This window comes from Vibrio sp. 16, assembly GCF_963681195.1.
Lineage (GTDB): Bacteria > Pseudomonadota > Gammaproteobacteria > Enterobacterales > Vibrionaceae > Vibrio > Vibrio sinaloensis_D.
Genome location: NZ_OY808998.1, coordinates 115343 through 173013 on the forward strand (window position 1 = coordinate 115343; position 57671 = coordinate 173013).

The 57671-nt window shown below is 46.4% G+C and carries 55 protein-coding genes and 3 tRNA genes (2 of these 58 running past the window's edge); 18 read left to right on the forward strand and 40 right to left on the reverse strand.

All coding sequences use genetic code 11. The annotated features are described in order from the left end of the window. The 15 genes from cobA to U9J37_RS14800 form a co-directional block, all read right to left on the reverse strand. Positions 1 to 635: the 5' portion of a uroporphyrinogen-III C-methyltransferase gene (cobA, locus tag U9J37_RS14730; RefSeq protein ID WP_005471186.1), read on the reverse strand. It extends 244 nt beyond the left edge of the window; only the first 635 of its 879 coding nucleotides appear in the window; its start codon is at positions 633 to 635; its stop codon lies beyond the left edge, outside the window. Positions 636 to 644: 9 nt separating this feature from the next. Next, positions 645 to 3260: a nitrate reductase gene (locus U9J37_RS14735; protein ID WP_005471419.1), complete on the reverse strand. Its 2616-nt coding sequence runs from the start codon at positions 3258 to 3260 to the stop codon at positions 645 to 647. Between the two features lie 297 nt (positions 3261 to 3557). Then, positions 3558 to 3631, reverse strand: a tRNA-Cys gene (locus U9J37_RS14740). A 32-nt stretch (positions 3632 to 3663) separates the two neighbouring features. Beyond that, positions 3664 to 3750 (reverse strand) — tRNA-Leu (locus U9J37_RS14745). A gap of 61 nt (positions 3751 to 3811) precedes the next feature. Next, positions 3812 to 3885 (reverse strand) — tRNA-Cys (locus tag U9J37_RS14750). A 150-nt stretch (positions 3886 to 4035) separates the two neighbouring features. Beyond that, complete coding sequence (locus U9J37_RS14755; RefSeq protein WP_005471322.1) at positions 4036 to 4407, reverse strand: MmcQ/YjbR family DNA-binding protein; 372 nt, start codon at positions 4405 to 4407, stop codon at positions 4036 to 4038. A gap of 33 nt (positions 4408 to 4440) precedes the next feature. Continuing rightward, positions 4441 to 4785, reverse strand: coding sequence for a HopJ type III effector protein (locus U9J37_RS14760; protein WP_005471231.1), 345 nt, complete (start codon positions 4783 to 4785; stop codon positions 4441 to 4443). Between the two features lie 183 nt (positions 4786 to 4968). Further along, on the reverse strand, positions 4969 to 7281 hold the full coding sequence (locus U9J37_RS14765; RefSeq protein WP_043886810.1) for a methyl-accepting chemotaxis protein: 2313 nt from the start codon (positions 7279 to 7281) through the stop codon (positions 4969 to 4971). A 179-nt stretch (positions 7282 to 7460) separates the two neighbouring features. Continuing rightward, on the reverse strand, positions 7461 to 8219 hold the full coding sequence (locus U9J37_RS14770) for an SDR family oxidoreductase (protein ID WP_005471286.1): 759 nt from the start codon (positions 8217 to 8219) through the stop codon (positions 7461 to 7463). 8 nt (positions 8220 to 8227) lie between these two features. Further along, positions 8228 to 9133, reverse strand: coding sequence for a 3-hydroxyisobutyrate dehydrogenase (mmsB, locus tag U9J37_RS14775; protein WP_005471379.1), 906 nt, complete (start codon positions 9131 to 9133; stop codon positions 8228 to 8230). A gap of 32 nt (positions 9134 to 9165) precedes the next feature. Beyond that, positions 9166 to 10296, reverse strand: a complete 1131-nt coding sequence (locus U9J37_RS14780; protein WP_005471384.1) for an enoyl-CoA hydratase/isomerase family protein — start codon at positions 10294 to 10296, stop codon at positions 9166 to 9168. Between the two features lie 9 nt (positions 10297 to 10305). Continuing rightward, positions 10306 to 11082, reverse strand: coding sequence for an enoyl-CoA hydratase (locus tag U9J37_RS14785; RefSeq protein ID WP_005471280.1), 777 nt, complete (start codon positions 11080 to 11082; stop codon positions 10306 to 10308). Between the two features lie 12 nt (positions 11083 to 11094). Then, on the reverse strand, positions 11095 to 12249 hold the full coding sequence (locus U9J37_RS14790) for an acyl-CoA dehydrogenase family protein (protein ID WP_005471341.1): 1155 nt from the start codon (positions 12247 to 12249) through the stop codon (positions 11095 to 11097). Positions 12250 to 12258: 9 nt separating this feature from the next. After that, positions 12259 to 13752: a CoA-acylating methylmalonate-semialdehyde dehydrogenase gene (locus U9J37_RS14795; protein WP_005471303.1), complete on the reverse strand. Its 1494-nt coding sequence runs from the start codon at positions 13750 to 13752 to the stop codon at positions 12259 to 12261. Positions 13753 to 13765: 13 nt separating this feature from the next. After that, positions 13766 to 14980 (reverse strand): thiolase family protein, encoded by a 1215-nt coding sequence (locus tag U9J37_RS14800; protein WP_005471366.1) that lies wholly within the window; start codon positions 14978 to 14980, stop codon positions 13766 to 13768. Positions 14981 to 15100: 120 nt separating this feature from the next. Here U9J37_RS14800 and U9J37_RS14805 point away from each other — a divergent pair, with 120 nt between their 5' ends. The 7 genes from U9J37_RS14805 (at position 15101) to U9J37_RS14835 (ending at position 22157) form a co-directional block, all read left to right on the forward strand. Further along, positions 15101 to 15469, forward strand: a complete 369-nt coding sequence (locus tag U9J37_RS14805) for a MerR family transcriptional regulator (protein ID WP_005471363.1) — start codon at positions 15101 to 15103, stop codon at positions 15467 to 15469. A 57-nt stretch (positions 15470 to 15526) separates the two neighbouring features. Beyond that, on the forward strand, positions 15527 to 16696 hold the full coding sequence (locus U9J37_RS14810; RefSeq protein ID WP_005471357.1) for an isovaleryl-CoA dehydrogenase: 1170 nt from the start codon (positions 15527 to 15529) through the stop codon (positions 16694 to 16696). A gap of 9 nt (positions 16697 to 16705) precedes the next feature. After that, positions 16706 to 18310: a carboxyl transferase domain-containing protein gene (locus tag U9J37_RS14815; protein WP_005471316.1), complete on the forward strand. Its 1605-nt coding sequence runs from the start codon at positions 16706 to 16708 to the stop codon at positions 18308 to 18310. A 17-nt stretch (positions 18311 to 18327) separates the two neighbouring features. After that, positions 18328 to 19131, forward strand: coding sequence for an enoyl-CoA hydratase-related protein (locus U9J37_RS14820; RefSeq protein WP_005471382.1), 804 nt, complete (start codon positions 18328 to 18330; stop codon positions 19129 to 19131). Between the two features lie 13 nt (positions 19132 to 19144). Then, the gene (locus U9J37_RS14825) at positions 19145 to 20050 is read left to right on the forward strand and encodes a hydroxymethylglutaryl-CoA lyase (protein ID WP_198135487.1); all 906 of its coding nucleotides are present in this window, start codon (positions 19145 to 19147) and stop codon (positions 20048 to 20050) included. A 173-nt stretch (positions 20051 to 20223) separates the two neighbouring features. Next, positions 20224 to 21195 carry a response regulator gene (locus U9J37_RS14830; RefSeq protein ID WP_043886796.1) on the forward strand — a complete coding sequence of 324 codons (972 nt, stop codon included), beginning with the start codon at positions 20224 to 20226 and terminating at the stop codon, positions 21193 to 21195. Next, complete coding sequence (locus U9J37_RS14835; protein WP_005471314.1) at positions 21192 to 22157, forward strand: sensor domain-containing diguanylate cyclase; 966 nt, start codon at positions 21192 to 21194, stop codon at positions 22155 to 22157. Before U9J37_RS14830 ends, U9J37_RS14835 begins: the two co-directional genes overlap by 4 nt. Positions 22158 to 22193: 36 nt before the next feature. Here the strand turns inward: U9J37_RS14835 and U9J37_RS14840 are convergent, their stop codons facing one another. Beyond that, complete coding sequence (locus U9J37_RS14840; RefSeq protein WP_005471215.1) at positions 22194 to 23084, reverse strand: EamA family transporter; 891 nt, start codon at positions 23082 to 23084, stop codon at positions 22194 to 22196. Positions 23085 to 23178: 94 nt separating this feature from the next. Here U9J37_RS14840 and U9J37_RS14845 point away from each other — a divergent pair, with 94 nt between their 5' ends. Continuing rightward, positions 23179 to 24558, forward strand: a complete 1380-nt coding sequence (locus U9J37_RS14845; RefSeq protein WP_005471260.1) for an aminotransferase-like domain-containing protein — start codon at positions 23179 to 23181, stop codon at positions 24556 to 24558. A gap of 50 nt (positions 24559 to 24608) precedes the next feature. Here U9J37_RS14845 and fabG read toward each other — a convergent pair whose 3' ends face one another. From fabG to U9J37_RS14910, 13 genes are all read right to left on the reverse strand, one after another. Continuing rightward, entirely contained in the window at positions 24609 to 25343 is a 735-nt protein-coding gene (gene fabG, locus U9J37_RS14850; RefSeq protein WP_005471305.1) for a 3-oxoacyl-ACP reductase FabG, read from the reverse strand. A 233-nt stretch (positions 25344 to 25576) separates the two neighbouring features. After that, the gene (locus tag U9J37_RS14855; protein WP_005471339.1) at positions 25577 to 26317 is read right to left on the reverse strand and encodes an SDR family NAD(P)-dependent oxidoreductase; all 741 of its coding nucleotides are present in this window, start codon (positions 26315 to 26317) and stop codon (positions 25577 to 25579) included. Between the two features lie 13 nt (positions 26318 to 26330). Further along, positions 26331 to 26831, reverse strand: coding sequence for a flavodoxin family protein (locus tag U9J37_RS14860; protein ID WP_005471279.1), 501 nt, complete (start codon positions 26829 to 26831; stop codon positions 26331 to 26333). A 19-nt stretch (positions 26832 to 26850) separates the two neighbouring features. Then, a complete protein-coding gene (locus U9J37_RS14865; protein WP_039474283.1) occupies positions 26851 to 27225 on the reverse strand; it encodes a nuclear transport factor 2 family protein in 375 nt (124 codons plus the stop codon). A gap of 131 nt (positions 27226 to 27356) precedes the next feature. Beyond that, on the reverse strand, positions 27357 to 28664 hold the full coding sequence (locus tag U9J37_RS14870; RefSeq protein ID WP_005471367.1) for an ATP-binding protein: 1308 nt from the start codon (positions 28662 to 28664) through the stop codon (positions 27357 to 27359). A 22-nt stretch (positions 28665 to 28686) separates the two neighbouring features. After that, positions 28687 to 29388 carry a response regulator gene (locus U9J37_RS14875; protein ID WP_005471328.1) on the reverse strand — a complete coding sequence of 234 codons (702 nt, stop codon included), beginning with the start codon at positions 29386 to 29388 and terminating at the stop codon, positions 28687 to 28689. A 213-nt stretch (positions 29389 to 29601) separates the two neighbouring features. Next, positions 29602 to 33552 carry a zinc-dependent metalloprotease gene (locus U9J37_RS14880; protein WP_005471281.1) on the reverse strand — a complete coding sequence of 1317 codons (3951 nt, stop codon included), beginning with the start codon at positions 33550 to 33552 and terminating at the stop codon, positions 29602 to 29604. 23 nt (positions 33553 to 33575) lie between these two features. After that, the gene (locus tag U9J37_RS14885; RefSeq protein WP_005471350.1) at positions 33576 to 34412 is read right to left on the reverse strand and encodes a hypothetical protein; all 837 of its coding nucleotides are present in this window, start codon (positions 34410 to 34412) and stop codon (positions 33576 to 33578) included. A 41-nt stretch (positions 34413 to 34453) separates the two neighbouring features. Then, the gene (locus tag U9J37_RS14890) at positions 34454 to 35284 is read right to left on the reverse strand and encodes an ABC transporter ATP-binding protein (RefSeq protein ID WP_005471324.1); all 831 of its coding nucleotides are present in this window, start codon (positions 35282 to 35284) and stop codon (positions 34454 to 34456) included. 2 nt (positions 35285 to 35286) lie between these two features. Then, positions 35287 to 36156, reverse strand: a complete 870-nt coding sequence (locus U9J37_RS14895; RefSeq protein ID WP_198135486.1) for an ABC transporter ATP-binding protein — start codon at positions 36154 to 36156, stop codon at positions 35287 to 35289. Positions 36157 to 36176: 20 nt separating this feature from the next. After that, the gene (locus U9J37_RS14900; RefSeq protein ID WP_043886794.1) at positions 36177 to 38000 is read right to left on the reverse strand and encodes an extracellular solute-binding protein; all 1824 of its coding nucleotides are present in this window, start codon (positions 37998 to 38000) and stop codon (positions 36177 to 36179) included. A gap of 17 nt (positions 38001 to 38017) precedes the next feature. Then, positions 38018 to 39061 carry an ABC transporter permease gene (locus U9J37_RS14905; protein ID WP_005471394.1) on the reverse strand — a complete coding sequence of 348 codons (1044 nt, stop codon included), beginning with the start codon at positions 39059 to 39061 and terminating at the stop codon, positions 38018 to 38020. Then, positions 39062 to 40084 (reverse strand): ABC transporter permease subunit, encoded by a 1023-nt coding sequence (locus U9J37_RS14910; protein WP_043886793.1) that lies wholly within the window; start codon positions 40082 to 40084, stop codon positions 39062 to 39064. 271 nt (positions 40085 to 40355) lie between these two features. On the opposite strand from U9J37_RS14910, the gene U9J37_RS14915 reads away from it, so the two are divergent. The 3 genes from U9J37_RS14915 to U9J37_RS14925 all read left to right on the forward strand — a co-directional run bounded on the left by U9J37_RS14915 (position 40356) and on the right by U9J37_RS14925 (position 43152). Next, positions 40356 to 41834 carry a cryptochrome/deoxyribodipyrimidine photo-lyase family protein gene (locus U9J37_RS14915; protein ID WP_005471221.1) on the forward strand — a complete coding sequence of 493 codons (1479 nt, stop codon included), beginning with the start codon at positions 40356 to 40358 and terminating at the stop codon, positions 41832 to 41834. Positions 41835 to 41912: 78 nt separating this feature from the next. Continuing rightward, positions 41913 to 42413: a fasciclin domain-containing protein gene (locus U9J37_RS14920; protein WP_005471256.1), complete on the forward strand. Its 501-nt coding sequence runs from the start codon at positions 41913 to 41915 to the stop codon at positions 42411 to 42413. Positions 42414 to 42468: 55 nt separating this feature from the next. Continuing rightward, positions 42469 to 43152, forward strand: coding sequence for a flavin reductase family protein (locus U9J37_RS14925; protein ID WP_005471272.1), 684 nt, complete (start codon positions 42469 to 42471; stop codon positions 43150 to 43152). 47 nt (positions 43153 to 43199) lie between these two features. Here the strand turns inward: U9J37_RS14925 and U9J37_RS14930 are convergent, their stop codons facing one another. After that, the gene (locus U9J37_RS14930) at positions 43200 to 43448 is read right to left on the reverse strand and encodes a TIGR03643 family protein (RefSeq protein ID WP_043886792.1); all 249 of its coding nucleotides are present in this window, start codon (positions 43446 to 43448) and stop codon (positions 43200 to 43202) included. 267 nt (positions 43449 to 43715) lie between these two features. On the opposite strand from U9J37_RS14930, the gene U9J37_RS14935 reads away from it, so the two are divergent. Further along, complete coding sequence (locus U9J37_RS14935) at positions 43716 to 44933, forward strand: EAL and HDOD domain-containing protein (protein WP_005471308.1); 1218 nt, start codon at positions 43716 to 43718, stop codon at positions 44931 to 44933. A 45-nt stretch (positions 44934 to 44978) separates the two neighbouring features. On the opposite strand, the gene U9J37_RS14940 is transcribed toward U9J37_RS14935, so the two are convergent. Further along, the gene (locus U9J37_RS14940) at positions 44979 to 45320 is read right to left on the reverse strand and encodes a low temperature requirement protein A (RefSeq protein ID WP_043886791.1); all 342 of its coding nucleotides are present in this window, start codon (positions 45318 to 45320) and stop codon (positions 44979 to 44981) included. Between the two features lie 301 nt (positions 45321 to 45621). Here U9J37_RS14940 and U9J37_RS14945 point away from each other — a divergent pair, with 301 nt between their 5' ends. From U9J37_RS14945 to U9J37_RS14955, 3 genes are all read left to right on the forward strand, one after another. Further along, positions 45622 to 46206 carry an NAD(P)H-dependent oxidoreductase gene (locus U9J37_RS14945; protein ID WP_005471185.1) on the forward strand — a complete coding sequence of 195 codons (585 nt, stop codon included), beginning with the start codon at positions 45622 to 45624 and terminating at the stop codon, positions 46204 to 46206. 150 nt (positions 46207 to 46356) lie between these two features. Then, the gene (locus U9J37_RS14950) at positions 46357 to 47013 is read left to right on the forward strand and encodes a DsbA family oxidoreductase (RefSeq protein ID WP_005471209.1); all 657 of its coding nucleotides are present in this window, start codon (positions 46357 to 46359) and stop codon (positions 47011 to 47013) included. 85 nt (positions 47014 to 47098) lie between these two features. Beyond that, the gene (locus U9J37_RS14955; protein WP_005471412.1) at positions 47099 to 47638 is read left to right on the forward strand and encodes a redoxin domain-containing protein; all 540 of its coding nucleotides are present in this window, start codon (positions 47099 to 47101) and stop codon (positions 47636 to 47638) included. A gap of 74 nt (positions 47639 to 47712) precedes the next feature. Here the strand turns inward: U9J37_RS14955 and U9J37_RS14960 are convergent, their stop codons facing one another. Then, the gene (locus U9J37_RS14960) at positions 47713 to 48078 is read right to left on the reverse strand and encodes a winged helix-turn-helix transcriptional regulator (protein WP_005471207.1); all 366 of its coding nucleotides are present in this window, start codon (positions 48076 to 48078) and stop codon (positions 47713 to 47715) included. 339 nt (positions 48079 to 48417) lie between these two features. Continuing rightward, a complete protein-coding gene (locus U9J37_RS14965) occupies positions 48418 to 48741 on the reverse strand; it encodes a hypothetical protein (RefSeq protein ID WP_005471345.1) in 324 nt (107 codons plus the stop codon). 156 nt (positions 48742 to 48897) lie between these two features. On the opposite strand from U9J37_RS14965, the gene U9J37_RS14970 reads away from it, so the two are divergent. Further along, positions 48898 to 49236, forward strand: coding sequence for a hypothetical protein (locus tag U9J37_RS14970; protein ID WP_005471376.1), 339 nt, complete (start codon positions 48898 to 48900; stop codon positions 49234 to 49236). Between the two features lie 126 nt (positions 49237 to 49362). Here the strand turns inward: U9J37_RS14970 and folM are convergent, their stop codons facing one another. From folM to U9J37_RS14995, 5 genes are all read right to left on the reverse strand, one after another. Then, positions 49363 to 50079, reverse strand: a complete 717-nt coding sequence (gene folM / locus U9J37_RS14975; protein WP_043886790.1) for a dihydromonapterin reductase — start codon at positions 50077 to 50079, stop codon at positions 49363 to 49365. Next, complete coding sequence (folE, locus tag U9J37_RS14980; RefSeq protein ID WP_005471277.1) at positions 50076 to 50714, reverse strand: GTP cyclohydrolase I FolE; 639 nt, start codon at positions 50712 to 50714, stop codon at positions 50076 to 50078. The genes folM and folE overlap by 4 nt, the downstream gene beginning before the upstream one ends. 11 nt (positions 50715 to 50725) lie before the next feature. Further along, on the reverse strand, positions 50726 to 51103 hold the full coding sequence (gene folX, locus U9J37_RS14985; RefSeq protein WP_043886789.1) for a dihydroneopterin triphosphate 2'-epimerase: 378 nt from the start codon (positions 51101 to 51103) through the stop codon (positions 50726 to 50728). A gap of 88 nt (positions 51104 to 51191) precedes the next feature. Next, positions 51192 to 51713, reverse strand: a complete 522-nt coding sequence (gene folK, locus U9J37_RS14990) for a 2-amino-4-hydroxy-6-hydroxymethyldihydropteridine diphosphokinase (RefSeq protein ID WP_005471290.1) — start codon at positions 51711 to 51713, stop codon at positions 51192 to 51194. 223 nt (positions 51714 to 51936) lie between these two features. After that, the gene (locus tag U9J37_RS14995; RefSeq protein WP_005471330.1) at positions 51937 to 53130 is read right to left on the reverse strand and encodes an acetate/propionate family kinase; all 1194 of its coding nucleotides are present in this window, start codon (positions 53128 to 53130) and stop codon (positions 51937 to 51939) included. A gap of 288 nt (positions 53131 to 53418) precedes the next feature. Between U9J37_RS14995 and U9J37_RS15000 the strand changes: the two genes are divergently transcribed. Further along, complete coding sequence (locus U9J37_RS15000) at positions 53419 to 55020, forward strand: putative bifunctional diguanylate cyclase/phosphodiesterase (protein WP_005471276.1); 1602 nt, start codon at positions 53419 to 53421, stop codon at positions 55018 to 55020. Here U9J37_RS15000 and U9J37_RS15005 read toward each other — a convergent pair. Together U9J37_RS15005 and U9J37_RS15010 are read right to left on the reverse strand one after the other, a co-directional pair. Next, a complete protein-coding gene (locus tag U9J37_RS15005; RefSeq protein ID WP_043886788.1) occupies positions 55017 to 55301 on the reverse strand; it encodes a DUF2218 domain-containing protein in 285 nt (94 codons plus the stop codon). The two genes, U9J37_RS15000 and U9J37_RS15005, sit on opposite strands and share 4 nt — an antisense overlap. 79 nt (positions 55302 to 55380) lie before the next feature. Then, on the reverse strand, positions 55381 to 57393 hold the full coding sequence (locus U9J37_RS15010; RefSeq protein ID WP_322414193.1) for a TonB-dependent siderophore receptor: 2013 nt from the start codon (positions 57391 to 57393) through the stop codon (positions 55381 to 55383). Between the two features lie 118 nt (positions 57394 to 57511). Here U9J37_RS15010 and U9J37_RS15015 point away from each other — a divergent pair, with 118 nt between their 5' ends. Next, positions 57512 to 57671: the beginning of an AraC family transcriptional regulator gene (locus U9J37_RS15015; protein ID WP_043886786.1), read on the forward strand. Its footprint extends 812 nt past the window's final position; only the first 160 of its 972 coding nucleotides appear in the window; its start codon is at positions 57512 to 57514; its stop codon lies beyond the right edge, outside the window.

The window sequence follows — 57671 nt, forward strand, 5'->3', positions numbered from 1 at the left end:
AATCCCATGTAGAACACCAATGTTTGACCTGCACCGACAAGCTGAGACCAAGCAGGTAGTGCTCCGGTTACCACTTGTCCGGTCACAAAGGTAACGCTTCGAGCCACTTTACGATGGGTTAATGGAATATACGAAGATGCGGCACAACCAATGGCTGCGGTAATTCCTGGGATGACTTGATACTCAATATTATTTTCAGCCAGCAACAAGCCCTCTTCACCACCGCGACCAAAGATAAACGGGTCACCACCTTTAAGCCTAACTACTTGCTTACCAAGCTTTGCACAATCAACCAATATTTGGCTGATCTCTTCCTGCTTTAGGCTTGGCTGACCACAGCGTTTACCTACGTAAATGAGTTTGCACTGAGTTGACGCGAATTCAAGGATCTCTTGGTTCACCAGACGGTCATAGACAATCACATCTGCGCTCTGAATCGCTTTCATCGCTTTGACTGTTAGCAACTCCGGGTCATTAGGCCCTGCACCGACTAGCAATACCTTGCCTGTACCGCCCAGTTTACTTTGCTCGTTATCGGAGCCATCAATGGTGTGCTCAACATAGTCATGAGCGACAAAACCTGCACCGCGCAAACCGAGTTGTGAACCTTCTTTGTAAAGTAAATCCATTTTCATGCTCTGCTCCTACTTAGTCACAACAATCGTTTGGTGGTACTCAGCAACTAGCTGCTCAACTTGAGGTAAGCAAGAGCCACAGTTGGTGCCACACTTAAGCTTGTTTTTCAGTTGATTGACGCTAGTGCACTCACCACTCTCTAGTTCACGCACGATCTGCTTATCGTTGACGCGGAAACAGCTACAAATCAACTCGGTTGCTTCTTCCTGAGCCGCAATGGAAAGGAGCGCGGTAAAGGTTAGTGGTTTACCAATCAGTCCTGCCAGTTCTGTAGCATTAGCCGCAATGGGTTGATTGGAAGCACTCAAGATCGAACGAATCACTTTACTATCGCCTAACTCGTCATAGCCGACGGTTAGCCAACCTAGCTCAAGTTCGAGGATCACTTCACGTTGATGTGGTGTCGACCCTAGATTGGAGACATAAGCTCTATCCGCAGGCAAGCTGTCAGCGAAACGCCAAATCCCGACACGTTCTTCCACTTGGAAAGATTGATATAGGAAGTCTCGGTCTACAAACTTCTCACCAACATAAAGGCCGTAGGTTTTGACCGCTACAGGCTCAATCGCAATTTTCTGCGACTTAAATGCAGGCTGGCCTGAGTACGGGTCAGCATAACGGCTTAGAACAGCGTTAACCTGGCTAGCAAGGCCATATTCTCCGGCCCAGTGCATCGACATAAACAGCTGTCGATTACCGAGACCATCATCAATGGCTGCTTTAGCATAGATACGACTGTCGCTATTATCGCTAACCAATGAGATGAGCTGACCTTCTTTAACGTCGATATAAGCTGCAGAGCGGCTATTGATATAGACGGTTGGTTCCGGCTCAGTCGCGGCCAAATGCGTGATATAACCCGTGCGAGTCATAGTGTGCCACTGATCGCGCTGACGACCAGAATTGAGCCACCATGACGAGTCTTGCTCGCTAATAGGCATTGCAGGAACAACAAAGCGCGCTTTTCCATCAGCATAGCTGTAGCTACCTGACTCGTAAGGGCGAGTTCCACCCCACTGTACTGGCTGCCACGCTTGATACTCTTCGTCGCTGATCTGTGCGTATTCAGAGATATCAAACAGGAGTGGACTCTGTTTATTGATACCGCTCATAGCCGCGAATTCTCTAAACACATCCGCTTCAGACTCAAAGCCAAAGGCATTCGGCTTACACTGTAAATTACATAGCTTTTCCCCCACTTCACAGATAGCGAGCCAGTCAGGTTTAGACTGCCCTTTAGGTGGTGTGAATTGACGCTGACGAGTGAGCATTCGCTCCGAGTTGGTCACCATACCTTGCTTTTCGCCCCACCCCGCAGCGGGTAATAATAAAGTGGCATATTTTGCGATATCAGAGTTTCCAGTCACATCAGAGACAATCACCATTGGGCACTTTTCTAGTGCGCGTTTTACGAAGGTATTGTCTGGCATTGAAACCACTGGGTTGGTCGCCATGATCCAAATAACGTTAATCTCACCACGATCGACCGCTTCAAACATCTCAATCGCTTTTAGTCCTGGCTTTGACGCAAGATTATCGGTTTGCCAAAATTCACTGACGAGCTTAATAGACTCATCATCAAAACCACGATGTATCGCTAACTGATTAGCCAAGCCACCCACTTCTCGACCGCCCATGGCATTAGGCTGACCGGTAATTGAGAATGGCCCGGCGCCTTTCACACCAATTTTTGCCGTAGCTAGGTGGGCATTAATGATCGCGTTAGCTTTGTCAGAACCCGATTGAGACTGGTTTACTCCTTGGCAGAACAAAGTAATGGTCTTTTTAGTGTTAGCGAACCAGCGATAGAAGGTTTTGAGCTGTTCTTGGCTTAGGTCTAGTTGTTCGCTAAGTTCGTTGATGCTGAAAGCGTTTGAAGCAACCGAGTCTAATAGCTTAGTAAAACCCGATGTGTGCTGCTCGATATATTCTTGGTCGATATTGGCTGTATCGACACAGTAGCGCAGTAAGCCATTGTACAGAGCAACGTCGCCATCATTGGGAAGCGCTAAATGCAGATCAGCTTGCTGCGCAGTGACTGTCTCTCTCGGGTCAATCACAACGAGTCTCAGCTCAGGGTTACGCTCTCTAGCTCGCTGAATTCGTCTAAATAGAACAGGGTGAGTCCATGCGGTATTCGCACCACATATAACGATAAGTTCAGCATCATCAATATCTGCATAGTTGACCGGAACGACATCTTCACCAAATGCGCGATTGTGCGCCACAACCGCCGACGACATACAGAGTCGCGAATTGGTATCTATGTTCGCGCTACCAACTGTCGCTTTCATAAACTTGTTCGCAGCGTAGTAATCTTCGGTTAGCAGTTGACCAGAGACATACATGGCCGTCGAACTTGGGCCACTCTCTACAATCGCCTCATGGTAGGCATTGGCAATAATATCTGTTGCTTGGTCCCAATTGATCTCTTCTCCATTGAGCTTTGGATACAACAGTCGAGACGGCATATCTAGGCTTTGCGCTAACGCCGAGCCTTTTACACATAGCGCGCCAGAGTTGGCAGGGTGCTGCTTATCTCCCTGAATTCCTAACTGGTTTACTTCAACACCGCAGCCTACTCCACAATATGGGCAAGCTGTCTTTGTACATTCCCTTGTCATCACTTACTCCTTGAAAAAAAGCCTCCTTCACTGCTCGAGTGAAGGAGGCTTCATTGCCTGTGACGTTGTTATATATTTTGTGCCCGTTTCAGCCGAGCTAAACTAGATCAGCAAATTAGATGCCAAGTCGTTAAGGCTTGATATTCAAGGAGTTAGATTTAACTTAACAAATGTTAATGCACCAAACCTGTGCACTACGCACCGCATAGGCCATGGTATAGAGCTATGATAGTCATCAGGAAGGAATTCAAAGACAAAAAAACCAGCACTCGGCTGGCTTGCTACTTTAAGAAATAATGGAGGCGCCTCCCGGAGTCGAACCGAGGTCCACGGATTTGCAATCCGCTGCATAGCCACTCTGCCAAGGCGCCATTATTTTTGCACTCTCTCGAGTAATTTAAGATGGTGCCCCGGGCCGGACTTGAACCGGCACAGCGCGAACGCCGAGGGATTTTAAATCCCTTGTGTCTACCAATTCCACCACCAGGGCACACAAATCGCTTTGTGATGCCGTTTAGAACAATAAACACCATCCAAAATATGATAAAGAATGGAGGCGCCTCCCGGAGTCGAACCGAGGTCCACGGATTTGCAATCCGCTGCATAGCCACTCTGCCAAGGCGCCCTTTTCTTTCAACGCTTTAGGTTACCCACCGTTGCGTTCGCTGCATACTTTACGGATTGAGCACTGAGAGTCAAACAAAAATCTCATATTTTTGTTTGTTTGCCGACAATTACATCAAATAGCTGTTTGTTTGATCTAATCAGGCGATTTTTATACACTTCCGACCGCTCCGCCCTGCAATAATTCTCGCTGTGCTTTAGGTAGTTTACTCACCACAAGCTCATAAGAACGCTCACACAGGTCGTGAATCAAGCCGTCTTCAACATCACCAGGATAATAAACGGTCACCCAGTGGCGCTTATTGGTGTGATAACCCGGTGTGATATCCACAAACTGATCGGTGAGCACTTCCCCATCTTCAGGTTTGACCTTTACAGTCACGTACTCTCGCCCTTCCCTTTGCGCCAAAATAGCGAACATCTTACCTTTGACCTTAAATACCAACGCATCTGGCCCAAAAGGGAAACTCGACTCCGCGCACATAAAGGTATCAAGGTATTTTTCTAGTTCGTTGTTCGTCATTGTTCGCTCTCCAGAAAGTCGAAATCGATTCGCTTATTTTGCTATTAATGCCTCACCGTTAAAGTGAACACCATCCCAGCCTGACTGAATAAAGTTACGAATATTGGCGTGATCTTCGCCTTGTGGGTTTTCCAGCACGTCTTGTCGATAAAAACGACCAAAACAAGCCAGCGTACTTGCCTTATCCAATCCATTCAGTTTGCCGAACGCAAAAATCTTACACGAACCGTTGTTTTGCCCAGCATCATTGCGGGTACTTCCGTTAGTAAACGAGGTTGGAACGAAATCGTAGTAAGCGTCGATCACCGCGATCGTTTGTTCAAATTCAACTTGCTCAGGCTGCTGGTTTAGTTTTTCAATAAAGGCATTCAATTCCATTTGGACTCTCTCCATAGATATTATAAAGAGGTCAGTCTATGCGATTGATTACGAGATAAAAAGCGCTAATTTGTCGTCAGAGAATAGGTAGGTTAACCCTGCTATATAAAGAAAGGATTCAAGATGAGCCGAGGCTACTTTGCTGATCTAGGCTCATGCAAAGTAGCCGCGGTTACAAGTGGATCAATATTTGAACTGGGTAACATCCTGATTGAGCTCTTCAGCTTGGGAAGAGAGCCCTTGCAAGACATCGTCCACATCGTTCACCTGAATTGACACTGCTGAAGATGCATCCGCTATGGATGTGATACTGCCGCTAATCTCATCCGTTACAGCGCGCTGCTCTTCGGTTGCGGCGGCGATTTGAACGTTCATCTCATTAAGTTCAATCAGCATCGTGACGATTTGCTCCAACATGTCAGTGTTCTCATCACACGTCGCGACGCCTTTCGATACCGTGATGTTTGCATTCTCAATACTCTTCGAAACCTCATTGGTTTCACGTTGCAGTGACTCAATCTTTTCACGGATTTCTTCTGTCGATGACTGGGTACGCCCCGCCAATGAACGGACTTCGTCAGCTACCACGGCAAAACCGCGCCCTTGCTCACCAGCCCTAGCCGCCTCAATCGCTGCATTGAGTGCCAGCAAATTCGTTTGCTCGGCAATGCCTTGAATTACATCGAGCACCTCAGCAATTGAGTTGGTCTCATTATGTAGGCGCCCGATCGCTTCAACCGCAGTTTGCATTTGCTGATTCAACTGAGAGATTTCCACGCCCAAACTTCGTCCAATATTGACACCTTGGCTGCCAGCGTCATTAGCGTTTTTGACAAACTCTGCTGCTCGGGTTGCAAACTGTGCCACCTCAGCAATTGAAGCGCTCATCTCATTAACAGCCGTAGCCACCGACTCGGTTCGATGATTTTGGTCATCGACAGCGGCGCGGGTACTGTTCATGTTGCCCGCCATGCTATTGGTATTGCTGTTTAAGTCATCAGTCGCTTGTGCAAATTTGCCAATGATTTGCTGTAGATGTGTGAATAACCCGTTCAAACTTAGAGCGAGTTCAGTCATCTCATCTTTACCCGCCACTTCGAGTCGCTGGGTAAGATCATTATTTTCGCTAATTTGTTGAATACGCTCGCTCGCCAACTTGATAGGCCAAGCGATACTTCTACCTAAGAAGTAAGAGATAACAATTGCAATAAACACAATGACCACGATGCTACTCAAGACGGTAAAGATCATTGCATTGATTAAGCTATCTACATCTTTTAGCGCCTCGTGTTTATCAATCTCTGTCACGATCCCCCAGCTCAATCCTGCCGCATTAACTGGCGCGTAAGCAGACAAAACATCCTCACCACGATAATCAACCACAACGTCCGAACCACTTTGCCCACGCAACGCCGATTTTGAGGTAGATGTGGTCACAGGCTGGCGACCAATCGCAGATCCTTTGCCCTTGATTTGCTCAATAATGGTGTTTGATACCCCTGAATTCAGCATCGTTTTATAGTAATTATCGGCATCTTCCATGAGAAATCTCGATTCGCTTCTCAAAAGCCCATCAGGGCCAACAAGATAACTTTCACCACTTTCCCCCAAACCCGCATTACTCCAGTTGCCGTTGAAAGTCATGATGTTGTTGATTTCGTCCACTGGCATCTGGAATATCAGCACACCTAAGGTTGTTGAACCCTGTTTGATCGGTGAAGAGATAAAAGAAGCCGCAGCTTGATAAGAAGGATAGTAAGGCGCGAAGTCTTCAAGATGGAACTGGCCATCGCTCATTGAAAGTGCCTGACTAAAGGCTTTTGCAATCCCGCTGCCCGCATAAGGGCCGGTCAATAAGTTGGTGGCGTAATCCAGCTCTTTAAACACTGAATAAACGACGTCCCCGTTTGGGTTAACGAGAAAGATATCGTAATAGCCAAACTGCTCTAGAAACCCTTTGATACTTGGGTGATATTTTGCGTGAACCTCATCGTAACGAGTACCCAAACTGTCAGCTATCAATTGATGCTTATCACCGAGGGGGTTGGGGTTGGTGCCTATGTATCTCGCTTGCAACGCCTTCCCCAGCGGAGAAATCATCGACAGTTTTTGCATTTCATTGGCAGAACGGCCGCTGTTTGACGCTCGATACGTCGCACCAAACTGGCTCTGATAGTAACGTTCTAATGCAGAGTGATCCCGCTCAGTCACTGACTCTATCGGATACTGAGCAAACGCTTGAGAAAACTCGGTAATGGCGTCTTGTACACCTACCGAGTGTGCTGTTGTGATCAATTGACCACGAATCTGTTCGAAATAGAGTTCAATCTCATTTTTCTTTATTTCACGAACAGAGATTAACTGCTCAGTGGCGCGATTATATAGCGCGTCTTCTGATAACACCGAGGAGCGCCAACCTACTATTACGCCTGTGGCAACAACCGCCAACGTACACAATATGGTTGATGCCGTTACTATTTTGGTGGCAATTTTCATAACAATGACCTCTCGCGGAAAGTCCATATCCGCTTATCGAATTAGAGGAAACTGCCATCTGACGTCACATATATTTATGCATCTAGTGATATAATTGTAAGCACGCTTTGGGAACTTTACGAAAAATTAGGAAAAATAATGTCTGTCAACGTATCCGTGTGCACTGGTAGCTGGACAGACTAAAATGAAATTCCACCGTCTATCTCAATGGTTCGCGCATTGACATAATCATTTTCAAGAACAAACTGAACCGTACTGGCGATTTCATTGGCCGAGCCCAAGCGGCGCAGCGGTATGGCCTGCTCCAATCTTTGTTTGGCTTCGGGTTTCATTTGGCGTGTCATTTCCGTTTCTATCACGCCTGGGGCAATAGCAACTGAGCGTATCCCGTACCTTGCTAGCTCTTTGCCCCAAGTTGCCGCAAGTGTCGCTACCGCAGCTTTAGACGCCGCGTAATTGGTTTGGCCAATGTTGCCTGCCCTTGCAACACTCGAGATATTAATGATGACGCCCGGTCGTTGTAACTTGACCATCTGACATGCTGCCTCTCTACCACACAAAAAAGTCCCGGTCAGATTAACGTTAATCACTGAGTTGAACTGTTCCAACGACATTTTGCTAACTACGCCATCTTTCACTTTGACAAGTAAGCCGTCACGTAGGATCCCTGCATTATTGATGAGTCCATCTAACTGGCCAAAATCGCCCACAATGTCATTAAAAACGCATTCAACTTCTTCTTCCGATGTGACATCCACGCAATAACACAGCGCTTTCACGCCCAACATATTGCATTGTTGCTTGGTCTCTTCCAGAGAAGATTCATCCATATCAAGTAGGGCTAACTCCGCACCGGCATAAGCCAAAGTGATTGCCATAATCTGGCCCAACCCTCTCCCTGCACCTGTTATCGCAATGACACTCTGCTTTAAGTCCATCGTTGACCTCACTTATTTTTGTTTTGGTAAAACTCAAACAAGCTAGAAAAGTCTTTTTCCGCGTTGCCATTAGCATTGTGAAAAGCGAATAGGTTTCGAGCGAGCGATCCCATCGGCACCGAGGTTTGGCTTTTTGCCGCGGTATCAAGCCCTAAGCCCAGATCTTTGAGCATCAGTTTGGTCATAAATCCGGGTTGATAACCATTGCTGGCTGGCGCTGTCTCCATCACATCCGGACATGGGTTATAAAGCTCAAGTGCCCAATTTCGCCCCGAACTTTGCAGCATAATTTGTGATAAGACGTTTGGATCCAAACCGTTTTCAATGCCTAGGTTTAACGCCTCACAGGTCCCCGACATTAATATACCCAGCATCAGGTTGTTACAGATTTTTCCCATCTGACCATCGCCTGCCTTGCCAGCATGGAAAATGTTTTTGCCCATGTGTTTTAGCACTTGCTCTGCTCTATCAAACGCTTTATCGCTGCCACCAACGATAAAAGTCAGTGTCCCGGCTGCTGCCCCCGCAACGCCTCCAGAGACCGGAGCATCGACAAACTCAAGCCCTTTGCTCTGTGCGTGGGAAGCAACCAATCGGGCAGAGTCTGGGTCGATGGTTGAGGAATCGATTAACAGAGTATTTGGCGCCACGACATCAATGAGTCCTTTATTACCTTGGTGGTCACCGAGATAGACCGCGCGAACATGCTCCCCCGCAGGTAACATGGTTACCACGGCATTTGCACCGCTTAGTGCTTCTTCGATTGAGTTTGCCGCGACAGCGCCTTGTGACGCCAGTTGCTCTACCGATTGCTCCACCAAATCAAATACTTGCACCCTGCACCCTGCTTTCACTAAGTTCAGTGCCATGGGTGCACCCATATTGCCAAGTCCGATAAACGCGATGGTTGTCATAACAGTGTCCTTTTGTTTTGAGAGTCAACTGACTAGTAGTGCCCTAACTGTGCAAGAGGGTGTGACTCTGGCGTCCACAGGGAGGTAAACATTTCATCAATAAGCTTATCTTCGACAGCAGCGAGGCTTTTATACTTCCAGTTTGGAGAACCATCCTTATCGACCAATCGTGCTCTCACGCCCTCTTGAAACTCGCCCAATAGGCAGCAACACACTGACAACGTCAGCTCTAAGCGAAAACAATCTGCCAATGAAAGGTCATGGCAAGCGGTCAATTGACGGTAGCAAATATGGGCACTGATCGGGCTGCCAGTGGCGAGATTTGATTTCGCGCGCGCTAACCACTGGCTTTCACCCTCTATTGCGTCAATGGCATCAACCACTTGAAGTAAGCTGTCCTGTTGGCAGGCTTGTTGAATATGCGGGTAAAAGGGAAGTAGCTGAGGTTTAGGTGATTCGTGATGCGCCTCTTGAGCAAATGTTTCCAACAACTCAGTCACGACTTCATAGGCGTCGTCCACGCATTCCCAGTCGGCCACTTGGAGTTGTTCGATCAAGCTGGCTTTATGTTCTGGAAGCGCCATAAAGTCTGCCAAATGGACGTCAACGGCATCAGTCGCATTGAGCATGGAACCGGTGAGCCCAAGGAAAAGACCTATCCCGTCATCCAACCGATTCAAGAACCATGTTCCACCGACATCAGGGTATAAGCCAATGCTGATTTCAGGCATTGCGAGCTTCGAATTGGGTGTGACGACTTTATGGCTTGAGCCCATAAACAGCCCCATGCCTCCACCCATCACAATTCCGCTTCCCCATGCGATGATCGGTTTGCAGTAGGTGTGAATTAGGTAGTCACATTGATACTCGATGGTAAAGAAGTCGCCACACACTCGGCGAATCTCATCATTGGTGTTGTCACGCATTACTTCATGCATCGATTTTACATCGCCGCCCGCGCAAAAAGCCTTTTCTCCGGCACCTTCAAGCACCACACAAATGATGTCATCGTCTTCTTGCCACAACGCTAATTGAGTCATTAACAAGGTGAGCATGTTGGCGGTTAACGCGTTTAATGAAGGGGCGTTGTCGAGCGTGGCAACGGCGATTTTGTGTTGACTGTCACTGCAAGGCAGTAGATTAAAATGGACAGTATCGGTCATATTGCCCCCTTATTGGTTTTTCCATTCAGGTGTACGCTTTTCAAGAAATGCGTTCACCCCTTCTTGTTGATCATCCGTATCGAAAAGAGCCATAAACAGCTCCCTCTCTTTTGCTAAACCGTAGTCTCGCGTTTGGAACCGTGTGGTCTGGATCAGCGTTTTACACGCAGCCACCGATGAAGGTGATTGATTGGCGACTTGTTTCGCAAGTTCAATGGCTTGATTTAACGCATCGCCTTTTTCAACCACTTGTTCAATCAGCCCAATTTTTTCCGCCATCTGCGCATCGATCTGTTCGCCGCAGAGAATCATCCGCTTAGCCCAACCTTCACCCACTAAAGCCGTGAGATTCTGAGTCCCTCCAGCGCACGGCAGCAAGCCCACTTTCGCCTCAGGCAGCGCGAGCTTGGCTTGCGTTTCTGCGATGCGTATGTCACAAGCCAACGCCACTTCCAATCCGCCTCCCATGGCGTAACCGTTGATAGCCGCTATCGACACGCCGCGAAATTGAGATAGGGTTTCGAATGCTTCCCCAAAGGCTTTTGCCATATTAAACGCGACAGCTTTATCACCCGATGCAAATAGGTTAAGGTCAGCGCCCGCAGAGAAGAATTTTTCGCCTTGCCCCACTAGCACCAGCGCATAGACATCGCGATCGGCATTTAAGCTCAACACCAATTGCTTTAGTTGCATCAGGCTTTGCTCTGTCCATGTATTGGCGGGCGGATTGTTCATCGTGATCACGGCAATATGGTCAGACACGGTGTGTTCGATTGCGTTGGTCATAGTGGTTATCCTTTACAGTAGCTGCGCGCCTTGCGCTAACAATCGTCTTGAAATGATTAAACGCATGATCTCATTGGTGCCTTCAAGTATTTGATGCACCCTAACATCGCGAAAATAGCGCTCCATTGGGTATTCTTGAATGTAGCCATAGCCACCAAAAAGCTGCAGCGCTTGGTCGCACACTTTAAAACCAATGTCGGTGGCGTAGCGTTTTGCCATGGCGCAGTAGGCCGTCGCGTCTGAGGAGTTTTGATCGAGCTTACAGGCAGCCAAACGCACTAATTGTCTCGCAGCCACCAATTCTGTCGCCATGTCAGCCAGTCGAAATTGAATAGATTGAAAATCGGCAATCCGTTTACCGAACTGCTTGCGTTCTTGAATGTACTGCGTCGCCTGATTCAGAGCTTGCTGGGCAGTCCCAATAGAACAAGTCGCAATGTTAATCCGCCCCCCGTCCAATCCTTTCATGGCAAAGGTGAACCCTTCGCCTTCTGCGCCAAGTCGATGATCGTCAGGAATGACCACACCATCAAAGGTGACTGAGCGTGTTGGCTGGCTGTTCCACCCCATTTTTGGCTCTTTTCGTCCGTAGCTTATCCCTTCGGCACTTGCGGGAACCACAAATGCCGAAACGCCCTTTGCCCCGTCGTCGCTGGTCCTTGCCATAACAACCAATACGTCGGTATCACCCGCACCCGAGATAAATGCTTTGGCCCCGTTCAATATATAGCGATCACCTTGCTTGATGGCACTGGTTGTCAAAGAAGCGGCATCGGAGCCTGCGTTTGGCTCGGTTAAGCAGTAAGATCCTAACCATTCACCAGTGACCAGTTTGTCGCAATAGCGCTGTTTGACGGCATCGGTTGCAAAACTTGCCACCATCCAACTGACCATATTGTGAATGGTCATGTAGGCGGTGGTCGACGTGCAGCCCATCGCAAGCTGCTCAAATACGATAGAGGCGTCTAAACGGCTCAAGCCCAAACCGCCTTGGTCTTCTGGCGTGTACAGGCTTAAAAAACCCAGCTCGCCCGCTTCGCTCAGAACCTCTTTAGGAAAGATTTGCTCACTATCCCATTTGGCGGCATTTGGCATTAAACGTTGCTCGGCAAATTGTGCCGCGGTATCGGCAAACGCTCGTTGTTCTTCATTCAGTTCAAAGTCCATCTGCCGCTCCTATTTCAATTGAATGGTTAAGTTGGGGCCAGTAGGAATGTCGTCATCGAACCAACGGGCGGTCACCGTTTTGGTTTCGGTATAAAATCGCACTGCTTGCTTACCATAAGCGTGCAAATCGCCGTAGAAACTGCCTCGCCATCCAGTGAATGAAAAGAAGGGTAACGGCACGGGAATCGGGACATTGATGCCCACCTGCCCAACTTGGATATCGTGTTGAAACTTACGCGCCGCGCCGCCGCTTGAAGTAAATATCGAGGTACCATTGCCGTATGGGCTTCGATTGATGAGCGCAATGGCATCATTCAGTGAATCCACTTCAAGGCACACCAAAACAGGGCCAAAAATTTCTTGCTGGTAGATAGACATATCGGTCGTCACACCGCTAAACAGCGTCGGGCCCACCCAATTTCCGTCAGGCAAGCCGCTTACCGTGCAACCACTACCATCCAACTCACAAGTGGCACCTTGCGCTTTGCCTTCATCAATCAGTCTTATCACTCGCTCTTTCGCCGCTTTGCTGATCAAAGGCCCGTAAGCAGCGGATTCATCATCCCATGCCCCTGGTTTCATCTTCGCCATTTCGTCTTTAAGCTCAGTAATCCATTGTTTAGATTCACCCACAAACACCGCGACGGAAATCGCCATGCACCGTTGCCCAGCAGCGCCAACCGATGCCCCCACTAAATTGCTGACCACTTGATTCTTGTTAGCATCGGGCATGATCACCATATGATTTTTCGCACCGGCAAAAGCTTGGACTCGTTTATTGTGCAGGGTTCCGGTGTGATAGATGTATTCCGCTACCGAGACCGACCCGACAAAAGACACGGTTCGGATATCTGGATGGGCAAGAAGGGTATCTACTTGGTGTTTGTCACCATGGACGATTTGCAACACGCCTTTCGGTGCGCCCGCTTGCTCAAAAAGCTCAGCTAAACGGATTGACGTCAATGGCACTTGCTCTGAAGGTTTGAGGACAAAGGTATTGCCAGCAGCAATGGCCAACGGAAACATCCACAAAGGGATCATTGCAGGAAAATTAAACGGGGTAATGCCACAGCAGACGCCGAGGGGCTGAATTAACGAGTAGCTATCAATGTCGGTGGCAACATTTTCAACCGTTTCTCCCATCATATTGCTGGCGATGTTTGCGGCTTGCTCTACCACTTCGATCCCACGCCACACGTCCCCTTTGGCATCCAGAAGGATTTTTCCTGTTTCTTGAGACAATAACTCAGCCAAATCGTCGTGGTGCTCTTTGAGTAAATGTTGGTAGTGGAGCATGACTCTGGCTCGCTCAGAAACCGCCACCTCTTTCCACTGATGAAAAGCATGGCTTGCACTCTCGATCGCGCGCGCTATTTCTGCGTCTGTCGCCTTTGGTAACTTGGCGATCACGACGTTGGTTGCAGGATTGGTTACATCAATCCAATCATTGGATTGCGATTGACAGAACTCACCATCAATATAAAGCGGAACTGACTGTGTCATAGTGGTATCCTTTTCACTCAAGTGGAATTTCTATTGCCATAGCAGTGGCTTCACCTCCGCCGATACACAGAGAAGCAACACCTCGCACCACTTTTTTATTTTCCGTATCCCCATCCGTCCCTATCGCCTGTAGCTGTCTTAAACTGTGGATCAAGGTGACGAGAATTCTTGCGCCACTAGCACCAATCGGGTGACCAAGTGCGCAGGCGCCCCCTTTGATGTTGACTTTATCGGGATCAAGACCAAGCTGTTTGACCGCAATTTGGGTAACCACCGCAAATGCTTCGTTGATCTCCCATAGGTCAACCTCATCGACACTCCAATCAAGCGTCGATAACAAGGTTTCGATGGCAAACACCGGCGCTAACGTGAACTCTTCAGGGGCTCTGGCATGTGTTGAATGACCTTTGATAACGGCGAGTGGCTTAAGTTTTTGCTGCTTTGCCAGTGTCGGCGACATTAAGATCAAAGCAGCGGCGCCATCGGAAATCGCACTCGAGTTTGCGGCTGTCACCGTACCTTGTTTGTCGAAAGCAGGTTTTAGTTTGGGGATTTTGGCAGGGTCAACGCGGTGAGGCTGTTCATCACGCTCAAGCTTTTCACCAGAGCTCAATGTGAGCGGACAAATCTCGTCAGCAAATAAACCTTGTTCATCTGCGCTTCGAGCTCGGTGAATCGAGTTAGTTGCCCACGCATCCATCTCTTCGCGAGTAAACTTCAACTTGTCGGCAACCTGTTGTCCATAGACGCCCATTAACTCGCCTTGATAGGCATCTTGCAGGCCATCTAAAAACATATGGTCAAACGTTGTTTTGTGCCCCATTCTCGCACCACCACGCTGCTCTTTTAGCAAATAGGGCGCGTTAGTCATGCTTTCCATTCCACCCGCGACCGCACATTGGATCGAGCCTAGTTTGATAAGATCGTTTGCCAACATCGCGGCCTTCATGCCTGAGCCACATACTTTATTGACCGTCGTAGATGGTGTTGATTCACTTAAACCAGCTCCAAGCGCTGCTTGTCTTGCGGGCGCTTGGCCACAACCAGCTTGTAACACACAGCCCATAAAGACTTCATCGATTAGGTCACTTGCAATGTCTGCGGCTTCAACTGCGCTCTCTATCGCCATGGCGCCAAGCTGAGGAGAGGAAAATCTTGATAAGTCTCCTTGAAAGCACCCCATCGGTGTCCGCTTCGCCGCAACAATCCAGATATCGCTATCTCCCATTGTGTCCCCCACTCCATGGAATTTCTTGACGTTTACGTAAGCATAGCACTAACATTTACGTAAACGTAAAGAAACGCATTTTTTACAATCTATTCTTAGGCAGTTGGAGAATAAAGACAGGTGGAAAGATTTAAGATTAGTGAGCTGGCAAAAGAGTTTGGTATTACCACTCGAAGCATTCGCTTTTATGAGGATGTGGGGCTTATCGAGCCCGAACGTAAAGGCACAATGCGACTCTACCAGCGTAGGGATAAAATCCGCCTAAAACTGATTCTTCGTGGTAAACGACTGGGCTTCTCTCTGGCCGAGATCAAAGAGCTATTTGCACTGTATGATACTCACCAAGAAGATACTCAGCTGACTAAAATGCTCAAGATTATTGATGAAAAGGAAGCTGTGCTTAAGCGTCAACTCGAAGACATTACCGTAGTTCTTGAAGACTTAAACGCAGCTCGTCAACGATGTGAAGAAGCCCTAAGTCAAAGCTAGCAACCTTAAGTAACTTAGCGCTTCTTTTTGCATCTTTAGGTGCAACTGGGAGGCGCTATGTTATCTCCATACCACCCGCTCAACTTTGGGCTGGGCGAAACCATCGACATGTTACGCGACCATGTTGGCGCATTTGCTGACCAACATATCGCGCCCATCGCAGATCAAATAGACAAAGACAATCAGTTCCCCAACCATTTGTGGCCGCTGCTCGGTGACATGGGGCTACTTGGCATCACCACGTCCGAGTCATTTGGCGGCGCTGGCATGGGCTACTTGGCTCATGTGGTTGCAATGGAAGAGATCAGCCGTGCTTCCGCCTCAGTTGCATTGAGCTATGGGGCTCATTCCAACCTTTGCGTGAATCAAATTTTTCGCAACGGCACCCAAGAACAAAAAGCCAAATACCTACCCAAACTCATTGATGGTTCTGCGATTGGCGCATTGGCGATGAGCGAGCCAAACGCCGGCTCCGATGTGGTCAGCATGCAGCTTAAAGCGACGTTAAATGGAGACCATTACCGCCTCAACGGCAACAAAATGTGGATCACCAATGGCCCCGATGCCGACGTGATCATCGTTTATGCCAAAACCGATTCATCCGCTGGCTCACACGGCATCACCGCTTTTATCGTCGAGCGAGCGTTCTCAGGTTTTAGTCATGCGCAGAGACTCGACAAACTGGGTATGCGAGGTTCAAACACCTGCGAACTTGTGTTCAACGATTGCCTGGTCCCGGTTGAAAATGTCCTTGGTGAAGTCAACAAAGGCGTTCAGGTGCTGATGAGCGGATTAGATTACGAACGTGTCGTCCTAGCAGGCGGACCTTTGGGCATCATGCAAGCGTGCTTAGATTTAGTGATCCCTTACGTACATGAGCGCAAGCAATTTGGCAAAGCCATTGGCGAGTTCCAACTGGTGCAAGCCAAAGTCGCCGATATGTACACCCGAACTAATGCCGCAAGAAGTTACGTGTACACCGTTGCTGCCGCCTGCGATCGGGGAGAAGCGACACGTAAAGATGCCGCTGGTGTGATTTTGTATAGCGCAGAGCTGGCTACCCAACTCGCCTTAGATGCAATACAGCTGCTTGGCGGCAATGGCTACATCAATGAGTTTCCCGCTGGGCGTTTATTACGTGACGCCAAGTTGTATGAAATTGGCGCGGGTACATCTGAGATAAGACGCATTCTCATTGGCCGCGAACTGTTTGAAGAATCACGCTGAGGACATTCAATGACGGTAATCACAAGCAAGATTAAACCTGACGCACCGCTCTATGTAAAAAACCATCAAGCGATGACTGCACTCGTCGATACGCTAAGAAGCAACATAGAGCTCATCAAACAAGGCGGCGGTACCAAGGCAATTGAAAGGCAACGTTCAAAGGGGAAACATCCTGTCCGAGAACGTATTGCCATGCTTTTAGACGATAACAGTGATTTTCTCGAAGTCGGACTTTTCGCTGCATGGCAAGTGTATGAAGAGCCAATACCGTGCGCGGGCGCGGTGGCTGGCATAGGAAAAGTGAAAGGCGTGGAGTGCATGATTATCGCCAACGATCCTTCCGTCAAAGGAGGAACCTATTACCCCCTAACCGTTAAAAAGCACCTTCGCGCCCAAGAGATCGCCCAGCGATGTCACCTACCCTGCGTTTACTTTGTGGATTCCGGTGGTGCCAATCTGCCTCACCAAGCAGATGTCTTTGCAGATAAACAGCATTTTGGGCGCATCTTTTACAACCAAGCACGCATGTCGGCATTGGGTATCCCGCAGATATCGGTCGTGCTCGGTCTTTGCACCGCTGGTGGCGCCTACATTCCAGCAATGGCCGATGTGTCGATCATCGTCAAACAGCAAGGGACCATCTTTCTCGCTGGCCCCCCTTTGGTGAAAGCCGCTACTGGAGAGGTGGTCACCGACGAAGAGCTTGGCGGCGCAGATGTGCACTGCCGTAAATCGGGCGTTGCGGATTACTACGCCGAAAATGAGCAACATGCAATGAGTCTCGCGCGCCAAGCCATTGCCAATTGCCACCTAACGCCCGTCGACTACAACCACACACCATCGGTTGCACCGCGTTACCCAGCCGAACAGTTGTATGGCATTGTAAACGCCGATTTGCGACTCACGTTTGATATTCGTGAAGTGATTGCGAGGATCATCGATGATTCCGATTTTGACGAGTTCAAAGCACTATTTGGAACCACCCTTGTGTGCGGATTTGCCCGAATTGACGGCCAATTGATTGGAATTGTCGCCAACAACGGCATCTTGTTTTCAGAATCGGCGCAAAAAGGGGCGCATTTTATTGAGCTCTGCACCAAACGCAAGATTCCTTTGCTGTTTTTACAAAATGTGACCGGTTTTATGGTCGGCAAAAAGGTTGAAGAAGGCGGTATCGCCAAACACGGAGCCAAGTTAGTAATGGCCGTGGCGTGCGCCGATGTGCCCAAGTTTACGGTCATCGTGGGCGGCTCTTACGGCGCTGGAAACTATGGCATGTGTGGGCGCGCTTACGAACCCACCATGATGTGGATGTGGCCCAATGCACGAATTTCTGTCATGGGTGGAGAGCAAGCGGCAGGCGTGCTGACTCAAGTCAAACGCGAGGCCATCGCAAGGCAAAATGGCGACTGGTCACCAGACGCCGAATCCGAGTTCAGAAAGAAGATCATCAATCAATACGAAACCGAAGGCTCGCCTTATTACGCAAGTGCTAGACTTTGGGATGACGGCATCATCGATCCAAAAGAGACTCGGAACGTGCTGTCCCGCGCGTTAAAAATCGCCCTTAATGCGCCGATTCCAGATAGCGAGTTTGGGATTTTCAGGATGTAATACAAAGGAACGGTACAATGGACATTACGCTGAGTAGCGATTTACAGTATGAGATTGATCAAAACGGCGTCGCAACGCTGAGCCTTAACCGCCTAGATAAACACAATGCGTTTGGCGATCAATTGATTCACGAGTTAATTCTTGCCCTTGATTATCTCGCCAATCATCCTGATGTGCGCTGTTTGTTGCTTAAAGGGAATGGCGAACACTTCTCCGCGGGTGCGGATTTAAACTGGATGAAACAAATGGCGGAGCAATCGCATGAGGCCAACGTCGAAGATGCGCAAACGCTCGCCAAGTTAATGTCCATACTGGATCAGTTTCCCCACCCCACCATCGTCTACGTTCATGGCTGGGCGTTTGGCGGTGCTTTAGGTCTTATCTGTTGCAGCGATATTGCTATTGCCGATCATCACGCTCGATTTTGCTTGAGTGAAGTCAAATTGGGGTTAGTCCCCGCAACCATTGCGCCTTATGTGATTCGAAGTATTGGCGTTAGACAAGCTCGACGATACATGCTGACAGCAGAAACCATCGACGCAAAAACCGCGCAAGAACTGCACATAGTTCACCACCTGACAAACAAAGACGACGCACAAGCCTGTATTGATCGCTTCATAGCGCAGATTTTACGTAATAGCCCAGCTGCATTACGTCACGCCAAAGAGCTTATTGAACACTGTGACAACAAAATCATCGACCGCGAACTGGTTCGCTATACCAGCGATATGATTGCCAATGTGCGCGTTTCACGACAAGGGCAAGAAGGACTCGCCGCTTTTATCGAAAAACGCCCGCCCATTTGGCCAGATGAGGAGTAACCCAATGGCTCACCTGTCACTGCCTAAGCGAGCGAAAATTGTTGAGGTGGGCCCGAGGGACGGCTTACAAAATGAAGCGAGCATCCCTACTCACGCGAAAGTGGCGCTCATCAACCAACTTTCAAATAGCGGACTGACTCACATCGAAGTGGGATCGTTTGTCTCTCCGAAGTGGGTGCCGCAAATGGCCGATTCTGATGAGGTCTTTAAACAGATCACACGCAACCCTGACGTCATCTACGCGGCACTTACGCCCAACATCACCGGCTTTGATGCCGCGATCAAAGCTCAAGCGGACCAAGTCGCGGTGTTTGCTTCCTGCTCGGAGTCCTTCAGCCACAAAAACATCAATTGTTCGATTCAAGAAAGCCTAGATCGATTTAAACCCGTTATCGAAAAAGCATCGCAGCAAGGTATTGCTGTGCGCGGTTACCTTTCCTGCATTATTGACTGTCCTTATGAAGGCAAAATTCAACCTGAACAAGTCGCAGATGTCGCCCAGCAACTTATTTCATTGGGCTGCTACGAAGTCTCGCTGGGTGACACGATAGGCACAGGCACACCACTAAAAGTCGCCCAAATGCTGAATGCCGTGATGCGCCAAATTGATCAATCAAAACTCGCCGTTCATTTCCACAATACGTGGGGACAAGCCTTGGCGAACATCTATCAAGCATTGCAAATGGGGGTGAATGTTATCGATTCGAGCGTGGCTGGGCTTGGCGGATGCCCCTATGCAAAAGGCGCGTCAGGCAACGTAGCCACAGAAGATGTGCTTTACCTGTGTGAAGGGCTGGGCATTGATACCGGTGTAGACCTTCGCAAAGTGGCGCTAAGTGGTTGGCGAGTCACACAATATCTAAACCGCTCACCTAACTCGAATGTTGCATTAGCATTACAAGATCACATCAAACGATGATTCTGTGTTGAGGCTCTAAAAATCACCCCTAGCGATTAAAAAGTTCGTGATATAACCCGTTCAAAAGTGTTAACTAAGTCTGAGTATTTGGCACGAACATCACACTATAATCGTTTCTTGCTTTATACAACTATAAAAAAACCTTCGTCACCCTTGGGCTTAAAATACACCTCATGAATATATTGGTCTGCGACGACTCAAAGATCGCACGCAAAGCTATCATCAGCAAAATCGGGCAAACCGCTAAGACCGTCATTCTTCAAGCGGAAAATGGTAAAGAGGCCTTAGAGCAGCTCGTAGAAACTGACATCGATATCCTATTTCTTGATCTTACCATGCCAGTAATGGATGGCTTTGAAGTGCTCGCGTCGCTCCCTGTTAGCCGTTACCCGACAAAAGTGATCGTCGTGTCTGGTGACATTCAGAGCGAAGCCAAACAACGATGCCGTGCGATGGGCGCCCTCGATTTTATCGAAAAACCCTTCAGTACCTCTGACCTTACCCAACTATTTTCAAAGTACGGTATCCCACTTCAGGCGTTTAATATGGCAACGCCAGAGTGCATTCACCAATCTGTCGATTTGATGGGCAGTATCCGCGAGATGAGTAATATCGCATTAGGGACCAGTGCTTCCTTGATTGCAGAACAAGTTGGCCAGTTCATTGAAATGCCGTTGCCGAACGTCGCATCTTTGCATCAGTCAGAGCTGAAAATGACCGTCCAAGACATTGTCAATAACTCTGAGTATCGCGCGGTATCTCAGCGTTTTGTGGGCAATGGCATCAATGGCGAAGCGCTCGTCTGCTTGCACGGGCGTGGGCTAGATAACCTCGGGGGTGAAGAAAGCAACGGCACCAACGAAGTCATTCTCGATATCTCCAACCTACTGGTTTCTTCTTTCTTGGTGTCGTTTAGCCGTCAACTCGATATCGCCATCTCTTTACGCCAACCTATCGTGCTTGAAAAAGAACTGCTTCAAGTGTCATTGACCTGTAATCAGTTTCTTGCGGGGTACGATGAAGATATTTTTACCATCGAGTTCGTCTATAAGGCGGAAAACCTCGACATTGCCTGCGATGTCATTTTCCTGATGGATAATGACTCCATTGACGCCATCGAACAGATTCTAAAGAGCGTGTTATGAAAGCAACCGAAATCAGTGACTTCCATTGGACAATGCAAATCATCGGCGATCTCGATGCTGGCCTTATCGTTGTAGATAAAGCGTACCGTGTTTACGCGTGGAACTCCTTCATGCAGTCCTACAGCGGTATTAGTGCCGACAAAATCATCGGCAAAGTTCTGTTTGATGTGATTGAGGGGCTACCGGAATCTTGGCTAAGAAAAAAAGTCGACGCCTCTTTTAAACTCAACAGCCGCGGCTTTTCCTGCTGGGAAGATCGCCCTTACCTCTTCAAGTTTAAGAACTTTAGCCCCATCTCAAACGGGTTAAGGGAGATGCGTCAAAACATCACATTCTCACCGTTAACATCGGTCAATGGTGAGGTGTCACATGTGAGCTTAGTGATCAATGACGTCACCGATATCGCCAAAAACAAAATCCACCTGATGGACTCCAATCAAAAACTGTCCGATCTGAGCCGAACCGATGGTTTAACCCAACTGTTCAACCGCCGCTATTGGGAAACGTGTTTAATGAAGGAGTATGAGAGCTGCAAAATTTCAGGTGCGGTCTCATCGCTAGTAATCTTCGACATCGATCATTTTAAGCGCGTTAACGACACCTATGGTCATACCGTTGGTGACCACGTGATTCGCCACACGGCGAATGAACTAAGAAAGGCATCACGCACATCCGATGTTTGTGGCCGGTATGGCGGCGAAGAGTTCACCGTGCTGCTTCCGGGGACATGCGCTAACCAAGCTCTTTACTTTACTGAGCGTTTACGTAAGAAGATCGAGAGCTCGATCGTTGAATGTGAAGGCTACAACGTTAAGTACACCATCAGTTTGGGGATTTGTGAAATCTCACCTTATCAATCTAACCACTTGAACTGGCTAGAGCATGCAGACAAAGCGCTTTATTTCTCAAAAGAGACTGGGCGAAACCGCTCAACCGTGTTTGATCTCGCGTTTATCAAATAGCAAAAGGGGCTGAAATTCAGCCCCTTTTTACATTACCTAAGATACGCTGACCTTTGGTCCAGTGCGCCATTTCTCCTTAGCTGGCTTGACAATCAAACCGATGCCGACAAGAAACATCCCACAAGCCAAAACTTGTGCGCTACTAAGTCGCTCTGCGTACATCAGATAGCCCGAAACAAGCGCAAACACCGGCACCAATAAAGTCAACGGGGCCGTGGTACTCAATGGATAGCGGATCAACAATCGGTTCCAAACCCAGTAACCAAACAAAGTGGTCGGGTAAGCCTGAAAAAGCACTGCGACCGTCGTTCTCGTATCCCAAACACGAACAGCGTCAAACACAATATCCACACCGTACAAACTGATAGCAAATAACACCAATGGGATCGGAGCAAATAGCATTCCCCATACATTGAACGCGAATGCCTGGGTGGTCTTTGACCCTTTGACTATCATCCCCATGACCGTCCAACTTCCCGCCGCAATTGCAATAAATAGCAATCCTTGAACCGTGACATTACCATTGGTCGCAGAGACCAAAACAAGCAAGGCTATCAAGGCCGTCACTGCCCCCATGACTTTTCGTTTCGAGGCTGCTTCTTTATGAATAAACACGCCCACAGCCATACTGATCAGCGCATTGGATGATAGCAGTACCGATGACATCCCAGACGATAGCCCCGCGGTGATTGACCAAGACGCCATTCCCCAGATGCCAACGCCAAATACAACGCCATAACTCATTAGGTATCGCCACTTCACGCTGGGTCTGCGAATGAAGAATATGGCGGGAATCACTGCAAGTGTGAAACGTGCCGCCGTCGCCAATAACGGATGAACATCTGTAATCCCCATTTTGATCATTGAGAAGTTAACCCCCCAAATCGCCATTACAAAAATAGCCAACAATAAATCGTTTCTTGTCATAACTGCCCTCCCTTTCTGTTGAAAATTAGTATTGCTCGGGTACAGTTATCAGTACAGATACAATTATTCACATAAAAACCAGTACAGTATGACTATGAGCATCTATAGAGCACTCGCAAACCAGTTCGTCCACGAGATTGAAAGCGGAAAACTCATCGAAGGTAGCCGTATGCCCTCTTTGCGCCAACTCTCTAAGCAGCATGCGGTCAGTATGTCTACGGCAGTGAGTTGCTATCAAGAGCTTGAATCTCAAGGTTGGATTTATGCTCGCCCCCAAGCTGGCTATTTCGTCAGTGCCAGACCCAGCAAACACAATACGCCTAAGTGGGCCCGCTTTGTCAGCAGGGTATCAACCGTAAACCACAGCTTTTCGATTCACTCCAACCACAACGGTCCACTTGGCGTTTCTAGTACGAGTATTGATGAAATCGCGTTAAATGAGTTGGAACGCAGTTTTCGACGCGCCAGCAAACGACTCACAGAGCGGCTAAATCACTACCCAAATACTCAAGGGGAGCCGCTGCTTCGAAATGCACTAAGTACTCATTTCTCAAAACTAGGCTTACACCTAAATCCAGAAGAACTCGTTGTAACCTCTGGCTGTATGCCAGCAATCAAAGCTGCGCTTGAAGCATGTACTCAAGCCGGTGATGCGGTTGCTATTAGCTCTCCGTGTTTCAGTGGAATATTGGATTTGCTTGGTCAAATGGGCAGACACATTGTTGAAATCCCTTCACTGGATGATGGGATAGACCTAATTCAACTTGAAGGCCATTTGCGAGATGGGAATGTAAAAGCGGGCATTTTTTGTACTTCGCATATGAACCCGCAAGGCATCACTATGTCCGCTCAACAAAAACAGACCCTCGCAAGGCTCGCCAACCAATACCAAACCCCGATTATTGAAGATGATGTTTACTTAGAACTCTCTTACGCTGACCACACGCCGCTTCCTGCTAAGTATTATGATCAAGGCGGCTATGTTCTATGGTGTGGCTCCATCTCTAAGAGTCTTTCTCCGAGTTATCGGTTAGGTTGGTGCCTTCCAGGTCGCTATACAGACCGATACCGTCAACATCATACCGCTTCTTGCTTCGGTGTTTCTCTTCCTATCCAGCTCGCAGTGGCCGATTTTATTGAGTCCGGGCACTACGCAAAACAGCTCAAGCGGCGCAGAAGTCGGCTACTCCAGCTTCGACAAGCGTATGTCAATTATCTCTCGGAACGATTACCGAGCCATGTGAATATGAGTGACCCGAAAGGAGGAATGGTGCTCTGGTTGCAGGTATCAAATTTAGACGTTGATCAGTTTCGATCGCTTATAGAACAACAAATCGATATTCGACTTGGTCATATGTTTAGTACGCTAGCACTCTATAACGATTGTTTTCGTATTAACATCGGCTATGAACTCAGCGACACCGTGAAAACAGAGCTCGACAAACTGGTGGACGCCATACTCAAATCAAGCTAAAAAGCCGCTGTCACGGATTCGATGCCATGACAGCGAATTATCAAACTAAACTACAACACCAGTCCGCCATCAATCTTAAGCACTTGGCCGGTGATAAAGCTGGCCTTGTCACTGGCAAGAAATTCTACGCCATTGGTGATGTCTTCTGGCGTTCCCATCCGACCGAGCGGCGTCTTCGCTTTCATCATGTCCAACACTTTTTCTGGGAGGTTTTCAGTCATTGGGGTTTGAACAAAGCCAGGGGCTACGCAGTTCGCTCTAACTTGTGCGCCTTTTCGCGCAAACTCTTTTGCCCAGCCTTTCGTCATTGCAATCACCCCGCCTTTGGTTGCGGCGTAATTGCTTTGGCCAATGTTGCCATCGGTTCCGACCACCGAAGACATGGTTACGATAGAGCCTGCATTGTTCTCCATCATGATCGGCGCAACAGCCTGAGTCAGATTAAACACACCTTTTAAGTTCACGTTTATTACCGCGTCCCACTCATCTTCGGTCATTTTCTCGATCAATGCGTCTCGGGTAATCCCCGCATTGTTGACCAATACATCGATTTTGCTCACGTCCGCTTTTACCTGCTCGATGAACTCGAATACCGCAGCGCGGTCGCAAATATTCATCACAATCGGTTTTACATTGGTCCGGCCTTCAAATGCCGAGAGTAACGCTTGCTCATTCATGTCGATCGCATAGACCATTTGAGCGTGCTGCTCGGCAAATCGTTCCACTACTGCTTTGCCGATTCCTTGGGCTGCGCCTGTCACTAGGCAAATTTTGTTGTTAAACATTTCCTTAGTCCTTAACTCGTTTACGTTTATTTGACTGACTTTTAGCGTGCAAAATGGACACTTAGCTTGTGCCTCTCGGTGTGATTGAGTTGGAGAAAGGCAGCACTGGAACGAACTAAACCGCAGCCCTGCCCTTAAAGGAGCTTAGACATAGTGACGAAAATTGCGAGTCCTAGCGCACTATTTCTTTTAACTGTCACACTAGGAGTTAGAGAAAAATCAGGAAAAAACCATTAGGCGAGCGATAGACCACCGTCGACAACCAAAGTGTGCCCAACGATGTAACTTGCCTTATCTGAAAGCAAAAATTCAATGGCGTCCACAACTTCACCAGTGTGTGCAAAACGCTTTAATGGCACGGCGTCGTTGACTCGCTCACGAATGCCCGGATCTTCACGCTCTCTATCTTGCCAACGCGGTGTCCACGTCACACCAGGCGCCACCGCGTTAATCCGTATCCCTTTGCTGATCGTTTCGAGTGCCACAGAACGCGTTAAACCTTCAAGTGCGTGTTTCGCCGCGCTATACATCGCCGCATTGGGCGTAGGTCTAATGCCATTGACCGAGCTGACATTCACAATCGCGCCGCCAGAACCCATCAGGCTAATTTCTCGCTTCAAACAGTAAGCTTGTGACCAAAAATCCACATCCAATGTGTTTTTCAAATCATCCAGTGCCACACTGCCAAACTCGCCTAGCGAACCAATCGCGGGAGAGGCATTGTTGATGGCGAAATCAAGTTGACCATATTGACGCTCAACGTAATCAAAAAAATCCCTAAGTTGGGATTCAATTGAGATATCCAGCGCAAGATAGTCGACACTTTGTAGTTCTGGTGACACCTCACATTGTTCCAGCCAATACGCTTTGTTGCGTGAACACGTAATGACCTGAACACCTTGCTCGATGAGACGTTTAACCACTTCAAGTCCAATGCCCTTTGAACCACCCGTGACGATCGCTGTTTTCTTCATTGATGCTCCTTGCTTAATGAATTTTATGCAGTGCCATTTCCGCCACTGCCTCTAGCGCAGCGAGATCCACTTCACTCTGAATCGCTGCGTAAGTCCAGCCGTTAAATTCCATATGCATGTACTTAGCCGTTAGAACAAAAGGTTCAATAAAGCATTCCGGTAACTCGGTATTGTAGCCAGTCGATAAAATGGAGATGGACTTGCCTTTTAGGCGTCTGCCGAGTTGTTTCTCTATGGTCAGCAAATCGGAGAGTCGGTCGAAGAACACCTTCAACTGTGCTGACATGGAATACCAATAGACGGGAGAGGCAAACACGATATGATCGAACTCGCTTAACTCGATGATTAGAGGCAAAAAGTCGTCCATACGGTTTTTGTGCTCGTAATCATAGTATGAGATTTCGCGCTCAGACAAATCAAACAGAGCCGCGCCAGATTGGTAAACAAACTCATTGACCAAACGACGCGTATTGCCATCCGATTTGGACGTTCCTAACACCACTGCGACATTCATACCGCCTCCTTACATCCGATTAGGTGACTAGCTCAAACTCAGCACAAGGCGTGCCTTGATGATATTTCAGTTGCCAACCTTCCCCTGTAAAAACCCAGATAGACGATCGCTTGGCGTAGTGGCCTTTGGTTCCCAGTTTGTCGATCCAAGCCGTTTTATAGAGGAGAAGTTGAATTGAGGGTTCGAGCTGAATGGTTTCAAAGTCTTGCGAGTGAATATGACCAAGACAAGGCTTTTCGTTCCCCATCATTTCGAGGATGTCAGCATAGTCAAAACTTGCTCCTGACTTGCCAACTTCTTTAAAGGAAGGATGTATGAGGCGTGCTATCTCGTGCTTATTTTGACGAATTTCGTACTGATGTAATGCCACTTCCTGCTCTATCAGAATCTGCATACGCGTTCTCAACTGGGTCAATTCACTATAACGATAATGCCCTGTTTATTTTATGTATGCAAACGGTTGAAATAAAACAACAACCTTTACCCCACAAACGATGCAACTTGCATTCAACACGCTAGCTAGTGTCAACGCTCATCAATCGAGCGAGCGCGCTGACGCGGGAAACTGAGAGAGAAACACGCACCATTCAAGTAACTGTCGGCCACGGAAACTCTCGCACCATGATGATCACAAACTTGTTTCACGATTGCTAAACCAAGGCCGTGTCCAGTTTTGCCTTTATTTCGTGCGGCATTCGCGCTGTAAAATGGATCGAATAGATACGGCCAGTGCTCAGAGCCTACACCTTTTCCATCATCATGAATTTCAATTACAACGTCTTCATCGCTTGACCATACTTCAATCACAATTTTGGTTCGTGCGAACTTGAAGGCATTGCGCACAATATTGTCCACTGCACGATTAAAAAGCTTCAAATCAACATTTAGCCCTACAGGAATCGCAGAAACAACGTGGACCAATTCCAAACGCGTTTCCTTTCGCCAAAATTCACATCGCTCTTGCAGCCACTCATTAATATTGATCGACTGCAACTGCAACTCTGACCCGCCGCGCTCTAATCTGGCGTAATAAAGCAGCTCATCCACCATATCTTCCATCTCTTCGGTATCGGCAATAATGCGCGCGACCGCTTTACTTTGAGCCGCTGGCAGCTCTAAATCGCTGAGGATATCGGCTTGCCACTGAATACGAAAGATGGGGGTGCGTAACTCATGGGCGACCGCGTTGGTCAGTGATTTATTACTGTTGATCAAATCACATATCTTATCCGCCATTACGTTAAAGCTTCTATTTAACGTCCCTAGCTTGATGCTGTTATTCTCTGATGCGCGTTGATAAAGGTCACCATTCGAAAACGAGACTGTGACCTGTTCAAGGTTATTTAGGCGACGCTTGATTCTCCAGACCAAAAACAGCCCGCTGAGTGCAAAACCCGTAATGGCAAACACCCAAATTAGTCGATTTTCGAATCGAATTTTTTGGCGTAAGAAAGAGTCCTTGTTATCGCTCAACTCATATAGAGTGCGAGTGTTACTCAAACGAAACCACAGATAGTCTTCATCATAGTAGTAACTGTTTATATTGGGGTCAGAAAATGCGTGTTGAACAAGTTGTGGCGCACTCGATAAATCGACCACTCTAAGATTTTGGCGCGTTTTATCGGCATACGCTTGAATAATATCAAGTGTTTCCGTTTCTGTTTTGACCGATGAAATGACATCGAGCAATTGCTGATAGGCCTCTGCTTGATGATCTCTCAATATATATTCGTAATCAGTACTGAGCTTGTAAACGATGAAGGCATAAGAATAAATGCTAACCAAAAATATAACGGTTAGCCCAATCAAATACTCAAAATAAATGCGGCGCATATCGACGGCTTTTGGTTAGTGATTACCAGCGCTCAGGGACAAATAAATAACCTTTGCCTCTAACGGTGATGATTTTTTTCGGAGGAATGGTGTTGTCGTTGAGCTTTTTTCGAAGAACAACGATTTTGTTGTCGATGAACCGATCGATGCCGTCATAATCGACCCCACGTAATTGTTGAGTGAGATAATTTCGTGATAGCACCTGCTCAGGCGACGACGCAAGTAACCACAGCAATTCAAACTCACTTTCGGCAATCGCGATGTCTTTACCGTTGAGAACGCATCCTTTGGTTAACTTGTTGAGCGTTAACTTACCAAAACTCAATTCATTGCTCGCGTCTGAGTTTGCTTCAGATTCCGCGACTCTGCGAAGCAGCACTCGGATCCGTGCAAGCAGCACACGCGGCTTAACAGGCTTACTGATAAAGTCGTCTGCACCTGTCTCTAAGGCGGCGACGTGGTCAAAGTCATCGTCACTCGCGGTCAACATTAAGATCTTACCGGAGAACTTGTTTCTCAATTGACGACAGATAGTCAGGCCATCGACCTCTGGCAACATAAGGTCAAGCAAAACAATGTCAGGCTGAATTGATAAGATTTGCTCAGCGGCAGATGTCCCTTCAGAGATGGTCACTACATCAAATGATTGACTCTCAAAATACTCCTGCAACATCTCACTCAAAATTGGGTCATCTTCAACGATCACGAGGGTTGGGTTTGTCATAGTTCCTTCTTACTCACAAACTTTTATCGCTTTAGCTTTTTATCCGTGTCGTGCTTGTTCGCTCTACAAATAAAAATCCATTATGTAACTGATAGTCATATTGGTATATCACATAATTTATGGGAGATGCAGCTTAAAATCGCTCTAAAGGATTAATTTTCTGAAAGAAAAAACCGGCGACCTAAATAGGTCGCCGGTTTGAGTTATGACGCTTTAGTCATCATAGATTGGGAACTGTTCGAATGCTCGACGATACATCGCGTATTCATTGGTGCTCCACAGTCTTAACAGCTCAGGGTCGTAATCATAAACATCCTTCTTCTCAGCAAAGCGCGGAACAAGATTATTCTCAACAACTTGATTACCAAACACCTGTGCGATGTTAAAGATACGCTCGTGATCTTCTTCTTCGAACTTACCAATCGCGCTGTTCTGAACCGTTTCTAGGCGAGATTGAAGGTTACATTTACGCTGTAAGCGCTGCTCTTCTGTCTCTCCGTCTACTTTAAAGCGCAGACATTCAGTGCCATTTTCTTCGTATTTGACGAACTGTTTGTCATACATAGTCCAACGAGCAAATCCAGTCGTATCTCTTAGCGCGACAAGCGCATCTTTATCACCGATAGCAATAATTCGAGCTTCATTTCTATCACGAGTTTCCCTAAACACAGAGAGTGCATTTCTCACTGGGTACGGCAAGTTATTAAGCTGCTCTAGCTGTGGTTTCTGTTCTTCAAGGTATAGCGCTCGAGACGCCATCGCTCTTGCAAGAGTGTTGCGAGACGAGATGGAGTAACGCGTCCCCTTCCACGTGAAGTTAATGCCATCTTCATCGCTATAGCTACTGTTCGCGTAGTTAACATGAATAGCATCACGCAAACCTTTGGAAGAGTCACTCAGACCATATTCTCTCGCTCGGCTGAACTTATTCAAGTTCTCTAACAGTGCGCTAAAGTAAGGTACACGAGTGTCTTGGTATTCACCTTCAGTCCAATAAACAAAGGCTTCGTCCCCACCCAACCCAAAGTAGCGCTTCATTGGCCACAAGTATGATGGCGTCGCTTCAATGGTTTTGGTCATTGGCGGTGTATAGCGTTTCACAGTCTCTACATAGTCACCATTTTTATCAACAAAGATCGCTTGGCGCGCTTCAGGTCGCCCTGCAAGGTCTGAGAGATAGGTGTAGAGGTGAGTCACTTTATCCGACATATCAATCAGCGCTAGGCTTGAGTTTTCTGTCGAAACAAATGGCGAGTCGCGACGAACCAACATTTGCGCTGCAAGCAGTTTGTCTGGCCATACACCCAATAGGTCAACCGATGATGATGACGTCTGATAAGGATTGTTCGCTTTCAAACTAGACCAAATCTTTCCATCTCGCGTCTCAGAACGAACCACAACTTTGTTTCGCTGACCTTCCAGCACCTCGACAAGCTCTTCATCATAACAAGTAGACGGTACATCACGGTCTGGTGACATTGCCCCTTGATAGATTTGCCATAGCTCAGACAACGGTGCAAAGCGATAACGATTCGGCACACCTTCAACGCCACTTAGCTCTACCAGTTCACACACTTTGTCTGGCGCTGTCAGCACTTCGATGAAGAAGTCAGCAGCCAAGTTAGCCGCATGGTAAGTGTCACAAATTGGACGAACTGCTGGAGAAAGCGTATCGAGATCGACCGGGTTTCCTCGCCAATCGACACAGTTATTGCCTGCAATTTCCTCGAAGACCAGACCATTGTTATTGGTCGTATCCGCACCTAGGTAGCGAGCAAACATATGATCGATCTCACCCACGTTCTCTACGATGTCTCGAATTTTTTGGAACTGATCCAATCGAGTAAGGAAGTAAGTGTATTGATGGTACTGGCTGAACCATTCACGACCATTGCGACGGTTCATTGTTTCATAACTATCATGGTAGCGCTGAATACGGAACTGGGTCACTTCTTCTAAACTGGTACCTTCATCGAAGCGATCGCACATCAAGTTGGTCGTTGTGTGCTCGTCGGTACAATAACGGTAATCAACCAACGGCGAGGTTAAACCCTCTTTGTCTGCGTTTTGACGAATGTGAGTCACAATGCCTGTTGGATACGCACGATAATCTTCTGTCATTGCCTTATCGTATTTATCCAGTGAAATCACTTTTCGCTTTTGCACACCCGTACTATCTAGGTTAGGTAGCGGTTTATTGTCTGCATCATATAAGAAGTCAGGTTCTTGAAGCTCGAGCTCACGGCCGTAAGCAAAACGCAATGCAGCTTTATCGTATTTACCGAACGTTAGCAGCTCATCAAATATCGACGCGCCGTAATCCATGATTGAGCTGTAAGCTGCTGGCTTATCGTCTGAACCACGAGCGTTGAGTTCGTCCACCGTGTAGAAATGATTCTTGTCGGTTGAACCCATAAAGTTATGACGCAGACCTAAGTTGTGCCCTAGCTCATGAATCAGAGTCGACTTAAACATGTGCTTAGAAATCGCTAAGCTCGCCATTTTCTGCTGATCTAGGTTCAACTCGTCCCAAGTTTTCATCGTTGTCTGGGCGTCATCAACAAAGAAATCGCCCTCTTCATAATCGATGCCTTTAACCAAGCCTTTCGATTGGGTACTCAGCCACATAAAGTCTAAGCTATAAACGTTTTGTTCTGAAAAACGTTTCAGCATGTCTTGGCGTTTATAGAAAGATTGAACGGCTAAGTCTGAGTTGGTTGTGTCGAACCTAAAATCCATATCGGCTTTGGGTAAACCATCACCCAGCTTACCTGCGGTAATGAAGCTGATTTCATCATCTGACATCGTAGGTACATCAAAAGCTGGACCTCGGTCATCAGCGATCATCTCGCTAAAGTCGTCCACTTCCGTTCTTTCTACGGGAGCATCGGTATCATCTGATCCTGTATCAACCGTGTTAGTCGCGGTCGGTTCGAGTTTCTCGATTTCTTGGCGGTTGTAACGCATTGCAAGATCGTTCCATGTATAACGACTCGCCGAGCGAATAACCCCTAGATATTGGTTAACGTGAGCATGGATGATTTCACCTGTCAGCGGGTTGGTCGCTGAAGGGCCGTAGCCGAGCAGCCCATTGTCAACTGGGTCAGCAATCAAGTTAAACACGTTGTAACGCAAGTCACCGGTTTTAACCCCTGCTTTCGACGACGGGTTGACGATTTTAATCGTAGGTACGCCTGTATCCTCAAGTGTCTGGTTCACTTCGCGAATGGTGTCGATCGTTAGATCAAGAAACTCTTCATTCCCTTCGTCGAAATAGCTGTCACTCAAGTAGTAATCAATCGTGTCATTGTTTGGGTTAAAACGGTTTATATAAGAGAAACGAGACCCTTGAACATTACTTTCGCCAGTGTGTGTTTTCACTTCTTTGGAGTCATTAAAGAACCCGAAGTAGGCGCTGTCTTGCCCTTGGTAGAGAACGGGCTCGTAATCATCACTGGCTAATTTGTCTAACTTAACCAAGGAGTAGAAAAAGCGCGTTTTAAAAGATAGGTTTCTAAAGTCACCACCAAACTGGTATTGATCTTCTGCAGCCGCTGTAAACGTGCGCTCCACTTCGACGTTTATCACACCCTCTTCTGCGTTATACTCGTAGGAAATCAAACGCGGCTCTGCGCTTTCGCTAACGTTACTTGCTGTGTACCAAGCGCTCAAAGAGTCCTGAGAAAGTGTTTTAATGGCTTCATACTGCGGGACAAAGTGGGTCGCTTCTTTCCAACTTAGGCTTTCGTCTTGGTTGATTTCTTCTTTGTTAGTACATTCGCCGTAGCTGTTTTCCGCACAGCGATACTGACGAAATTCACCAGGAATTTTGAGCACAGGCGCTCGGTTAATTTCTGAGTCCCAGCGGCTTGGGTCATCGACATTTACTTTGTCGCGATCCACTTCTTCAACATAAATTCCGTTGAACTCATCAAACCTTAAGGTGACGAGTTTTGGATCACCCTGGAAGAAACCACGCTGAGTCAGAGCGTAACGTGGGGCTTCTCCGGTAGATGGCATGTACATCCATAGTGATTCAGTATCAAGAGAGCGAACGGATATCTCTTGAGAAGGTTTTTCGTACGTGTCGTATGCTCTGTCGTCAGCACCACACCCGCTTAATATCGCGGCTATGCTGGCAGCAATCAATGCGTGTTTAAACATTTTTCACCTGTATTATTTTTATTTTAAAACTGATAACTAACTAATGCGTAATAAGTTGTTTTCTTTAAGTCAATTAGATCATTGATAGGGCTAGAGCCCTTTTCAGGATCGTAATAGCTAATTCCGTTAGTCATGCCCACTGCCAATGAAATGTCTTCATTGAACTGATAGCCTATTTCTTCGCCATGCATCATGTCGGGATCAAACGTATTTCCGTTGTAATCCCAAGATTGCCTTGGCATTAAATAGATGTTGAAGTAAAAATCTTTTGCAAATACATAATCGACTGAGAACTGGTTGCTCAACCTATATTCAATAAGTTGATATCCACCTGCCGTCTTATATTCATGAAAGTTTTTTCTAAGCAACAATGTATTACTCAGCGACAAACCCTCTAACCACTCATCGAAAGCCGCGCTCCAGCGTAATTTTAGTCTTGTCCCTAGTTTTAAATCATTCCTCCTTGATGTTTTTGAAGTCGGCAAAATAGCACGTACTTCTCCACTTACCGTTGAACCTTCTGTTGGATTAAACAGACCATTTCGTGCGTAGCCTATCGAGGTGTCATTCCAGAACTGGCCTTTCGTCCCATACACGTCACCATCTTGTTGATGATACCCCGAGACGACCAACTGCAAGCGTGAGTTGTCCTCAAATGCGTAGCGAATAACCCCAGTTGCAGAAGCCGAACGATTGGCGTTTGTTGCGCCATCCCTGTAACCATTGCGAGAATAGTCAGCGCTGATGTAACCAGACCATCGGCTCGACTCATCATCACTCCAACTGTCTTGCAAATCATTTGCCGACGCGCAAAAGGGGGCCACCAGCAGCATAGCTGGTAATAAGTAGCGATTGTTCATATTGTCCTTCTGAAAATAAAGTTCCGTTTTAATCTAGATATTTATTGATTAACCACCTTCCTTGCGCTGATATATTTCCTCTGCGATGGGTGTGTAATAGGAATGGCGTCAAGTAATTTCTTTGTATATTCACCTTTTGGAGAGGAATATATTTCTTCTACCGTACCCATTTCTACAATTTTTCCTTTATTCATTACCGCGACTCGGTCCGAAACATGCTTAACTACCGACAAGTCATGGGAGATAAATATAATGGCTAGATTCATCTCTCCTTGAATTTTTAGTAATAAGTTTAGAATCTGAGCTTGAACGGAAACATCCAATGCAGAAACGGACTCATCACAGATCAGTAATTTAGGTTTCAGCGCTATTGCTCGGGCAATCCCAATACGCTGACGCTGACCTCCCGAAAATTCATGCGGGTATCGGTTCACTGCTGTCTGAGGCAAACCCACTTTATCGAGTAACTCTAACACCCATTCTTTTCGCTGCTCTCGCGAACCGACCCCATGAATAATGAACGGTTCCTCCAAGATCATACCCACAGTGTGTCGCTGGTTTAGCGATTCTAGGGGATCTTGAAAAACGATTTGCATCTCTTTACGAAGTGGCCTCATGTCTTTGCATGATAAGCTCGTTATGTCCTTTCCTTCGAAAAAGATGCGCCCTTCTGTTGGCTCATATAGCTTTAGAATCGTGCGCCCAAGTGTACTCTTGCCGCACCCCGATTCTCCAACTAAACCCAGCGTTTCCCCCTGTGCAACAGAGAAAGAAACGCCATCCACCGCTTTAATCACATAGCCTTGGCGAAATAAGCCTTTTCCTGACGAGTAGTGTTGTTTGATATTGTCAATTTTTAGAACTTCATTCATCGTCAACCTCCTTGGTACTCGGGGAATTGAGTCACATCAATCGGGTTGATCTGGATAGTCTGTTTCGGCTTACCATCCAAACTTGGGACCAATGAAAGCAATCTTTGTGTGTACGGATGCTTTGGGTGATCAAACAGTTCGAAAATTTCAGCGGTTTCGACAATTCGACCATCGTACATCACCGCAACTTGATCACATATCTCGGCGACCACACCAAGATCGTGCGTAATGAAAATCATCGCCATCCCAGTCTCTTTTTGGAGCTCTCGCATTAGCTCTAGGATTGACGCTTGCACGGTTACATCAAGTGCCGTTGTGGGTTCATCACAAATTAATATGTCGGGTTTGCAAGCTAGCGCCATGGCAATCACCACTCTTTGTCTCATCCCTCCAGACAAGTTATGCGGATACTCATTGAATCGCTGCTCAGGTAACGGAATACGCACCTTATCCAACAGACCGACTGCATAATCGACCTTTTCTTGTTTGGTCATTTGCCCGTGGTGCAAATCAAGTACTTCGACCAGTTGCTTGCCAATCGTCTGCACAGGATTCAGTGCTGTCATCGGGTCTTGAAAGATGATTGAGATACGGTTGCCACGCATCTTGTACATTTCCGTATCTGGTACGCAGGTTAAATTCTCACCACGATACAGCACTTGACCAGCAGTCACCTTCCCATAGGGCTTAGGTAAAAGTCCCATGATTGACATAGAGGTAACACTCTTGCCGCTACCCGATTCACCCACAAGACCAAGTGTTTCTCCGGCTTTTACATCAAAAGAGACGCCCTTGATGATTTTTATCGCGCCGTCGTCGGTGTCGAATTCCACCTCCAGATCGCGAACTTGCAAAATCACATCTTGCTTTATTTCAGAGACTTGTTTCGACATTACAGCTTGTACCTATCATCAATGATGGTGACTGGCTCAAAGGAAGCCCCTTTCTTGTAGGCTTCAAGCGTCTTCTTCTTTAGATCTTCATCTATCCAGAAGTTGCTCGTGCCTAAGATATTAAACATGGCGCCAGTTTTCTTCGTCATCGGGTTAGCTGGGAACTTAATCCAACGCCAATAGGCATCTCGTGTATATGGCACCATGTAGCCCGGTACAATGACATAGGCATCACTAATATCTTGCTGAATGTCGCGCGACAGTTTCTGTTTTTTCTCCACATCAAACTCAGACTTAAACGCCGCTATTTTTTTGTCTAACTCTGGCGTACTGTAGTTGGTGTGGTTATTGGTTTGCGGTTTGTTCGCATTACTCGAGTGGAAGTACTCCTTGTATGCAGGGATATCGCCGCCCCCCATATTGAGGAAAGCCAACTGATGCTTCTTCTCTAAAATGAACTTAAACGCTGCCGACCCATCGACAAGGTTCAAATCAAATTCCAGCCCTGCTTGTTTCGCTTGCTCTTTCAGATAAGCAATTCTCGGCGTCCAGATGGTGTAGCCATAAGTGATCTTGAAACTGAGTCGCTGACCTTCTGCGTTCACTCGAATCCCATCAGGGCCAATCTGTTCAAATCCCGCTTGCTCGAAAAAGTGAGCCGCTTTCTTGGGGTCAAAACTTGGTGGTGTTGCCGACGCTAAGTCATATTTTCCATGGCCGAATCCCATCGCGTGTGGTTTACGTGAATAGTCACCACGAAGCACGTTTTTGATCATCCCATCAAAATCTGTGGCGTAAGTAATACCTTTGCGTACATTAATGTCGCTAAGCAATGGCATTGAGGTATTGATCCACAGCCCCCCAGCCCCCTGTGGCGTTTGATTGAAGCCCCAAAACTTATGGATAAATCCTCTTTGAAATGGTTCTGTGTTCGCTTTTTCATGCCACAAATGAGGAAGCACCATCGCGAAGGTATCCAGTGACCCTTTTTCAAAATGTTTGCGCGCAATATCGTTATCGCGTATCACTTTTAGTCGTAACTTGTCGACATTAAAGCGATGTTGATAGTACTTGTTCTCGTAACCCCACCAATCGGCCCCCACATGTTTGAAGGTAATACTTTTCCCCTTCTTTACTTTGTCTATGTAGTAAGGAGACGTCGTTGGTTCTGGTTTAAAGTTGTATTTACGAACAAAGTTGTCATCCATGCCGTCGCCGTTGGCATCAGAAATCTTTGCAAAGTGATGCTTAGGACGGGGTTGAACGCCATTGCTTGGCGTATTGAGTAATGACATAAGCTCGTCATTGCTTTTTGGCTCAGCCAGTTCAATTGAAATGGTGTAGTCATCGAATTTTTCAACACTCGAAATCGAGCTCTGAAAGAAATCATTATACCAAGGGTCAACGATGTCTTTAGAACGGTAGTAAGTCAGCATAAACAGATAGTCGTCTGCGGTGACTACTTTACCGTCTGACCATTTAGCCGAAGGATTTAACTTGAAGTAAACCGTTCTTTGGTCCTCGCCAAACGCCCATTCGTTAGCGAGCTGAGGAATCCAGTTGCCTGTATCTGGATGACGTTGCGCCAATTTCGGAGCACCGTCCATCAAATAGTAACGTACGCCAGAGTTGGCATCGGGCCCTACCGAACGCAAGGTCTGAGGAAAACTGAGCATATAGCTGCGCAATGTGCCGCCACGTGTCGCTTCCGGCGAAGAAAAAATAGGGTCATCCCAATTCGTGTGCCACAACAAGTTTTCAGGCAGCACGTCTGCATAGGCCGATCCGCTAATCAGCAAGGCTAATAGTCCTTTTTTAATCATCACTGCTTCCTTAATTATTATTTGTATAACGTATATTTTTTTGGATCGAACGCCGTGCGAATCGCTTCCCCAATGAATGTGACCATCACCAATACAGAAACAATGGCGATAACAACTGACGTCACAATCCATGGTGAATCAAGGTTCGATTTCCCTTGTTGAAGTAGCTCGCCCCAGCTTGGTGTAGGAGGGACAAGACCTAGCCCTAAATAGTCAAGTGCCGTCAATGCGGTGATGTTGGCTGCTATCGTGAACGGAGCAAGTGTCACAATCATCACCATCGTATTTGGCAAAATATGTTTGAAGATAATGCGAGATGTCGATGCCCCAAGCGCTTTCGCTGCCATTACATATTCACGAGCAGACTCTTTGTAAGTCATGGTTCTCATGTACCAGGTGATCCCCATCCAGCCGAAAGTCACATTGATCAAGACGAAGAGGAAGAACGTTGGCTGGGCGATCGAGACTAAAATCATAATCACATAAAGGAATGGCACCATTGACCAAGTCTCAATAATGCGTTGGACAATCAAGTCAAACTTACCGCCAAAAAAGCCCATTGCACAACCGACTGACACTCCAATCACGTAGGAAATTGCCATCGTCAAAAGTGCAAAGCCCATCGCGGTTCTAAAGCCGTAGACCAGTCGGGCCAGGATGTCGCGCCCAATAACATCGGTTCCAAGGTAGTGTTGGCTCTCTGCACTCGGCTCGTTGGGCGGGAAATCACCGGAAAAGTCCTGTTCGTAAGGGTTCCAAGGCACCATAGGCAATATGACGAAATCCCCTTGATTACGGATTTCAAACTGTTTTTGTAGATCGCGATAGTTGGCTTCACTCGCGTAATCTAAGCCAAAATCGCTCCCAGCATAAACATCTGAAACAACGGGGAAGTAGTAGTTGCCTTGGTATTTCACCATCAAAGCTTTGCTGTTGATCAAAAGCTCCGCGCACAATGAGAGCATGAGCATCAACGCCAGCAGAACTAATGACCAATACCCACGCTTTATTTCTTTAAATCGTTTGATTTGCTTAAGTGTTAACGGATTCACAGTCATCATTTAAGCTCCAAATTTCACGCGAGGATCGACAAGCGCAACGCAGAGATCCGAGAGAATGTTGCCCAATAGTAAAATACACGCATTAATGGCGACAATACCCATCACGACGGGATAGTCACGTTCGACAATGGACTCGTAACCAAGCAAACCGATGCCGTTAATATCAAAGATCACTTCTATCAAGAAAGAGCCAGTCATAAAGAAAAGTAGTGAATTACCAAAGTGACTAGCGATAGGAATTAAGCTGTTACGCAACGCGTGTTTACGTACGGCCTTACGAAAAGGCAACCCTTTGGCAATCGCAGTGCGTATATAGTCTGAAGAGAGGTTCTCCATTAAGTTGTTTTTCATCGTCATGGTTAGCGTCGCGAAATCGCCGATCAGATAACAAATTAACGGAAGTACCGCATGCCAAGCGATGTCTATCATTTGGTCGTAGACGGTGGTTAAGTCATCAAAGTCTTCCCCGACGAACCCGCCCATCGGAAACCATTCCAAGTGATAACTAAACAGTGTTATAAGCAGAACGCCCACCACATAGCCGGGCAAAGCGTAGCCAACAAAAATCATTATTGAAGAGGCGGAGTCAAACACGCTGCCATGTTTGAGCGCTTTGAAATAACCAAGTGGGATTGAAATGAAGTAGCTAACAAAAAACGTAACGCCACCATACAAAAGTGATACTGGAAGGCGTTCGAAAATCATATCGGTAACAGGCTCGTAGTAACGCGTAGATTCGCCCAAATCGAAATGCGCTAATCGAGTCAACCAATCTATGTAAGCTTCTGTTACTGGCTTATCTAATCCGTAGAATTTATTGAGATCTGCCATCTGCTCTTCAGACAGGGCTGAATTTTGGCCAACCACACTCGCTCCACCCGCATCTCCCTGTGGCTGCATATTCGCCAGCATTCGTTCAACAGGGCCCCCGGGGACAAAGCGCGTAATCGCGAATATCAAGATAGTGATACCTAGAAACGTTGGTACAACTAACGCCAAGCGTTTCATTAAATATGCAAACATTGTTACTAGCCAAACTCCGTGTAAAGCGATGGTCGGCCAATATAAACAAACATATTAAGTAGTCAAATGGTTACATTTCACTACATTTACATACAATATATCTACACATAACAACATGTCATAAAAGCCAATGCTATGTGTTTGAATATCTTCAAAGTCCTTCTGAGCACAAGGCTTACAGACTGACAGCGCCGCGCGGAATTATTTTTAAACCAAAGTGACAACAGAGGGCTAAAAATACGTAAAACCAGGGAACTCAACGAGGTCCCAAATGCAATCAATCAATCTAGTCTGGTTAAAAAGAGATTTAAGGCTCACCGACCATCAACCGTTACATGATGCGATTCAAGATGGCACGCCATTCGCGCTCATTTACATCTTTGAACCCCTTCTTCTTAATGACCCTCATTTTTCCGATCGTCATTGGCGGTTTGTGCTGCAATCTCTTGACGACATCAATGAGACACTTACTCCATTCGGAACGTCGGTGCATATTTTGTTTGGCGATGCGACACAGTGTTTTGAGTCTCTAGCTCATCACTATTCCATTGGGAAGGTCTTTTCCCATCAAGAAATTGGCCTAAACAATACCTTTGAACGCGATAAACGCCTCGCTGCTTGGTTTACATCCAACGGAATTCAATGGCACGAGTCTCAACATGGGGCAGTACTACGCGGGGCAAAAACTCGCCAGCAGTGGGACGAGCGTTGGCACACATTCATGCGCGCGCCCCTAGCCGACCCGCAACTCGATCACGCTCGCTGGGTAAACCTCGAAGGGATAGAACCACACATGCGCTTTTCGCCCCCTCTTGAGTGGCAAGGCAAAGCTAACGGTATGCAAACCGGCGGCAGTCAACTCGCTTGGAAAACGCTCGATGATTTTTTTCGTCGACGTGGTAAAGACTACTACCGCCGCATTTCGAGCCCTTCACTGTCTCGGTCCGCGTGTACCCGTATTTCGCCTTACCTCGCTTGGGGCAATGTATCACTGCGGGAAGTTTATCAGTACCTGTTGCAGCACTGGCAGTTAAAGGGCTTTAAACGCAGTGCAATTGCTCTCTCTTCACGCTTGCATTGGCATTGTCACTTTATGCAAAAGTTTGAGTCTGAAGTCGAAATGGAGTTTCGTTGCCTAAACAGAGGTTACGAACCCTTGATCGTTCAAAGCACACGCAAAGACGAAATGATGTTGAAGGCGTGGAAAACCGGCACCACTGGTTTGCCTTTGGTCGATGCCTGCATGCGCTGCTTGCATCATACCGGCTACCTAAATTTTAGGATGCGAGCCATGCTCGTCAGTGTACTTTGCCATCATATGAACCAAGATTGGCGTGACGGTGTCACTCATCTTGCGCAGCTGTTTCTCGACTTCGAACCCGGGATTCATTATCCACAGTTTCAAATGCAAGCTGGAGTTACTGGCATCAATACCGTTCGTATCTACAACCCAACCAAGCAAGCCCAAGAACACGACCCTGATGGTCACTTTATAAAGAAGTGGCTACCTGAGCTTGCTGCCCTTCCCGCTCCCCTGTTGTTCGAACCATGGAAAATGACACCGATGGAAATAATGATGTACGAGATTCCTAAGCAGAGCCTTTATCTGAACCCCATCATTGATGTAGACAACTGCGCCCGTGAGGCTAGAGAGCGTCTATGGTCTTGGCAGAAAGAGCCCGCTGTCGTCTCGGAAGGCTATCGCATCTTAAAACGACACGTTCGAGCCGGAAAACCGAAACACAGTTGATCGAGTTAAGAATAGCCGCGTACAAGCTTTCACTTTTAACAGGGATTATTCGGTACCCTCACCTACAAGGAACATACCATGAGTAAATATCTTCTCGTTATCACAACTGCACTATTCGCACTCTTTTCATTCTTAATGCCAGCGCAAGCTCACGACCACGGAATGAAAAAGGAAGACATTGTTGACGTTGCTGTTGGCAATGGTTCATTTAACACCCTAGTTGCTGCCGTTAAAGCGGCGGGACTCGTGGACACATTGAAAGGCGATGGCCCATTTACCGTGTTTGCACCCACTGATGAAGCGTTTGCGAAACTACCAGACGGTACTGTAGAAATGCTGCTTAAACCTGAAAACAAAGACAAACTGGTTTCTATCCTCACCTACCACGTTGTATCAGGTAAAGTGATGGCAGCAGACGTAGTTAAGCTAGACAAAGCAACCACAGTACAGGGCCAAGACGTGATGGTGAAAGTGATGGGCGATAAGGTTATGGTTAACAACGCAAATGTTGTTGCAACAGATGTAAAAGCTAAGAATGGCGTTATCCATGTCATCGATACAGTGATTATGCCCAAGTAAACGTTCGTTCCAACCCGTCAATAATAGGAGGGCAGCGACTCGCTGCCCGATTCATATGCACAATAAGACATTGACCCGCGCTGACATTGAAGCGCTCGAAAAAATGCAACGCACCCGCCTTATAAACTGTTTGTCGGGCTATAAAAGTGCCAACTTAATCGGTACACGCGATGAACACGGCAATGAAAACGTATCGGTTGTCAGCTCCGTGATCCATATGGGCTCGAACCCACCTCTGCTCGGCTTTATTGTTCGACCGCGCAAAGTAGAACGACATACGCTAGACAATATTTTGAGTACAGGCAGTTTCACCATCAATGCAATAGCGCTTGATTTTGCACAGCAAGCTCACCAAACCTCTGCTCGTTATCCTAAAAACGTTTCAGAATTCAACGCAGCTGGTTTGACGCCCCATTATGAAGACAACATCTCTGCCCCGTTTGTTTTGGAAAGTCCCCTAAAAATGGCGTTAGAACTGCGTGAGCACATCATCATTAATAGCAACGATACGGAAATGGTGATTGGGGAAGTCGTTCACGTAAGTTTGCCAGAGCAGGTCATCATGCCCGACGGTTACGTTGACCTCGAAGCTCTAGACCTCGTCACTATTTCTGGCTTGGACAGTTATCACGTCACCCAGCGCGTTCACCGTTTGAGTTATGCCAAACCAGACAAAGCGCTCTTTCCCCTCACCAAAGAGGGAGAACCCTCATCTTGGCGAGCCTTAGCGCCAGATTAATAATGAGAATATTGGGGGCGCGAAAACGCTATCCGTGCCCCTTCCTGTTAACGATGTTTGTATTGCGTGGGCGCGTAACCCCTGATGACATCACGACTCCGCAGTGCGATGTGTTTGGTTGTTCTCCCAGACACCCTTTCTCGCCATAGCTTGAAACTCTTAGACTTTAGATTGCGCCTCATTAACTGGATCACCTCAGGCTCTGTTAACCCGAACTGGACTTCTATCGCCTCAAATGGCGTTCGGTCCTCCCATGCCATCTCAATAATGCGAGATACTTCGTCACCCTTTAACATCTGACCGTTCCTGTTGGTTAATAGTGATTTAATTACGGCAAAAGGCTGGACTCGGTTCACTCCTGCGTCCAATCAATGTGTCAAAGGCAACCAAAAATTTTAATGTTGAGCGAGCCCAAATGTGAAGCGATTACATCGTTGGCTCTGCTATTCGCTATAGTTAAGAAATGAACAAATTGGCGCGTGAAATATTTTTGTAACAAAAGTGACTTATTTTTAGTTATATTAATAACTGCTAATACAATCAAAACAATGGTAGTTGCAAGCATGCAAACAAATTTGGACACCAACACCTACATCGCTAGGCAACCTATCCTTGAGGTTGATGGTAACGTTTTTGGTTATGAGCTTCTGTATCGAAACAGCATGGCCAATTGTTATCCACAAGGTGTCGCTGACACAGAAGCAACCGCTAGAATGTATGCCGAGCACTTTTTGGGTGACATCGTGGGGCTTTTGGGCAAAACGCCTGCCTTCATCAATTTTGACTACGATTCACTGCTCAATGGCGCGGCGATGGACTTCCCTCCACAAGCTATCGTTGTCGAAATACTCGAGACTTGCTCGCCGACAGAAGAATTGTTTGAAGTGTTAAGCGGACTAAAATCACAAGGTTACACACTGGCACTGGATGACTTTACCCCTAGCGATGAATGGCAATCTTTTTACCCTCTGATTGACATCATTAAGTTCGATATTCAGAGCATGTCGATGATAAAATGCGGGCTAACCATTCGCAGTCTCCAAGGTTACGACATCCGCTTTTTAGCAGAAAAAGTGGAAAGCTATGACGAGTTTGAAGCAGCTAAAAAGTGGGGATTTGAACTATTCCAAGGCTACTTCTTTACTAAGCCTCAACTTATCAAGCGTACTAGGCTGAGCTCTTCAACTGAAACGCTAGTCAGCCTATCCAAGTTAATCGCATCGACACCATTGGATTACAACAAAATCACTAATGTAATCAACCAAAGTGCAAGTTTGAGCTATCAACTTCTCAGGTACGTCAATAACGCGGGGTTGGTCGGAGACATTACCAGTGTCAAACAGGCTCTGGCTTATCTTGGCGACAGTAAGGTGGTTAAATACTGCTCTTATGCTCTGCTCTCGCAACTAGGCAGCGAAAAGCCGCCAGTCCTTCAGCTTTTTGCTTTAAGGCGAGCACGTCTTATGTATTTGACCATGCGCTATCTAAACCAAGAGAGTTTAGCCGAACAAGCCTATTTGACAGGATTGCTCTCTTTAACCGATGCCATGTTAGATATGAACATTGAAGATATTGGCCAAAGCTTGAAGCTAGACTCCGCGATTACCAGTGCGTTGGTACATCACTCAGGTAAGATCGGCGCCACGTTGCAGATCACTAAATGGCTTGAGACCAACGATTGGGTAAGCATCGAGCCTGTTGCTAAACAATTGCAACTATCCGAAAACGACATTATCGCACTTGCCGTCGAAAGCGACCTTTGGATATGCGATGTGTATTAGGTTTGAGCAATGGCTTAACCGAGCACTAAGCTAGATTGCATTGAGCTACCCAACACCACCAATATGCACGATAGCGGATGACATAATCATTATTGTGGCAATCTGCGCCGCCATAATGTAACGGTGTTGTACATCAGTGCTGACATAAATCGATTTAAAAAGGCTTATGTCAAACCATGCAGACCAAATCACGATAAATAGCAACGCAAAAACGGTGAATCCGGTAATGCCAAGGTGATGACTCAAGTAATTTCCCAGCACGAAAATCGATACGACATGAGCCAAATCGTAAAAAATCTCTATACAGTGCACATGATCACTGCAGGTCTGCGCATCCAGCTGATGCTTGGGTTTACGCCATAATGGATGTTTCTTGGCTAAATCCATAAAGTTACGCCCTTTACAAAATCACTGCGCTAAGCCGCATGTTGTGTTCAGTATGCTAGCCCCTCAATAATTTCAATTAGTATACTTTTGGTAACCTTTCCTCGCCGATCCACTCATATTCCACTCCATTTTAAAAAATTAAATTACGATTAAACAAAGACTTAAACAAACTTCAATCGAACTTCATGGTAGTTACTAAAAGTTAACTAATTGCACTAGAAATGCAGGTAACCATAATAAACCGCAAGACAGCGAAATCATTATTCGCTCTGTAAACATCCAATATTGAAGGGTTAATATCATGAGTAACGTTCTAATCATTAACGCACACGAACCATCTCCATTTTCTGAAGGCAAATTAAATGCGGCTTTAGTTGAGAAAGCTCGCACCCAGTTAGAATCAAAGGGCCACGAAGTTCGCGTAGTTACAATGCAAGATGACATCGTAGTTGACGAGCAACTGGCGAACTTTGAATGGGCAGATCGAGTGATCCTTCAGTCACCTGTCAACTGGATGACCATCCCATGGTCTTTCAAGAAATACATGGATGAAGTATTCACAGCTGGTATGGGTGGTGCACTATGTGCGTTTGATGGCCGAACACCAGAGGAACCAAAGAAAAACTATGGCACAGGCGGCACCCGTACAAATACCAAATACATGCTCTCTTTTACCTTCAACGCGCCAGAAGAGTCATTTAATGATGATAGCGAGTACCTATTCCGAGGTCGCAGTGTTGATGATTTGATGTTCCACATGCACGCAAACTTCCGCTTCTTTGGCATGACTGAACTGCCAACGTTTGCTTGCTACGACGTGATGAAAAACGCAGACATTGAGAACGACTTTGCTCGCTTTGAAGCACACCTAGACGCACACTTCTAAGAATGGAGTCATGAGCACTGAATTTACTGACTACAATCCATAAACGGCCCCAGAAGAGTCTAAAGAACTTGAAGCTTACTCAAAGATAATTAAACGCAAATCAAAGCACTGTTTGCCACGTGAGCACAGTGCTTTGAGTAGGAAACTCATATGAATAATACAATTAAGCTCGACATTATTAGCGATGTTGTCTGCCCGTGGTGCATCATCGGATACAACCATTTAAAAGCAGCGATCGAACAGCTTGGAATTGAAGACCGCATCGAGATTGAATGGCAGCCTTTTGAACTAAACCCTGATATGCCAGCCGAAGGTGAAAACCTTCGAGATCACGTTGCTCGTAAATATGGAAGTAGCGCAGAGGAAAGTAAAAACGCGCGCATTCGTATCGCCAGCATTGGCGCTGAACATGACTTCAAGTTTAACTACTTTGATGAAATGAAGATGGTGAATACCTTTGACGCACACCTTTTGCTTGATTACGCCAAGAGTATGGGCAAGCAAACTGAACTAAAATTGCGTTTCTTTACCGCCTTTTTCAGTGAGCAGAAAGACGTCTCTAACCATAAAGTTCTTAAGCAAGAGCTAGTTTCTGTGGGCCTAGACCCAGAAGAAGGAATGCGTTGGCTAAATGACGCACAACGACGCAGTTCAGTCCGTAGTACAGAGAAACAATGGCAAAAAATGGGCGTATCTAGTGTGCCAACGGTGATTTTTAATGGAGAACATGGTGTTTCAGGGGCACATCCCGTAAAAGGCTACAAACAGATCTTAACTGAGTTAATGGCTCAGACAAATCAAAGCTAGGTTACTAAAAGTATACTGGTTGCAACTTGTTTTTTAGTGGCATATCTTTTTTAAGCTCGTTGTGACCTCAATCCCAGGAGCCGAGATGACATACTCACAAAAACTCAAAGCGGGTGACGCTTTTCCTACATTAGAGGCAACAAAGCTTGATGGAACCAAGGTCAAGCTAGGTCAACCTCAAGGTGATGCAACATGGCAAGCGGTGTTTGTCTATCGTGGCAAACACTGTCCACTTTGCACCAAGTACCTCAATGAAATTGAGACCTATAAACAAGCATTTAGTGACTCAGGCGTTGATATTCTGGCCGTCTCTGGTGACTCGAAGCAACAATTGGAGCAACACCTAAAAAAGCTCGATATCAGTTTTCCAATCGCTTATGGTCTTTCTGAGCATCAAATGAAGACTTTGGGGCTTTATATATCGCTACCACGTTCCGAAGCAGAAACCGACCATAACTTTGCAGAGCCAGGGTTGTTTGTAGTCAATGAACACGGCAACTTACACGTTGTTGACCTGTCCAATAACCCGTTTGTAAGACCAGAACTCGGTGCGCTGACCCGAGGTTTGGCATGGATTCGTAACCCGGAGAACCACTACCCTATCCGTGGCACGCTAGACTATTGAGCCTCCAGCTCGAAAGGCAACCATATTGGTTGCCTTGTTACGTTAAAGAGGGAGATAGATGACTGTTGCTCACGCTATTTTAGCTGCACATTGTTGCTTTCAGACCATTTTCTCAACTCATCGAGAATCGTTAACGCACTGCGTCCAAACTCGGTGAGTTCGTAACTGACTGCCAGCGGTTTTTCATTGAGCACGCGACGTATTACCATCTTTTCACTTTCTAGTTCTTTTAGACGCTGGTCGACCATCTTCTTGCTTGCACCGCCCAACATTCTTGAAAGGTCATTGAATCTCACTGGACCATCTTTGAGGTGGTAGATAATTGAGCCCTTCCATTTTGAACCCAAAATCCTCATACCTTTTTCTATCGCACAAGGCTCGATACAAGCACCAACAACGCTCTTACGCCCTTTTGAATCAACTTCAACTTTTGCTTTCATACAGCCCCGCGTCATTTGGAGAAGCTAAGCAACGTAGTTTATCAGCATTGATAATAAAAACGTCACTCATAGTTATTGAGTACGCACATCGAATAGGTGTAAGGGTAGTTACCTAATGGCGAGCGTCTTACGGTATATTTTAGTTACCTAGAGTTTGAATACAATTAGTATACTTTTAGTAACCTAGTTCATAATGAGCTGAATCAACCAACGTTAAAGTCTCCATAAATAGAATGTACTAGTAGTTTTTCTTCGGCCAATTCGACTATCTTTTCTCGTCACAATACATGGCTATAACTCATTTTAAGGCACAAATGAGTTCCCCCAACAACACTTCATTCACTTTCTTTGTCGGCGGCCATTACGACTTTGCTGAACATCGTAGCGAATATGCTTGCTTGCGTTTTTTAGTTGCACACCAGCTTTACTAAATGCGTTTTGGATAGTTGTGGAGACATGCTGTTGGCCCTCGCCCGCGAGAAAACTGGCTCGGTCTTGGTCAGATCCAAATACGCAGACAATTTCTAGGCTTTGCGGAAACGCAGCGTGTTTGACGGTATGAGTCACCCATAGGAAGCCATCGTAGCCCTTTAATGTATCTTCACAAACGTCGGTCAGTACTTCTCTAATGAGGTTCTCTACCTTCTTATCTGATTTGCGCATAAAGAAAACTCCGTTTTTAAACTTTGAAAGGGTCCAAGTCTACATTGTCTTGAACAAGATTGGGCGGAGGATTTTATTCACTCCCCTATTGACGAAACTGTTCTTAGCTCACCTTATAGTGATAAAATCGCGCCATCAGAATTATTGAGACACTCTATGTTTATTCATCGCGTAAACGATATCGACTGGCTAGTGATTACCGCTTTTGAAGAGCTGAAGCCTCTTTTCATAGAAGAAGCCGGAGCCATTCCCTCTTACTTTTCTACCACCAGCGAACTGAGCTTGATTGATCAAGCCAAACGCGCTTATGGGTATCTGCCTAAACTCAGTGGTGTGATCACTGATACGGGCACATTTCAAAGCAAGGATATCGAAGAAGATTTGAATCCCCAGCTTGCCTGTCTGGTTGAGGGGCGCGGTCGGGTGTTTATCTATCACGGTGGCTTTGTCGCTTTTGTTGATGACGAGCAAACCTTTATTACCCGGATGGATTAGGCACTGCACACCCTAGCGTATAGAACTAAAAAGCGAGCTCTAGGCTCGCTTTTGGCAATAGCAAATACACGCATCAAGAGTCAGTGAGCATAGAAAACGGTAAGCACCGTTTGAATGACAAGACTTTCACTTCAAGTGTCTCCCACCGTCAAGATGCAAAATTCTTCCAGTCATATAGTGGCTACCTAGGACAAATTTAATCCCATCGATCACTTCTTCAAAACCTGCCTCTCTTGGGAGCAACGCTTTTTGTAGCGCCTTGGCTTTGTATGCGTCATCATCATGGTCATTGAATTTGATCATGGCTGGAGAAAGCGTGTTCACTTTAACTTTTGGCGCCAACATCGCGGAGAAGGAAAGCGTCAAGTTATTGAGAGCAGCTTTACTTGCAGCGTACGCAATGTGTTTCTTGCTGCCTTTCTCTGCCACGTAATCACTGATGTGGATGATGTCTGAAGTGTTGTCGCCAAACATGAGTTGATCTTTGAGTGTCAAATTGATCAGGTACGGTACGCTAACGTGAACCGTCATCATCTGGGTCATAATTTGCGACGCATTCTCGCTCGGGTTCTCTTTATTCTCTGCCTTCCAGTCAGACGCATTGTGTATGATGGCTCTTAGCGACTTATACTCCTGACCGACATAATCAAGAAAACGCTCAACGCTGCTATGTTGATAAAAGTCTACCTGCTGCAGGTCTGCCCCATCGTCACGCAATCGTTGCAGCTGAGGATAATCGCGTCGGTAAGTACCGATCACGCGGTATCCATCAGACAACAGCTTCTGCGCCAACGCAAAGCCAAGACGTTTTCCCACTCCGGTTATTAGAATTGTCTCACTCATCTTAAAAACTCTGCTCTGGTTTGAGGGTTGGTCTTGAAAATGCCCCCGAGCGCCGTTGTTGAGGTTTCAGAGTTTGCATCCATGACTCCTCTTGATTTGACGCAATAATGAGTCGCTTTAATGCTCACGGCGACGTTTTCCGTCTCGACCAGCGTCTGTATCGCCACCAATATTTGTTGAGTTAAACGCTCTTGGACCTGAGGTCGCTGGGCGAAAAATCGAACGATTCGGTTAATTTTCGATAGCCCAAGTATCTTAGATTCCGGTATATAGGCGACTTGTGCTAGACCGTCAATCGTGATGAAGTGGTGCTCACAGGTTGAGGTTAAATCTATGTCCGAAACCTTGACCATTTCGTCTACGGACATCTTGTTATCGATGACACTGATTTTAGGAAAGTTGTCGTAATCAAGCCCGGAAAAAATCTCATGGACATACATTTTCGCGATCCGGTGAGGCGTTTCAGCGAGGCTGTCATCGGTTAAGTCCAACCCAAGCGTACTCACAACTTCCGTTAATAGTCCTTTGATGCGATTGTACTTTTGATCACTGCTCATTTCGCTTGTTGTCATCGGAGTTTCAAGCCCTCTGGAGAGTAGAGCATTTCGTACTTTTTCAGCTTCTTTGGTCAACATTGGCTCAATCCTTATGAATTAGTATCTTGGTCTGCTTGATAGCTCAAGGTTAGCGATACGGAGTCAGCGAAACGTAACGCATGAGGTTTGTCGATTCTTACTTGCGCATACTGCACCCATGGGTGGTCAATGCAGATTCCGAGTACGTCACTGGTCAGTTTTTCCAACAACAGAAATCTGCCAGATTCGACATGGTGAATAATTGTCTTGCAGATGTTTTTGTAGTTGAGAGCGTTATCTACATCATCGGCGAGGCAGAGATTGTTGGCGGGGTAATGGATTTCTGCGTTTATAACAATATCTTGCTGCTTTGTTTTCTCTTCTTCGTTGAAACCTATGAAGGTTCTTAGTCTGAGATTAGTGATCGTAATAATGGCGTTGTTATTCATGACAGTTTCTCTCCCTAGAAGGTGAAGTCACGTACGTGCTTGTTGTAACAAAAGATCAATAAAGTGCGTGCGATTAAGACGCCATTCGTTATTTTGAAGGCACTGTAATGGCCGAAGGTAAGCTAACCTTGAACGGTATAACGTCAGTCTTTTGGCTCTGCTGATCGAAGCTATCCCATAACTGCTGAAAGGGAGTGCCTAAGATTGGATGGCGCTCTTGAGGCGCTAAGTCGACTAGCGGGCGAAGAACAAACGCGTACTCGGTGATCTCACCTCGTGGCAGTTCTACTCCGTCAATGATTCCTACTTTATCGCCGTAAAGAAGGATATCGATGTCTAGCGTGCGTGAAGCGTATTCTTTAGTCTCACGCTGACGACCATTATCAAATTCGATTTGATTTAGAACTTCAGCCAACTTTGCAACAGGAAGGTCACAATCGAAACCAACTACTAGGTTCAGAAAATTATCTCCCTCGAAACCAACGGGCTCGCAGTCGTAGCAATGTGATACAGCTAGGGGGGCAAAATGTCGATTTAATGCTTTGAGAGATTCTGTAACGTGATATTCGCGGTTAATGTTGCTGCCGATACTGACATAAACGAAGGCCATAGTATTTTATTCCTTTTTAGCCTTTCTGTACGCAGCAACTCAGTGAGACGATCAGCTAAGTTCCATCTATTTGTCAGGTAAACGATGTGCCTAAATGCCATCTTTCTTTGTTCTTTGCTTCCTGATTGGATATTAATTCCGGTTTAAGTTTATTGAAAACAAGAAAGGCGAACCAAAAAGGTTCGCCTGACAGTGAGATATTCCTAATAACGCTATGAGTTTTTTACAGTAGCTCTACTGACTGCTGAGCAATAACAAACTCTTCGTTGGTTGGGATAACCATAGCCACTGCATCAAGGATTGATGACTTCGCGATGATACCTGCGTTACCAAAACGTGCATCTTCGTTGCCTTTTTCATCTTCAACGAAGCCCAGTAACTTAAGGTTGTTTAAGATTTCGCGGCGAATCGGCAATGAGTTTTCACCGATACCACCGGTAAAGATAATCGCATCTAGGTTGCTAAGTGGGATTAGGTAAGAGCCAATGTACTTCGCCACTCGGTAAGTAAAGACTTCGAACGCCAGTTTAGCGCCCTCGTGGCCTTCTTCCATCGCTTCTAAAATACCACGTGCGTCTGACGTTAGACCGGAAACACCAAGGAAACCTGATTTCTTATTCAACGTTTCGAAGACTTGCTCTGTCGTCCAACCTTTTTTGATTAGGAACTCAATCACACCTGGATCTAGGTCACCAGAGCGTGTGCCCATCATTAGACCAGCTAACGGTGTGAAGCCCATAGACGTATCTACTGACTCACCATTTTCGATCGCACACACTGATGCGCCATTGCCCAAGTGAACAGAGATAAAGCTCGCATCTTCAACAGGTTTGTTAAGCATTTTCGCTGCTTCGCGGCTAACAAAGTAATGGCTAGTGCCGTGGAAACCGTATCGACGGATGCCGTATTCTTTGTACAGTTCGTTCGAGATAGCACCTGTAAATGCCTTTTGCGGCATCGTTTGGTGGAACGCAGTATCAAAGACAGCAAATTGAGGAAGGCTCGGGAATGCTTGCATTGCAGCTTGAATACCTTTTGCGCCTGCTGGGTTGTGGAGCGGAGCCAAGTCAGACAGGTTTTCAATTTCTGCGAGCACTTCATCATTAATACGAACCGTTGAAGTGAACTTCTCACCACCGTGAACGATACGGTGTCCCACAGCAACTAAATCTTGTGTGAAGCCTAGTGTTTCCATCAAAGCAACAATACGGTTGATGGCATGTTGATGGTGGTTATCTGGGGCAGTGATCGCTTCTTCCGTTTTCTCACCATTGTATTTCCAGCTGATGACGGCTTCTGGAAGACCGAAGCACTCACCAAGACCAGAGACAATCGCGTCTCCCGACTTAGAATCGATAACAGCAAACTTAAGTGATGAGCTACCTGAGTTAATAACCAGCACATACGAATTTGACATGAGGGATGTATCCTGTTTCAGACCGTGTATTGAAAGCACTATGCTTGTATCGTTATGAATACCATTATTCAATTTTTTTTGAATCTTTCAACTTTCTTTAGCTAAATTAAACAAAACAAATAACTTTTGTTGATCTAAAGCAACTGTCAATTTAATTCGACGGTAAAATTTAATGTTAGTTTTATAATCAGTGCTGAGGGTTCTACAATAAATAAGTGCAAACGATTTCATTTGCACACCAGATTTTAAGGCAACCCGAAAGGTCAATAGACAAACAATGGTGACAACTTGTATACATTAGCAGTTCTTCTCATCACTGTTGGCATCATATTGTTGCTGTTTGGTTTAGTTCCAGCTCGCCAAATTTGCACAAAAACCAAACACAAAAGCTGGCGAGCACTGAGTCTATTAATAGCTTTGTTTGTGGTTGGTTACACATCTGTATTGGTGTCTCTTCTGATGACACAACAAGTCAATAATGTGGTGTTTGGCTTATCCATTATTCTCTTTTCAGGCAGTGTGTTTGTTTATATGGTGACCACCTTTAGCCTCAACACCATCAAAAAACTTCACCACCTAGCGGAAGAAGAAAAGTACAACGCGCTTCATGATCCCCTAACCTCTCTACCTAACAGAAAGCACTGTATTGAAACCATTAACTGTTTAATCGATAACCAAGTACCTTTCCATCTTTTGATGGTTGACGTGGTCAATTTTAAACAAGTCAATGATGGTATGGGGCATTTTTGTGGTGACCAGTTGTTGGTGCAAATCGGCCAGCGCATTGCCTCCAACATCACTCGAGGCGACTTTGTTGCCAGAATTGGTGGTGACGAGTTTATTGTCATTTGCCCTAACCAGAATGATATAGCAATCCAGTCACTCGCGAATACGATAAACATTGAGCTTAAAAAGACATTCTCTATCGATGGCTTCGAGCTCACCAGCAGTGCTATCGTTGGCATCAGCCGATTCCCGGATCAAGGCAAAGATGCCGAGCAAGTGATCAACGCTGCTGATATGGCGATGTATTGGGCGAAGCGCAGTGGCAGGGAGAGCGCTAAGTTCGATCCTTCCATGAATCAAGGTGCTCGGCAAAAACTGGAAATTTCACGCGCCATTGATGAAGCGCTAGAGAAGCAACAGTTCAGAATTTACTATCAACCCATCGTGTGCAGTAAACTCAACCTAGTTTGTGGGTATGAAGCATTGATGCGTTGGGTCAAACCCGACGGGACGACCATCAGCCCGGTTGATTTTATCCCCGTCGCGGAGCAAAGCAATAAGATCAACTCCATCACCGAGTGGTTACTTGACCATGTCGTCGCAGATATTGAGGCGTTTCATCAACACGGAATTCACTGCCCTGTGCACGTCAACTTGTCAGCGAAAGATCTCATGGGTAGAAGCCTAGAAAATCAACTCGTTGCCTTAGCAACACGAACACCATCATTAACTGACTCTATTGTGTTGGAAATAACAGAAAGCACTGCAATTAACCGATTACGCAGCCCAGAGAAGCGTCTAGAGGCATTGAAATCGCTTGGATTTAAAATAAGCTTGGACGATTTTGGTACCGGCTACTCTTCACTGTCACTCCTGCGCGATCTTCCTGTTGATCAAATCAAAATCGACCGATCGTTCTTATATCAATTAGAGAGAAATGAACGTAACCGCTCTATAGTGTCTAACGCGATCTCATTAGCACATGGACTAGGCTATAGCGTGGTTGCAGAAGGCGTTGAACAACAAGAGATTTTGCACATTTTAAATAAATATGGCTGCGATTACATTCAGGGTTTTTATTACAGTCCGGCAATGCCGCTAGAAGACGCGATTTTATGGACGCTAAACCATAATCCGCCGCAGATTGATGAACTAGCGAATTAGGGCTCCCACACTAGCTCAATGGGCTCACGGCGAGCAAAAAGGTGAACATGGGATTCTATGATTGCCATGATGGTTTGGAGTTTTTCTTCCCCATCAGCACAACAATAAATGGTGAGAGCGGAGTTTGATGGCTCAACTTGCATCCTTGCCTCTCCCATGGGAAAGGTCACATGGCCACTCACTTCATCCCACACTGCGTCAACTTTCCTTGAAAAGTGACGACACAGAACCGTTAGATATTTGCTGGCGTGCTCAGAGTAAATCGTAGTCTTTTTTTTCATTGTGGTTCTCAATAAATTGGCAGTTGAATATAAGCTGCCCGTCCAGGCAGCTAAACATATCTTGTGAAAAGTCAGTCAATTAAAATTGGTAGGCCGCCGAAAGCTTCACGTTTCTGCCAGGTTCGTAATCATCGGCGGTAATATCCCCAACAACGCCAGTCTTAGACGCATGAGATGCATATTCCGTATCGAATAAATTGTCGATGCCAAAAGTAATTGACAGATTATCGATATCTGATGGAATCCACTGCGCGTATACGTTGTGTACATGATATCCTTCTTTAACAGGTGTGCCCTCTTGTACGTTGTCTTCCTCTTTAACCCACTGTGATGTCCAGCCGAATATCGTATCTATCGACTCTGCTTGATAATCTAGTGTCAATGCGATGCTGTCTCCGACATCTGTGCTTCGGGATGAGCGGCCTAGAGTATTTAAAATTGGCCCCCCATTAGTCTTATCTTTGTTATCTGAGCGAGAGTAAGACAGCTTGGACGTAAAGTTCTCATACCCATAGGTTGTACTTAACTCAAAACCTTTGATTTCCATGTCACCATGGTTAAAGATCCGGTATCCGCGCGTTGATCCATCATAAGCCGCAATGATGTAATCATCGATTGTCGTTTTGAAGACGGTTAGGTTAGCCGCAACATGATGCTCATCTATAAACTTATTAAATCGCACTCCGCCCTGCGTGTTTAAGCCAGTTTCAGCCTTTATGTCGTCGTCCAACTGAGCAACATCTTGGTACTTTACGAACGACTCAAGCAGTTCTGGGCCTTTAAATAGACTTCTCACACTGGCAAAAAGTGCCCAATCTGTGGCAACTTGCCATTCTGATGCTAACGCCCATGTCACACCATTAAAGTCTTCTTTACCCGTTTCCGCTTCTCTTTGGTAATCATCAAATCTGAGACCAGCAGTCATATAGAAGGTATCAGTGAAAAACCATTGATTCTCCATAAATACAGCCGTACTTATCGCGGTTTCATCAGCGTAGTTTTGACTACCATAAGTACTTTTGCTGTTTTTGTTCATATAGTCCGTTCCGTAAGTCAGCGTGCTGCTTACTCCAGCCAGAGAATAATCGCTTTGGAACTGGGCATTAAATCCTGTGTTTCTGTTCTCTGCAGTGTTTACTGATAGGCGGTCGGTAGGCCAACGACTTTTAATTTGAGATTCATCACGTTTAATCTCCGTTCGAGTACTGTAAAGCGACGCCTTACCGCGATGCTGATCACCCGTGAGCTGGTATGACAACGTCAATGTATCGCGGTCATAATTTGTTGGGATTAACTCTTCATTTGAGCGTGATTTAATCGCATCGACAGACCAATCGGGCCTCGGGCTGTAGTCACCACTGTCGCGATATACATCGTAAGCAAACTCAAAACGATGTTGCTCTGAATGCTCAAAACCAACCTTACCCAACACATTGTAGGTATCACCTGCGACGCCAAATGATTCAACGCCTCGGCCATCTTCAAAGTCATCACGTTGAACATAGTGACCATAGACCATTACATCAATACGCTCACCGAGAAGCGCGTAAGCTGTCAATGAACCTTGTTGGCTAGCATTGTTGGCATACCCACCATAAACTCTGGCACCGTAGAGCTCATCGTAGCGAAGAAGATCTTTCGCATCTTTGGTCTCGAAATAGACGGAGCCTCCCAGTCCATTTTGCGTCACCGAATTACTACCTACTTGAATATCGGCACTCTTTAAAATGTCAGGATTGAGCGTCAAATTACCAATATGGTGGAACATGTTGGCATGTTGAGAAGCACCATCGAGACGAATATCTAAATCCGTTTCATCAAGACCACGAATATTAATTCGCTGATTGACCGAGTGAGTTCCTCCCACATCGACACCAGGAATGTCTCGAAGCAAGTCAGACATATGATCAGCTTGTTTCAGTGACATATCCTGCGCGCCAATTGATTCGGTGTTGCTCGAGACTTTCGTACCCCAAACTAACACTTCGTCAAAGTAACTGGTTTCTTGCGCGATCGTAGGCTGGCTTATTGCAGCCGCTATAGCGCAGTAAACCAGTGTAGGTTTTAATTGTGTGAGGTTAACCCTTCCCATGAGAAATATTCCTAGTTGGTAATGATAACAATTCGCATGTATGATAAGTGTCATTTTTATTAACGAGAAGAATTTGCGGTTATGCCAAATCGCATAACAGTTATGAGGAATCACTACCATGGAACCTGGTTCACGCGCTCCCACTTCTATCCCTAAGGTGGTGCTCACAAAGACTGTCATTGAAAACAATCGAAGGGTAATCTTTAGCCAAACTCGGTTCACCAACTCTCCAATCCTTGAAGGAAAACTCCTCAATTACGAAGCGCCTGAAGCGTTCA

Excerpts from the sequence above, each read along its gene's own strand:
- folX (WP_043886789.1), bottom strand. The coding sequence starts at position 51,103 with ATGAATAACAACGCCATTATTACGATCACTAATCTCAGACTAAGAACC.
- U9J37_RS14935 (WP_005471308.1), top strand. The coding sequence starts at position 43,716 with ATGCAAACAAATTTGGACACCAACACCTACATCGCTAGGCAACCTATC.
- U9J37_RS14760 (WP_005471231.1), bottom strand. The coding sequence starts at position 4,785 with ATGGAATTGAATGCCTTTATTGAAAAACTAAACCAGCAGCCTGAGCAA.
- U9J37_RS14800 (WP_005471366.1), bottom strand. The coding sequence starts at position 14,980 with ATGGGAGATAGCGATATCTGGATTGTTGCGGCGAAGCGGACACCGATG.
- U9J37_RS14855 (WP_005471339.1), bottom strand. The coding sequence starts at position 26,317 with ATGAAGAAAACAGCGATCGTCACGGGTGGTTCAAAGGGCATTGGACTT.
- U9J37_RS14870 (WP_005471367.1), bottom strand. The coding sequence starts at position 28,664 with ATGCGCCGCATTTATTTTGAGTATTTGATTGGGCTAACCGTTATATTT.
- U9J37_RS14885 (WP_005471350.1), bottom strand. The coding sequence starts at position 34,412 with ATGAACAATCGCTACTTATTACCAGCTATGCTGCTGGTGGCCCCCTTT.
- U9J37_RS14755 (WP_005471322.1), bottom strand. The coding sequence starts at position 4,407 with ATGACGAACAACGAACTAGAAAAATACCTTGATACCTTTATGTGCGCG.
- U9J37_RS14820 (WP_005471382.1), top strand. The coding sequence starts at position 18,328 with ATGGACATTACGCTGAGTAGCGATTTACAGTATGAGATTGATCAAAAC.
- U9J37_RS14795 (WP_005471303.1), bottom strand. The coding sequence starts at position 13,752 with ATGACACAGTCAGTTCCGCTTTATATTGATGGTGAGTTCTGTCAATCG.
- U9J37_RS14955 (WP_005471412.1), top strand. The coding sequence starts at position 47,099 with ATGACATACTCACAAAAACTCAAAGCGGGTGACGCTTTTCCTACATTA.
- U9J37_RS14860 (WP_005471279.1), bottom strand. The coding sequence starts at position 26,831 with ATGAATGTCGCAGTGGTGTTAGGAACGTCCAAATCGGATGGCAATACG.
- U9J37_RS14950 (WP_005471209.1), top strand. The coding sequence starts at position 46,357 with ATGAATAATACAATTAAGCTCGACATTATTAGCGATGTTGTCTGCCCG.
- U9J37_RS14815 (WP_005471316.1), top strand. The coding sequence starts at position 16,706 with ATGACGGTAATCACAAGCAAGATTAAACCTGACGCACCGCTCTATGTA.
- U9J37_RS14880 (WP_005471281.1), bottom strand. The coding sequence starts at position 33,552 with ATGTTTAAACACGCATTGATTGCTGCCAGCATAGCCGCGATATTAAGC.
- U9J37_RS14780 (WP_005471384.1), bottom strand. The coding sequence starts at position 10,296 with ATGACCGATACTGTCCATTTTAATCTACTGCCTTGCAGTGACAGTCAA.
- U9J37_RS14845 (WP_005471260.1), top strand. The coding sequence starts at position 23,179 with ATGAGCATCTATAGAGCACTCGCAAACCAGTTCGTCCACGAGATTGAA.
- U9J37_RS14920 (WP_005471256.1), top strand. The coding sequence starts at position 41,913 with ATGAGTAAATATCTTCTCGTTATCACAACTGCACTATTCGCACTCTTT.
- U9J37_RS14900 (WP_043886794.1), bottom strand. The coding sequence starts at position 38,000 with ATGATTAAAAAAGGACTATTAGCCTTGCTGATTAGCGGATCGGCCTAT.
- folK (WP_005471290.1), bottom strand. The coding sequence starts at position 51,713 with ATGGCCTTCGTTTATGTCAGTATCGGCAGCAACATTAACCGCGAATAT.
- fabG (WP_005471305.1), bottom strand. The coding sequence starts at position 25,343 with ATGTTTAACAACAAAATTTGCCTAGTGACAGGCGCAGCCCAAGGAATC.
- U9J37_RS14810 (WP_005471357.1), top strand. The coding sequence starts at position 15,527 with ATGTTATCTCCATACCACCCGCTCAACTTTGGGCTGGGCGAAACCATC.
- U9J37_RS14735 (WP_005471419.1), bottom strand. The coding sequence starts at position 3,260 with ATGACAAGGGAATGTACAAAGACAGCTTGCCCATATTGTGGAGTAGGC.
- U9J37_RS14970 (WP_005471376.1), top strand. The coding sequence starts at position 48,898 with ATGTTTATTCATCGCGTAAACGATATCGACTGGCTAGTGATTACCGCT.
- U9J37_RS14940 (WP_043886791.1), bottom strand. The coding sequence starts at position 45,320 with ATGGATTTAGCCAAGAAACATCCATTATGGCGTAAACCCAAGCATCAG.
- U9J37_RS14790 (WP_005471341.1), bottom strand. The coding sequence starts at position 12,249 with ATGGACTTTGAACTGAATGAAGAACAACGAGCGTTTGCCGATACCGCG.
- U9J37_RS14765 (WP_043886810.1), bottom strand. The coding sequence starts at position 7,281 with ATGAAAATTGCCACCAAAATAGTAACGGCATCAACCATATTGTGTACG.
- U9J37_RS15010 (WP_322414193.1), bottom strand. The coding sequence starts at position 57,393 with ATGGGAAGGGTTAACCTCACACAATTAAAACCTACACTGGTTTACTGC.
- U9J37_RS14785 (WP_005471280.1), bottom strand. The coding sequence starts at position 11,082 with ATGACCAACGCAATCGAACACACCGTGTCTGACCATATTGCCGTGATC.
- U9J37_RS14960 (WP_005471207.1), bottom strand. The coding sequence starts at position 48,078 with ATGAAAGCAAAAGTTGAAGTTGATTCAAAAGGGCGTAAGAGCGTTGTT.
- U9J37_RS14930 (WP_043886792.1), bottom strand. The coding sequence starts at position 43,448 with ATGTTAAAGGGTGACGAAGTATCTCGCATTATTGAGATGGCATGGGAG.
- U9J37_RS14995 (WP_005471330.1), bottom strand. The coding sequence starts at position 53,130 with ATGTCAAATTCGTATGTGCTGGTTATTAACTCAGGTAGCTCATCACTT.
- U9J37_RS14840 (WP_005471215.1), bottom strand. The coding sequence starts at position 23,084 with ATGACAAGAAACGATTTATTGTTGGCTATTTTTGTAATGGCGATTTGG.
- mmsB (WP_005471379.1), bottom strand. The coding sequence starts at position 9,133 with ATGACAACCATCGCGTTTATCGGACTTGGCAATATGGGTGCACCCATG.
- U9J37_RS14865 (WP_039474283.1), bottom strand. The coding sequence starts at position 27,225 with ATGCAGATTCTGATAGAGCAGGAAGTGGCATTACATCAGTACGAAATT.
- folE (WP_005471277.1), bottom strand. The coding sequence starts at position 50,714 with ATGTTGACCAAAGAAGCTGAAAAAGTACGAAATGCTCTACTCTCCAGA.
- U9J37_RS14965 (WP_005471345.1), bottom strand. The coding sequence starts at position 48,741 with ATGCGCAAATCAGATAAGAAGGTAGAGAACCTCATTAGAGAAGTACTG.
- U9J37_RS14770 (WP_005471286.1), bottom strand. The coding sequence starts at position 8,219 with ATGGACTTAAAGCAGAGTGTCATTGCGATAACAGGTGCAGGGAGAGGG.
- U9J37_RS14875 (WP_005471328.1), bottom strand. The coding sequence starts at position 29,388 with ATGACAAACCCAACCCTCGTGATCGTTGAAGATGACCCAATTTTGAGT.
- U9J37_RS14830 (WP_043886796.1), top strand. The coding sequence starts at position 20,224 with ATGAATATATTGGTCTGCGACGACTCAAAGATCGCACGCAAAGCTATC.
- U9J37_RS14915 (WP_005471221.1), top strand. The coding sequence starts at position 40,356 with ATGCAATCAATCAATCTAGTCTGGTTAAAAAGAGATTTAAGGCTCACC.
- U9J37_RS14945 (WP_005471185.1), top strand. The coding sequence starts at position 45,622 with ATGAGTAACGTTCTAATCATTAACGCACACGAACCATCTCCATTTTCT.
- U9J37_RS14925 (WP_005471272.1), top strand. The coding sequence starts at position 42,469 with ATGCACAATAAGACATTGACCCGCGCTGACATTGAAGCGCTCGAAAAA.
- U9J37_RS14890 (WP_005471324.1), bottom strand. The coding sequence starts at position 35,284 with ATGAATGAAGTTCTAAAAATTGACAATATCAAACAACACTACTCGTCA.
- folM (WP_043886790.1), bottom strand. The coding sequence starts at position 50,079 with ATGAGTGAGACAATTCTAATAACCGGAGTGGGAAAACGTCTTGGCTTT.
- U9J37_RS14835 (WP_005471314.1), top strand. The coding sequence starts at position 21,192 with ATGAAAGCAACCGAAATCAGTGACTTCCATTGGACAATGCAAATCATC.
- U9J37_RS14910 (WP_043886793.1), bottom strand. The coding sequence starts at position 40,084 with ATGTTTGCATATTTAATGAAACGCTTGGCGTTAGTTGTACCAACGTTT.
- U9J37_RS15005 (WP_043886788.1), bottom strand. The coding sequence starts at position 55,301 with ATGAAAAAAAAGACTACGATTTACTCTGAGCACGCCAGCAAATATCTA.
- U9J37_RS14905 (WP_005471394.1), bottom strand. The coding sequence starts at position 39,061 with ATGATGACTGTGAATCCGTTAACACTTAAGCAAATCAAACGATTTAAA.